Annotated in this window: 46 protein-coding genes (1 of these 46 running past the window's edge); 28 read left to right on the top strand and 18 right to left on the bottom strand. The window is 60.2% G+C overall.

What is annotated here, in order from left to right:
* Both ACOVRJ_RS23425 and ACOVRJ_RS23420 read left to right on the top strand, forming a co-directional pair.
* On the top strand, positions 1 to 4,800 hold the 3' portion of the coding sequence (locus ACOVRJ_RS23425) for a hypothetical protein (protein WP_422046234.1). The gene continues 510 nt to the left of window position 1, outside the view; only the last 4,800 of its 5,310 coding nucleotides appear in the window; the start codon falls outside the window, past its left edge; the stop codon is at positions 4,798 to 4,800.
* Between the two features lie 134 nt (positions 4,801 to 4,934).
* Positions 4,935 to 5,438 carry an acyltransferase gene (locus ACOVRJ_RS23420; RefSeq protein ID WP_422046233.1) on the top strand — a complete coding sequence of 168 codons (504 nt, stop codon included), beginning with the start codon at positions 4,935 to 4,937 and terminating at the stop codon, positions 5,436 to 5,438.
* Here ACOVRJ_RS23420 and ACOVRJ_RS23415 read toward each other — a convergent pair.
* Together ACOVRJ_RS23415 and ACOVRJ_RS23410 are read right to left on the bottom strand one after the other, a co-directional pair.
* Entirely contained in the window at positions 5,435 to 6,577 is a 1,143-nt protein-coding gene (locus tag ACOVRJ_RS23415) for a DegT/DnrJ/EryC1/StrS family aminotransferase (protein WP_422046232.1), read from the bottom strand. The genes ACOVRJ_RS23420 and ACOVRJ_RS23415 overlap by 4 nt on opposite strands.
* Complete coding sequence (locus ACOVRJ_RS23410; protein ID WP_422046231.1) at positions 6,543 to 7,472, bottom strand: WxcM-like domain-containing protein; 930 nt, start codon at positions 7,470 to 7,472, stop codon at positions 6,543 to 6,545. Before ACOVRJ_RS23410 ends, ACOVRJ_RS23415 begins: the two co-directional genes overlap by 35 nt.
* Before the next feature lie 295 nt (positions 7,473 to 7,767).
* Here ACOVRJ_RS23410 and pseB point away from each other — a divergent pair, with 295 nt between their 5' ends.
* The 12 genes from pseB to ACOVRJ_RS23350 all read left to right on the top strand — a co-directional run bounded on the left by pseB (position 7,768) and on the right by ACOVRJ_RS23350 (position 20,398).
* Positions 7,768 to 8,766 (top strand): UDP-N-acetylglucosamine 4,6-dehydratase (inverting), encoded by a 999-nt coding sequence (gene pseB, locus ACOVRJ_RS23405; RefSeq protein ID WP_422046230.1) that lies wholly within the window; start codon positions 7,768 to 7,770, stop codon positions 8,764 to 8,766.
* A gap of 5 nt (positions 8,767 to 8,771) precedes the next feature.
* Positions 8,772 to 9,947 (top strand): UDP-4-amino-4,6-dideoxy-N-acetyl-beta-L-altrosamine transaminase, encoded by a 1,176-nt coding sequence (gene pseC, locus ACOVRJ_RS23400; RefSeq protein ID WP_422046229.1) that lies wholly within the window; start codon positions 8,772 to 8,774, stop codon positions 9,945 to 9,947.
* 26 nt (positions 9,948 to 9,973) lie between these two features.
* The gene (locus ACOVRJ_RS23395) at positions 9,974 to 10,822 is read left to right on the top strand and encodes an aldo/keto reductase (protein ID WP_422046228.1); all 849 of its coding nucleotides are present in this window, start codon (positions 9,974 to 9,976) and stop codon (positions 10,820 to 10,822) included.
* Between the two features lie 183 nt (positions 10,823 to 11,005).
* The gene (locus ACOVRJ_RS23390; RefSeq protein ID WP_422046227.1) at positions 11,006 to 11,785 is read left to right on the top strand and encodes a cytidylyltransferase domain-containing protein; all 780 of its coding nucleotides are present in this window, start codon (positions 11,006 to 11,008) and stop codon (positions 11,783 to 11,785) included.
* Positions 11,772 to 13,100, top strand: coding sequence for an aminotransferase class III-fold pyridoxal phosphate-dependent enzyme (locus ACOVRJ_RS23385; RefSeq protein ID WP_422046226.1), 1,329 nt, complete (start codon positions 11,772 to 11,774; stop codon positions 13,098 to 13,100). Before ACOVRJ_RS23390 ends, ACOVRJ_RS23385 begins: the two co-directional genes overlap by 14 nt.
* 5 nt (positions 13,101 to 13,105) lie before the next feature.
* On the top strand, positions 13,106 to 14,053 hold the full coding sequence (locus ACOVRJ_RS23380; protein WP_422046225.1) for a class I SAM-dependent methyltransferase: 948 nt from the start codon (positions 13,106 to 13,108) through the stop codon (positions 14,051 to 14,053).
* On the top strand, positions 14,050 to 15,246 hold the full coding sequence (locus ACOVRJ_RS23375) for an ATP-grasp domain-containing protein (RefSeq protein ID WP_422046224.1): 1,197 nt from the start codon (positions 14,050 to 14,052) through the stop codon (positions 15,244 to 15,246). Before ACOVRJ_RS23380 ends, ACOVRJ_RS23375 begins: the two co-directional genes overlap by 4 nt.
* Positions 15,230 to 15,808: a 5-deoxy-glucuronate isomerase gene (locus ACOVRJ_RS23370; RefSeq protein WP_422046223.1), complete on the top strand. Its 579-nt coding sequence runs from the start codon at positions 15,230 to 15,232 to the stop codon at positions 15,806 to 15,808. Before ACOVRJ_RS23375 ends, ACOVRJ_RS23370 begins: the two co-directional genes overlap by 17 nt.
* Positions 15,805 to 16,494, top strand: coding sequence for an SDR family NAD(P)-dependent oxidoreductase (locus ACOVRJ_RS23365; protein WP_422046222.1), 690 nt, complete (start codon positions 15,805 to 15,807; stop codon positions 16,492 to 16,494). The genes ACOVRJ_RS23370 and ACOVRJ_RS23365 overlap by 4 nt, the downstream gene beginning before the upstream one ends.
* A gap of 21 nt (positions 16,495 to 16,515) precedes the next feature.
* Positions 16,516 to 17,373: an N-acetylneuraminate synthase family protein gene (locus tag ACOVRJ_RS23360; RefSeq protein ID WP_422046221.1), complete on the top strand. Its 858-nt coding sequence runs from the start codon at positions 16,516 to 16,518 to the stop codon at positions 17,371 to 17,373.
* A 17-nt stretch (positions 17,374 to 17,390) separates the two neighbouring features.
* Positions 17,391 to 18,386, top strand: a complete 996-nt coding sequence (locus tag ACOVRJ_RS23355) for a hypothetical protein (protein ID WP_422046220.1) — start codon at positions 17,391 to 17,393, stop codon at positions 18,384 to 18,386.
* 2 nt (positions 18,387 to 18,388) lie between these two features.
* On the top strand, positions 18,389 to 20,398 hold the full coding sequence (locus ACOVRJ_RS23350; RefSeq protein WP_422046219.1) for a hypothetical protein: 2,010 nt from the start codon (positions 18,389 to 18,391) through the stop codon (positions 20,396 to 20,398).
* A 25-nt stretch (positions 20,399 to 20,423) separates the two neighbouring features.
* On the opposite strand, the gene ACOVRJ_RS23345 is transcribed toward ACOVRJ_RS23350, so the two are convergent.
* The 5 genes from ACOVRJ_RS23345 to ACOVRJ_RS23325 all read right to left on the bottom strand — a co-directional run bounded on the left by ACOVRJ_RS23345 (position 20,424) and on the right by ACOVRJ_RS23325 (position 29,190).
* Entirely contained in the window at positions 20,424 to 22,139 is a 1,716-nt protein-coding gene (locus tag ACOVRJ_RS23345; RefSeq protein WP_422046218.1) for a hypothetical protein, read from the bottom strand.
* Between the two features lie 45 nt (positions 22,140 to 22,184).
* A complete protein-coding gene (locus ACOVRJ_RS23340; RefSeq protein ID WP_422046217.1) occupies positions 22,185 to 23,546 on the bottom strand; it encodes a TolC family protein in 1,362 nt (453 codons plus the stop codon).
* Between the two features lie 104 nt (positions 23,547 to 23,650).
* A complete protein-coding gene (locus tag ACOVRJ_RS23335; protein ID WP_422046216.1) occupies positions 23,651 to 24,856 on the bottom strand; it encodes an HlyD family efflux transporter periplasmic adaptor subunit in 1,206 nt (401 codons plus the stop codon).
* Positions 24,857 to 24,915: 59 nt separating this feature from the next.
* Complete coding sequence (locus ACOVRJ_RS23330; protein ID WP_422046215.1) at positions 24,916 to 27,267, bottom strand: type I secretion system permease/ATPase; 2,352 nt, start codon at positions 27,265 to 27,267, stop codon at positions 24,916 to 24,918.
* A gap of 48 nt (positions 27,268 to 27,315) precedes the next feature.
* On the bottom strand, positions 27,316 to 29,190 hold the full coding sequence (locus tag ACOVRJ_RS23325; protein ID WP_422046214.1) for an acetylglucosamine transferase: 1,875 nt from the start codon (positions 29,188 to 29,190) through the stop codon (positions 27,316 to 27,318).
* Between the two features lie 535 nt (positions 29,191 to 29,725).
* Here ACOVRJ_RS23325 and ACOVRJ_RS23320 point away from each other — a divergent pair.
* From ACOVRJ_RS23320 to ACOVRJ_RS23265, 12 genes are all read left to right on the top strand, one after another.
* A complete protein-coding gene (locus tag ACOVRJ_RS23320; protein ID WP_422046213.1) occupies positions 29,726 to 30,037 on the top strand; it encodes a hypothetical protein in 312 nt (103 codons plus the stop codon).
* 1 nt (position 30,038) lies between these two features.
* Positions 30,039 to 30,398 carry a hypothetical protein gene (locus tag ACOVRJ_RS23315; protein WP_422046212.1) on the top strand — a complete coding sequence of 120 codons (360 nt, stop codon included), beginning with the start codon at positions 30,039 to 30,041 and terminating at the stop codon, positions 30,396 to 30,398.
* A gap of 65 nt (positions 30,399 to 30,463) precedes the next feature.
* A complete protein-coding gene (locus ACOVRJ_RS23310) occupies positions 30,464 to 31,471 on the top strand; it encodes a D-2-hydroxyacid dehydrogenase family protein (RefSeq protein WP_422046211.1) in 1,008 nt (335 codons plus the stop codon).
* Positions 31,472 to 31,473: 2 nt separating this feature from the next.
* The gene (locus tag ACOVRJ_RS23305) at positions 31,474 to 32,064 is read left to right on the top strand and encodes a chromate transporter (RefSeq protein WP_422046210.1); all 591 of its coding nucleotides are present in this window, start codon (positions 31,474 to 31,476) and stop codon (positions 32,062 to 32,064) included.
* The gene (locus ACOVRJ_RS23300) at positions 32,061 to 32,606 is read left to right on the top strand and encodes a chromate transporter (protein WP_422046209.1); all 546 of its coding nucleotides are present in this window, start codon (positions 32,061 to 32,063) and stop codon (positions 32,604 to 32,606) included. The genes ACOVRJ_RS23305 and ACOVRJ_RS23300 overlap by 4 nt, the downstream gene beginning before the upstream one ends.
* A 296-nt stretch (positions 32,607 to 32,902) precedes the next feature.
* Positions 32,903 to 33,142, top strand: coding sequence for an acyl carrier protein (locus tag ACOVRJ_RS23295; protein ID WP_422046208.1), 240 nt, complete (start codon positions 32,903 to 32,905; stop codon positions 33,140 to 33,142).
* On the top strand, positions 33,142 to 33,909 hold the full coding sequence (locus ACOVRJ_RS23290; protein ID WP_422046207.1) for an SDR family NAD(P)-dependent oxidoreductase: 768 nt from the start codon (positions 33,142 to 33,144) through the stop codon (positions 33,907 to 33,909). The genes ACOVRJ_RS23295 and ACOVRJ_RS23290 overlap by 1 nt, the downstream gene beginning before the upstream one ends.
* Positions 33,906 to 35,309 carry an AMP-binding protein gene (locus ACOVRJ_RS23285; RefSeq protein ID WP_422046206.1) on the top strand — a complete coding sequence of 468 codons (1,404 nt, stop codon included), beginning with the start codon at positions 33,906 to 33,908 and terminating at the stop codon, positions 35,307 to 35,309. The genes ACOVRJ_RS23290 and ACOVRJ_RS23285 overlap by 4 nt, the downstream gene beginning before the upstream one ends.
* The gene (locus ACOVRJ_RS23280) at positions 35,306 to 36,394 is read left to right on the top strand and encodes an acyl-protein synthetase (protein ID WP_422046205.1); all 1,089 of its coding nucleotides are present in this window, start codon (positions 35,306 to 35,308) and stop codon (positions 36,392 to 36,394) included. The genes ACOVRJ_RS23285 and ACOVRJ_RS23280 overlap by 4 nt, the downstream gene beginning before the upstream one ends.
* Positions 36,391 to 37,605 (top strand): acyl-CoA reductase, encoded by a 1,215-nt coding sequence (locus ACOVRJ_RS23275; RefSeq protein ID WP_422046204.1) that lies wholly within the window; start codon positions 36,391 to 36,393, stop codon positions 37,603 to 37,605. The genes ACOVRJ_RS23280 and ACOVRJ_RS23275 overlap by 4 nt, the downstream gene beginning before the upstream one ends.
* Before the next feature lie 100 nt (positions 37,606 to 37,705).
* Positions 37,706 to 38,476 (top strand): AAC(3) family N-acetyltransferase, encoded by a 771-nt coding sequence (locus ACOVRJ_RS23270; RefSeq protein WP_422046203.1) that lies wholly within the window; start codon positions 37,706 to 37,708, stop codon positions 38,474 to 38,476.
* A gap of 1 nt (position 38,477) precedes the next feature.
* Entirely contained in the window at positions 38,478 to 39,773 is a 1,296-nt protein-coding gene (locus ACOVRJ_RS23265) for a DUF4910 domain-containing protein (RefSeq protein ID WP_422046202.1), read from the top strand.
* Between the two features lie 490 nt (positions 39,774 to 40,263).
* Here ACOVRJ_RS23265 and upp read toward each other — a convergent pair whose 3' ends face one another.
* From upp to ACOVRJ_RS23250, 3 genes are read right to left on the bottom strand one after another with little or no spacing between them, the layout of a single operon-like run.
* Positions 40,264 to 40,896, bottom strand: coding sequence for a uracil phosphoribosyltransferase (gene upp / locus ACOVRJ_RS23260; protein ID WP_339594059.1), 633 nt, complete (start codon positions 40,894 to 40,896; stop codon positions 40,264 to 40,266).
* Positions 40,897 to 40,943: 47 nt separating this feature from the next.
* A complete protein-coding gene (gene rlmB / locus ACOVRJ_RS23255) occupies positions 40,944 to 41,693 on the bottom strand; it encodes a 23S rRNA (guanosine(2251)-2'-O)-methyltransferase RlmB (protein WP_422046201.1) in 750 nt (249 codons plus the stop codon).
* Positions 41,690 to 42,451, bottom strand: a complete 762-nt coding sequence (locus ACOVRJ_RS23250) for a DUF1624 domain-containing protein (RefSeq protein ID WP_422046200.1) — start codon at positions 42,449 to 42,451, stop codon at positions 41,690 to 41,692. The genes rlmB and ACOVRJ_RS23250 overlap by 4 nt, the downstream gene beginning before the upstream one ends.
* Before the next feature lie 166 nt (positions 42,452 to 42,617).
* On the opposite strand from ACOVRJ_RS23250, the gene ACOVRJ_RS23245 reads away from it, so the two are divergent.
* Both ACOVRJ_RS23245 and ACOVRJ_RS23240 read left to right on the top strand, forming a co-directional pair.
* The gene (locus ACOVRJ_RS23245) at positions 42,618 to 43,718 is read left to right on the top strand and encodes a S1C family serine protease (protein WP_422046199.1); all 1,101 of its coding nucleotides are present in this window, start codon (positions 42,618 to 42,620) and stop codon (positions 43,716 to 43,718) included.
* A gap of 64 nt (positions 43,719 to 43,782) precedes the next feature.
* Positions 43,783 to 46,506, top strand: coding sequence for a PAS domain S-box protein (locus ACOVRJ_RS23240; protein WP_422046198.1), 2,724 nt, complete (start codon positions 43,783 to 43,785; stop codon positions 46,504 to 46,506).
* A gap of 55 nt (positions 46,507 to 46,561) precedes the next feature.
* Here ACOVRJ_RS23240 and purL read toward each other — a convergent pair whose 3' ends face one another.
* From purL to ACOVRJ_RS23200, 8 genes are all read right to left on the bottom strand, one after another.
* Positions 46,562 to 50,569: a phosphoribosylformylglycinamidine synthase gene (purL, locus tag ACOVRJ_RS23235; RefSeq protein ID WP_422046197.1), complete on the bottom strand. Its 4,008-nt coding sequence runs from the start codon at positions 50,567 to 50,569 to the stop codon at positions 46,562 to 46,564.
* Positions 50,570 to 50,755: 186 nt separating this feature from the next.
* Complete coding sequence (locus ACOVRJ_RS23230; RefSeq protein WP_422046196.1) at positions 50,756 to 52,072, bottom strand: TRZ/ATZ family hydrolase; 1,317 nt, start codon at positions 52,070 to 52,072, stop codon at positions 50,756 to 50,758.
* Between the two features lie 44 nt (positions 52,073 to 52,116).
* Positions 52,117 to 53,181, bottom strand: coding sequence for a nucleoside hydrolase (locus tag ACOVRJ_RS23225; RefSeq protein WP_422046195.1), 1,065 nt, complete (start codon positions 53,179 to 53,181; stop codon positions 52,117 to 52,119).
* Positions 53,182 to 53,229: 48 nt separating this feature from the next.
* On the bottom strand, positions 53,230 to 54,198 hold the full coding sequence (locus tag ACOVRJ_RS23220; RefSeq protein WP_422046194.1) for a ribokinase: 969 nt from the start codon (positions 54,196 to 54,198) through the stop codon (positions 53,230 to 53,232).
* Positions 54,199 to 54,248: 50 nt separating this feature from the next.
* Positions 54,249 to 55,286, bottom strand: a complete 1,038-nt coding sequence (locus tag ACOVRJ_RS23215) for a LacI family DNA-binding transcriptional regulator (protein ID WP_422046193.1) — start codon at positions 55,284 to 55,286, stop codon at positions 54,249 to 54,251.
* 274 nt (positions 55,287 to 55,560) lie between these two features.
* Positions 55,561 to 56,871 carry a citrate synthase gene (gene gltA / locus ACOVRJ_RS23210; protein WP_422046192.1) on the bottom strand — a complete coding sequence of 437 codons (1,311 nt, stop codon included), beginning with the start codon at positions 56,869 to 56,871 and terminating at the stop codon, positions 55,561 to 55,563.
* A 70-nt stretch (positions 56,872 to 56,941) separates the two neighbouring features.
* Positions 56,942 to 57,229 carry a succinate dehydrogenase assembly factor 2 gene (locus ACOVRJ_RS23205; RefSeq protein WP_422046191.1) on the bottom strand — a complete coding sequence of 96 codons (288 nt, stop codon included), beginning with the start codon at positions 57,227 to 57,229 and terminating at the stop codon, positions 56,942 to 56,944.
* A 15-nt stretch (positions 57,230 to 57,244) separates the two neighbouring features.
* Positions 57,245 to 57,671: succinate dehydrogenase iron-sulfur subunit (locus tag ACOVRJ_RS23200; protein WP_422046190.1), on the bottom strand; the 427-nt coding region annotated here is incomplete at its 5' end.

Below are 57,671 nucleotides of genomic sequence, written 5' to 3'. Positions count from 1 at the left end.
CCCGAGCAGTTCACCGCCTTGACGGTGGAGCAAATCGGCAGTCTGAATGGCAGCCATGGGATCGCCCTGACGCCAACGCTGCTGGCCTCACTGGCCCCTGAAGCGCTGCAGAATCTGTCCTCCTCCGCCATCCGCGCACTCAACAGCAGCACCTTGCGCAGCATGCCACCCGAGCTGCTGCAGTCTTTTGGCAGCGGGCAGATTCGAGCCTTGAGCACCGGGCAAATCCGAAGCTTGGGCAGCGAGGGCATCGATGCACTTGGCAATGATCAGATCGCAGCACTGAGCAGCGCACAGCTCAGGAGTTTCAGCAGCGGACAACTTGGCGTTTTGAGCGTCAGTGACCTCGAACTATTGAGCCCCAGGGCCTTGTTGGGACTCAACGCCAAACAGTTTGGTTCTTTGCAAACCCATCAAGTGGTGGGCTTGAGTGCTTCGCAACTCAGCGTTCTAAGTTCTGCGCAGTCCAGCGGACTGAAGTCCGAGCAGTTGCAGGTGCTGACCAGCGATGCGCTGCCCGCGCTGTCAACCGGCGCGATTCGTGGCCTCACGGTCAGTGCCTTGCAAGGCCTGTCCAGCGAACAAGTCGCGGTGCTGGGGACCCGCCAGATTGCAGCCCTGAGCCCGCGCCAGTTCTCGGCGCTGGACACCGAGGATCTGCAGGCGATGAGCACCCAGCAGTTCCGCATCCTCAGCACGGCGCAACTCAGCGGCCTCGGCACACGCCAAATCGTCGCCCTGGAGACCCAGGATCTGGCCGCGATCAGCAGCGCAGGCATCCGGGCTTTCAGCGGCAATGCCCTCAATGCCCTCAGTGCTGAGCAATTGCGCGCACTGGAGACATCTCAGGTTTCTGCACTGACTTCGATCCAGATTGCGGCGCTGAACACCACACAACTCAGTTTGCTCGAGACCGCGGATTTCCGCAGCATCAGCACCGGCGCCTTGCTCTCGCTTGGGAGTTCACAACTGGGGGCGCTGACTGGAGCCCAGTTGCAAAGCATGTCAAGTGCCCAGGTCCGAGCGCTGAGCAGCGAGCAGATCCAGTGGCTGGGCAGCGAACAGATCAATCTGATGGGCACCCAGCAGTTTGCTGCGATGGGTTCCAGGCAATTGCAGGCCCTCTCCAGCAGTCAACTGGCAAATATTGAAAGCGAGGACTTTGCTGCGATTTCGACCGCAGCTTTCCGAACGCTCACCGGCGCCCAACTGGCCGCTTTGGCCCCCGAAACACTGAAGGTGCTGACCAGCAGCCAGGCCGCGACCCTGAGTTCTTCACAGATCGCGAGTTTGAGTTCGGAGCAGTTTGTACAGATCGGAAGCGAGGCCTTGCAGGCTTTCAGCACCAGTGCCATCCGTGGATTGCAGGATCAGCAGCTGCTGCAACTGACCGAAACTCAGTTGCAAATGCTGAGCTCGCGCCAATTGCAGGCCCTGGGCTCCAAGCAGTTCTCAGCCCTGCTGATCGAGCAACTCAACATCCTTGGCACCGAGCAGTGGGCTGCTCTGGGATCCCAGCAAATTGCTGGTCTGAGCGCGGATCGCATCGACGAGTTGAGCATGCAAGCGCTCAACGCCCTGGGAAGCGCCGGCTTACGCGCACTCTCGACCGCTCAGGTCGATGCCCTGACGGTGGATCAGTGGGCCTTGATGTCCTCCCGGCAAATGGCCTTGCTGAGCTCACAACAACTGGCCAATCTCGGTACCGACGAGATCTGGGCGTTGCAGCCGGACGCGCTGCTGGCAATCAGCACCTCCGCCATTCGCGGCCTGACTTCGAGCCAATTGGCCAATCTAGATTTGGGTCAGGTTGTATCCCTGAGCACCGCGCAGATCAGTGCCCTCAGCAGCCAGCAACTGAGCCATCTCAGCACGGACGCCATCCAACTGATGCTGACGGAACAGTTCGTCGCGCTGAGTGAAAGGCAGTTGCAAGGATTGAGCACCCTGCAGATTTCAGTCATGGAGCAGGCCGACGTTCAAGCGCTTGGCTCGCGCGGCGTCGGCGCCTGGAGTGCCAGGCAGTTGGCTGCACTCAGCGCCGAGAATCTCACGGGGCTGACCAGCACCCAGGTGAGAGCCTTGAACACGGCTCAGTTGGCGCTGCTGAGCTCCGAGCAGATCATGGCGATCGCGGCGGATGATTTGGCCGCCTTGTCCACCAACGTCTTGCGGGCCCTGTCAACGCAGCAATTCGCCGCATTCAGCGTGTCAGAGTTGGTGCAGTTGAGCAGCGCCCAGTTCAGCACGCTCAGTTCCACCCAGTTGGCGGCCATCAGCACCGACGAGATCGCCCAACTCTTGCCCCAGCAATTTGAGTTCATGCGCGGGGAACAACTGCGCACCTTGGACAGCGCACAACTCATCGCCATCACCGGCGAAGGCCTGGCCGCCATCAAGACCCAGGCTTTGCGTGAGTTGAGCAGTTCGCAGTGGCAACAACTCCAAAGTGAACAGTTCGCCGCGCTCAGCAGCCAGCAGTTGCAGTCCCTCAGCAGCGAACAGGTGCGGGGGCTGCAAAGCGAGGACTTGGTCGCACTCACGGAAGCGCAATGGGCGGCGATGGGCTCGGTTCAACTCAATGCACTGAGCGCCCAGCAGATTGGCAAGATTGAACTCAGCGATATCGCCTCGATCAGCAGCGAGGCCTTGCGGGGCTGGTCAACGGCAGCCCTGGACGCCTTGGCCTCTGAACAGATCATGACCCTGACGGCGTCGCAGATCGGCGCACTGCAAGCGACACAGATGGCTGGGCTAGGCAGCGAGGATTTTGCCCTGTTGACGCCAGATGGACTGGCACACCTGAGCACCAAGTCGATCCAGGCTTTGAGCAGCGGGCAAATTCGTGCCCTTGACGGGCTGCAGATTCAAGGCCTCTCCAGCGAGCAGGTTCGTGCCATCGGGACCCAAGCAGTTGGCAACCTGAGCAGTGAGGCCGTGCAGGCGCTGGGTACGCACCAAATCACAGCCCTGAGCACAGCCCAATTGCGCGCGCTTGAAAGCGAAGAGCTGCAACTATTGTCTGGCGAGCAACTGAACAGCCTGGTTTCGGAACAGATTCGAGGCCTGGGCTCGCGCCAGTTCAGCATGTTGGCGAGCGAACAGTTCGCCTTGCTGGAAACCGGGCAACTCAGCCTGCTCAACAGCGCGCAGATTCGCGGACTGGCGAGCGAAGACATCAGTGCACTCAGCGCGGGCCAGTTGAACAGCCTGAGCACCAGCGCCTTGGCCGGCATGACGACCATGCAGGTTCGTAGTCTTTCGGGCCTGCAAGTTGAGGGCCTGAGCACGCAGCAAATCCGCTCGCTCTCGTCTCTCGCCTTGAACGTGCTGAGCACTGAAGCCTTCGATGCGCTGGGGTCCCAGCAAGTCGCCGCACTCAGCAGTGCTCAACTAGCCCGTCTCAGCACTCAAAACATATCGTTGTTGTCCAGCAGCGATATGGAGGCTTTCGCCAGCGAGACGATGCGTGCCTTCAGCAGCATCCAGATTGGCGCGCTGGTGACGGAAGCCATCGTCGCTTTATCGGGCGTGCAGGTGGCCGCCTTGGGCAGTCAGCAGCTTCGGGGTCTGAGCACCGATCAAATGGCGGTGATTGAAACCGAAGACATCAGCAGACTGAGCACGGCAGTGCTGCGCTCGCTGACCACCGCGCAGTTCGAGGCTTTGACTTCAGAGCAATTCAGCTCCCTGCTGACGCAACAACTCAACTCGCTCAGCAGTGCGCAGATTCGCTTGATGGAGTCTCAAGACATCGCTGCTCTCGAGACCTGGCAGGTGGCAGGCCTGAGTACCCGCCAGATCAGGGCGCTGGAAACAGAGCAAATCCAAGCCCTGGAAACTCAAGACATCGCGGCCATGAGTTCGGCCCAGCTCCGTAGCTGGAGTACGGCGCAAGTCCAAGCGCTGCTGACGGAGCAGATTGCAGGATTGGAGTCGCAGGACATCGCGGCCTTGTCAATGGACCAGATACGGGCTTTCAGTTCTGAGCAGATCGCTGCCATGAGTCCGCAGCAGGTCGACGCGATGTTCGCGGCCACGCCCATCATGCTGGATCTGGACGGCAATGGCGTTCGCACCACAGCCGCCGCCCAGGGTGTGCAGTTCGACCTCAACGCGACCGGCAAACAGCAGCAATGGGGCTGGAGCGATGGGGTCGACGGTCTGTTGGCCATGGACCGCAATCACAACGGCAAGATCGACAATGGCGCCGAGCTGTTTGGCAGCGGGGTGCAGCTCGCGACCGGCATGCGCGCGGCCGATGGCTATGCGGCTTTGCGCGGCCTGGACGGTAATGCCGACGGCAAGATTGACACCCAGGACGCCGCATTCGCTGAGCTGCGCGTCTGGGTGGACCAGAATCGAGATGGCTTGAGTGCTGCGGCGGAACTGCTCAATCTGAGCGAACTCGGCATTGTTTCTTTGGACCTGCAGGCTCAAAAGAGCGATCAAATGGATGCCGGCAATCTGATCGGCCTCGTCTCTGGCTATACCAAAGCAGACGGCAGCGAGCACGCCATGGCGGACGTTTGGTTCACCAAGGCAAGAACTGAGGGGGGCGAATCGCTTGATGCATCTGAATCGAACCCCACCGTCGAGCCTGCCAAGGCGAGTAGCAAGCCACCGCTGCCAGAGCTCGGAGACCTGCTGCTTGCCCCCGATCAAGTGCTGCCGGAGTTGGCTGACTTGGCGCCAAAAGCGACGCGAGCCGTCGAGGCAGAGCCCGGCGTCATGCGGCACCCGCCCTTCCACAGGCGCGGCCCCAATGACGAAGAAGATCCCTGGTTGCCTTTGCTTTAGCGTTGCCGGGCCTAGCAAGCTACAGACTCGCTGGGCCTGAGCGGCCACTCACCGCCAAGTTCCGCACCAAATCCTGCCCTGACCCGGCGCTTGAACCGGCAAATTGGCTGGGCTTGTTTCGTTATGCTTACACCATGAGCAAAAGCGACGCCCCCCAGATTCACGCCCTGGCCGATGTGGCCAGCACCACCATTGGCCCGCGCACACGCGTTTGGCAGTTCTGCGTGATCTTGGCCGGAGCCCGTATTGGCGCCGACTGCAATATCAACGCTCAAGTGTTGATCGAAAACGAGGTCGAACTCGGCGACCGGGTCACCGTCAAAAGCGGCGTCCAACTCTGGGACGGCATCCGGGTCGAAGACGATGTCTTCATCGGCCCCAACGCCACCTTTACCAACGATCGCACGCCTCGCTCGCGGCAGTATCCGGCCCAATTTCAAACCATCACGCTGGAGCGCGGCGCCTCGATCGGCGCGAACGCGACCATTTTGGGCGGCGTTCGCATTGGCGCCGGCGCCATGATAGGAGCCGGCAGCGTGGTCACACGCGATGTCCCGGCCGGTGAGCTGTGGGTGGGCAATCCCGCACGTAGCCGAGGTCCCGCACCATCACCCTGGGGGCCAACAGACGCGGGCTAAACGCTGGCCCGCACCGCCTGAATCACCCGATCAATCTCCGCCTCACTCATGCCCGGCCAAAGCGGCAAGCTCAGCACCTCGCGGTGCATGGCCTCACTGACGGGAAAGTCGCCCTCGCCATAACCCAGTTCCACATAAGCAGGCTGCAAATGCGGTGGTACGGGGTAGTGAATCAAGCTGCCCACCCCCTGCCGGCTCAGTTCGGCCTGCAGGCGATCTCTTGCCTCATGCCGCACCACAAACAAATGCCAAGCCGACTCCAGATGGGCGGCCGGTGGCGTCGGCAATTGCAGCGGCAAGCCCGCCAAACCGTCCAGCAAGCGGCTGGCAATATGGCGCCGCTCTTCGGTTTGGATTTGCAAGTGAGGCAATTTGGCCGCCAACACGGCGGCCTGGATCTCATCCAGACGCGAATTGCGCCCCTTCACTTCATTGTGATACTTGATTCTGGAGCCGTAATTGCGCAGCACACGCAACTGGTCCAACAAAGCGGCATCGGCCCCGGTCACCCCACCCCCATCACCCATCGCGCCAAGGTTCTTGCCGGGATAAAAACTCCAGGCCGACAAATCCGCGAGATTGCCCACGGCCCGGCCCCGATAGCGGGCGCCATGGGCTTGGGCGCAGTCGTCCAAGACCTTGAGACCATGGCGTCGCGCGATGGCCAGGATTGCATCCATCTCTGCTGGCAAGCCATACAAATGCACCGGCAGAATCACCTTGCTGCGCGGCGTGATGGCCGCTTCTATGCGAGCAGGGTCGAGGTTGTAGCTGAGGGGATCGGGCTCCACCGGGACGGGCTGCGCGCCACATTGGCTGACCGCCAACCAGGTGGCGATATAGGTGTTGGAGGGCACGATGACCTCGTCCCCCGGGCCCACGCCTAAGGCCTGCAAAGACAAAGCCAGCGCATCAAGCCCATTGGCCACGCCCACACAGCCGGGCGCCGCAACGCTTTGCGCATAGGCCGCTTCAAAAGCCTGTAACTCCTGGCCTAGCAAAAACCAGCCGCTGCGTGCCACCCGCAGCAAGGCAGCATCAATCTCAGCCTGGGCCGCCAAATACGCGGGCTGCAGGTTCAAAAAAGGCAGCGGCGCAAGCCCCTCAGGCGCGACCGCGGGCGGCAAGGTAGTCGTCATAACTGCGGATGTAATCGTGGGGGTCATAAAGATCCGAGGCCAGCACCAACAAAACCGCATCGGCGCTGAAGCGGTACTGTATGCCCCAGACCATGGGCGGAATGTGCAAGCCCAGGTGCTGCTTGTCCAAGAGCAACTCATCGCGATGCTCACCATCATCCAGCACGACGCTGACGCTGCCCTTCACACAAACCAGGAATTGGTGGCAAAGCTTGTGGGCATGCTCTCCCCTCACCTCACGGCTGGGGACCTCATAAACCATGAAAAATCGCTGCGGGGTGAAAGGCAGTTGCTTGCCGATTTCTCCCACACACAGCGAGCCCCGCATATCCATGGCTTGAGGCAGCTGGATGAGAGAAGCGCCAGGCACCTGCAGCGGCTCGGGCAAACCCGAAGATGCAGCCCCACCCGGCTGAGCCGCCTCACTGGCTGGATGGATGGCATCGACATAACCCACCACATGCGCGGGATTGCCTGCGACGATGGCATAGGGCGGCACGTCACGAGTCACCACCGCACCGTCCTGGACCATGGCATGGGCGCCGATGGTGATGCCGGGACGCAAAGTGGCGTTGGCTCCCAAACTGGCGCCCTTGCGCACCCGAGTCTGCACAAACTGCTCGGGACGCTGCTTGCTGCGCGGAAAGGCGTCGTTGCAGAAAGTCACGTTCGGGCCAATGAAGACATCATCTTCGACCCGAACGCCATCCCATAACTGCACGCCACACTTGATCGTGACCCGATCCCCCACTTCCACATCGTTCTCGATGAAGACGTGGTCGCAGATATTGGCATCACACCCGATGCGTGCTCCCGGCAGGATGTGTACAAAAGCCCAGACACGGGAGCCCGCGCCGATAGACGGGCTCTCCACCAATGCCTTGGCATGAATCATGGGCGGCGTTGTAGAACTCATGAGCGTTTCAAGAGAGTGCATATCGACGCTAGCCTAACAGCAGCCCGCTCGCGCCAATATGCTGAAATCTGGGGTTATCGCCAGCCTCCAATTTGCGGCAAAGACAGAAGATCGCAACAAGACTGGCGATGACGACTCGGGGCAGCCGTTGCGGCGAAATAGTGTGACAGACTTAGCTTTTTTCCAGGATCACACACCCTCAAGTCGGGCGAAAGTCTCATCCAAGCCCAGGTTATCGGCCTGAGTTCCCTCGTCAAACCACTATCGACACACCATGCTCAACGGAAAATCCATCCTTATAACCGGAGCGACCGGCTCGTTCGGCAAGGCCTTTGTCGACACCGTGTTCAAGCGTTACCCGGATGTCAAAAGGCTGGTGGTTTTTTCGCGCGACGAACTCAAGCAATATGAAATGTCGCAGCGTTGGAGTGAGCGGGATTACCAGGCCATCCGCTACTTTTTGGGCGATGTACGGGATGCCTCGCGCATCAAGCGCGCGCTGGAAGGCATTGACACCGTGATCCACGCGGCGGCGCTCAAGCAAGTCCCGGCCGCGGAGTACAACCCCTTCGAATGCATCAAGACCAATATCTTGGGGGCGCAGAATGTGATCGAAGCCTGCATGGATCATCAGGTCGAACGCGTCGTTGCCCTCTCGACCGACAAGGCCGCCGCGCCGATCAATCTGTACGGTGCTACCAAACTATGCTCCGACAAGCTCTTCATTGCAGCCAACAATATTCGCGGCACCCGCGCCACAAAGTACTCGGTGGTTCGCTACGGCAATGTGATGTGCAGCCGGGGCTCGGTGATTCCCTTCTTTCAACAGCGCCGCGCCAGCGGTGTGCTGCCCATCACAGACCCGAACATGACCCGTTTCAACATCTCCTTGCAGGACGGTGTGGAAATGGTCTTGTGGGCTTTGGAAAACGCTCTGGGCGGCGAGATCTTTGTGCCCAAGATTCCCAGCTATCGAATCGCTGATGTGGCTGAAGCAGTGGCCCCCAATTGCCGCCAGGAGATCGTGGGCATTCGCCCCGGCGAGAAGATCCACGAGGAAATGATCACAGAAAGTGACAGCTACCAGACCGTTGACCTGGGCCGTTACTTCGCCATCCTACCTAGCGGTGGCCACTACACCATGGATCAGTACTGCGAAAGCACGGGCGCCAAGCGGGTGGAGCCCGGCTTCGCCTACAACAGTGGAACCAATAGCGACTTCCTCAGCGTCGAGCAACTCCGCCGACTGATCGAGGAACAGGTGCCGAACTGACGCCCATGAGTGAACTCGACAAAGTCTTGCCCTACAGCCGGCAGCACATCAACGACGACGATATTGCAGCGGTACTGAAAGTACTGCGCTCTGACTTCCTGACCCAGGGCGAAGAAGTCCCTGGTTTTGAGGCCGAGTTTGCCGCTGTTCACCACGTGCCCCATGCGATCGCGGTGAGCAATGCCACCGCCGGACTGCATCTGGCTTGTTTGGCGCTGGGCGTTGGCGCCGGCGATCTCGTCTGGACCACGCCCAATAGCTTTTTGGCCAGCGCCAACTGTGCGCTGTATTGCGGTGCACAGATTGATTTCGTTGATATTGATCCGCACACACGCCAAATGAGCTTGAGCGAACTGGCGAGCAAGCTGGAACACGCTCAAGCCGAGAAGCGCCTGCCCAAGCTGGTGATCGCCGTCGATTTCGCTGGTTTGCCCTGCGATTGGCCGGGCCTACGCCGCTTGGCGGACGACTATGGTTTTGCGCTGTTGCAAGATGCCTCACATGCCACCGGCGCAAGCTTGGATGGCAAGATGATGGCTTCCGACTGGGCCGATGCCAGCGTCTTCAGCTTTCACGCCGTCAAGGTCATCACCACGGCGGAAGGCGGTATGGTGTGCTGCCGAGACCCCAAGTTAGCGACCCGCATTCAAACACTGCGTTCGCACGGCATGGTGCGGGACCCGGCCCAGATGCTTGAGGCGCCCGCAGGGCCGTGGGTCTATGAGCAGCAAAGCCTGGGCTACAACTACCGGATGACCGAGATGCAAGCCGCGCTGGGTCGCTCGCAGCTGCGACGCCTGCCGCAGATGCAAGAGCGCCGCGAGGCCCTGGCCGAACGCTATGACCACTTGCTACAAGATCTGCCCTTGCGCCTCCCTCCTCGCATGCCAGGACGCCGCTCCGCCTGGCATCTGTACTCGGTCGAGTTGCTGCCGGGGCCGCAGTGGGCCGATCGCGCCACGGTGTTTGCCCGCCTGAAAGCGCAAAACCTTGGTGTACAAGTCCACTACATCCCCATCCATCTTCAACCCTACTACCGGGCTCTGGGCTTTGCAGCCGGAGACTTCCCGGCCGCCGAGGCTTACTACGCCCAGACCATTTCCCTCCCGCTCTTCCCTGGTATGAGCGATGCGGAGCAAGACCGGGTCCTGGCTTGCTTGCAAGCCGCTTTGCCCCGATGACAGCCGCCGCTTCTTCAGCCCAAGCCATGCAGCTAAGTTTGGGAACGGTTCAGTTTGGTCTGGCCTATGGCGCCGTCGGCTCAGGTCATCAGGTGACGCCAGAAGTGGCGGCCAGCATCTTGGCGCAAGCCTGGGACGATGGCGTGCGCCTGCTCGACACAGCAGCCAGCTACGGCGATATCGAAAGCCGCTTGCGCGGCCTTTGCGACAAGCGACCCTTTCGCATCGTCAGCAAGATCCGGCCTTTAGGCCCACTGAGTGGACCTGAGAAAACGCAGGCCCTGCTCCGCAGCATTGAAGGCTCGGTGTCAGCCTTGGGTGAGCAACTCGATGCCCTGCTCTTTCACAGCGCTGCCGATCTGCTCTCCAGCGATGGCGACGCACTTTGGAAGGCCGCACGCCTAGCCTTGGCCGGCAGCACCGTGCGGCTTGGCGTCTCTTGCTATGCGCCGCAAGAGCTGATCGAGCTTCGCAGTCGCTTCGATATCCAGATTGCACAGTTGCCCGGCAATGCTTTGGACCAGCGCCTGCGCCAGATGCCTGCGCTGGACGGTGTGGAGTTGCACCTGCGCTCTGCATTTCTGCAAGGCCTGCTGCTGCAATCGCAAGCGGGCGCCCGCAGAGTCCCAGCGGCTACAAAAGCCCTTCAGGCCTGGGAAGCCAAATGCACACAAGCTCGGCTGACGCCGGCGGTGGCCGCCCTCGGCGTGGTCAAAGATCTGCCCCGGGTCGCCCATTGCGTGGTGGGGGTTGAGAGCCTCGATCAATGGCGCGAGATCCACCAAGCCTGGCGGGAAGCCCAGGTTTTGCACTGGCCCGATTTGGCAAGCGACGATCCCCAAGTCTTCGATCCGCGGGTCTGGCCCAAGTCCTAACAGCGCACCGCAACGGTCACGCCGGAGCCGGCTTCTGCAGACCTGCTGACCTGCACCGCAAAGCAGTCGCAGCGGCACCAGCGCAGTGCGATCAGGACGGGAAATTGCCCATCATTCACCCTTCAACTCCCGCCCATGGACGGGCTTGGATTGCCGATACTGACAGCGTCAAATTCAGCCCCCATGCCCATGACCTCTCCGCGTACCGTTGCCATCGTCCAAGCTCGCATGAGTTCGACCCGTCTGCCCGGCAAAGTCTTGATGCCATTGGCCGGACGGCCGGTACTGGCCCATGTCGTAGAGCGCCTCCAGCAATGCAAAACGCTCGATGAGATCGTGATCGCCACATCCGACGACATCAGTGACGATGCGATTCAGCGCTGGTGCGAAGACCATCGCATTCATTGCTTCCGCGGCAATCTACACGATGTGCTGGACCGTTACTTCCAGGCCGCCAAGCAGTTCTCTGCCTCGGCCGTGGTGAGAATCACCGCCGACTGCCCGGCGCTTGACCCGGCTATCGTTGACGAAGTCGTCCAAGGTTTCCACGCAGGCGACTACGATTTCTATGGCCTGGCCGGTGAGTTCCCCGATGGGCTGGACTGCACCGTGTTTGCTTTCCGCGCCTTGGAGCGGGCCTGGCGTGAAGCCACCCTGCCCTCACAGCGTGAGCATGTTGGCCCCTACATCGAGAAGCAGCCGGACCTCTTCAAGAACGGCGGGCTGCACAAGTTCCTGGGTCTGTCCCACCTGCGCTGGACCCTTGACGAAGAGCGGGACTACCGTTTCTTGCAAGCCGTGTTTGAACGCCTCGATCAGCCGGGCCGACCTTTCTCCGCTCAGGATGTGCTGGCCTTGCTCGAGCGGGAACCCCAGTTGCAAGAACTCAACCAACACATCATTCGCAATGAGGGCTACCTCAAGTCCCTCGCAGCCGACAGGACCGATCATGTTCAGCCTTAACGATCTTCAATCCGGCACAGGTCCGGCCCTCTACGAGAATGCCAAGTCCTTGTTCCCTGGGGGCACGCAGTTGCTGTCCAAGCGTCCAGAGATGTTCGCACCAGAAGTTTGGCCCAGTTATTACGAGCGCGCCAAGGGCTGCCGGGTCTGGGATATGGACGGTCGTGAGTTCACCGACATGTCCATCATGGCGGTTGGCGCTTGCATCCTGGGCTACGCCGACGACGAGGTCGATGATGCCGTGGTTGCCGCCATTCGCAAGGGCGTCAACAGCTCGCTGAATTGCCCCGAAGAAGTGGAACTGGCGCGCGCTTTGATGGAGCTCCACCCCTGGTTTGGCATGGTTCGCTACGCCCGCAGCGGCGGCGAAGCCATGGCCATGGCGGTACGCATTGCACGCGCCCACAATCGCCGTGACACCGTGCTGTTCAGTGGTTATCACGGCTGGAACGACTGGTATCTGGCGGCCAATTTGGGCGAAACCGACGGTCTGGATGGGCAACTGATGCCGGGGCTGCAGCCCAATGGTGTGCCACGCGGTTTGACGGGCACGGCCCTTCCTTTCCACTTCAACGACATCGATTCCCTGCGCGACTCCATTCGTGGCAAAGAGAAGCAGATCGCCGCCATCGTGATCGAACCGGCACGCGGCGAAGAAGCGCCGCAAGACTATCTGCGCAAGCTGCGGGAAATCGCTGACGAAATTGGCGCGGTGCTGATTTTTGACGAAATCACCAGTGGCTTTCGCATGTGCGCGGGCGGTATTCACCGGCGCTATGGCATCAACCCTGACATCGCTGTCTTTGCCAAATCCATGGCCAATGGCTACGCAATGTCAGCGGTATTGGGCACCGAAAAGGTCATGCAGTCGGCCCAATCCACCTTTATTTCTAGCACCAACTGGACCGACCGAGTGGGCCCGACCGCAGCCTTGGCCACGCTGCGCAAATACCAGCGCGAGCAAGCCGAACTGCAGCTGATCAGCACCGGCAATCAGACCAAAGAAATTTGGGCTGCGGCCGCCGCCCAGGCCGGCGTCAAGATCAGCATTTCTGGCTTGCCCACCTTGGCTGCATTTGCTTTCGATCACCCACGGGCGCAGGCCATGAACACGCGCTTTGTGATTGAGATGCTGCAACGGGGCTTTCTGGGCTTCAGGCAATTCAAGGTTTCGCTCGCCCATACGGCGGCGGATATGCAGGCCTACAGTAAAGCTTGCGAACAGGTCTTTGCGACGCTGTCGAAACTGTCTGAGGACGAGCTTCTCAGCACCCCGCAAGCCCATAGCGGCTTTCAACGCCTGACCAAGGAATGAATGCAGTGGCTACTCCCCTCAAACATGAAAGCTGGCAGGCCGGAGATGGGGTGACCCACGCCGGAGAAGTGCATGAACATGCCAATGGTTTTTCGGTCGTCAACTGCGAACACTGCGGGTTCAAGCATGTGTTGCCCTTGCCCACCACTGAAGAACTCAAGCATGTGTATGCGCATGAGTACTACACCCAAGAAAAGCCGCTCTATATTGAGCGCTATCTTGAAGACAAGTCTTGGTGGGAAGACGTTTACAACGAACGCTATGACAAGCTGGAAGCGTTTTTGGGCGACAAGCGTCGAAGGATCCTGGATGTGGGTTCGGGACCGGGCCTGTTTCTCCTCAAGGGGCAAGAGCGCGGCTGGACGGTCAAAGGGATAGAACCCTCGCAGCGAGCCGCAGCTCACAGCCGGGAATCCTTAGGGCTGGACGTGATTGAAGCCTTTTTGGATGAGCAATTGGCCCCCAGCTTAGGCCTTTTTGATGCCATCAACCTAGGCGAAGTGCTCGAGCATCTTCCAGACCCGGCGGCCATGCTCAAGCTGGTGCACGGTCTTTTGGATAAAGACGGCATGCTTTGCGTCATCGTGCCCAATGACTTCAACCCCATTCAGCGCGCATTGCGCGACCACCTGGGGCAAGCACCTTGGTGGGTGGCCCCCCCGCACCACCTGAACTACTTTGACGCCCAGTCACTCGCGTCTCTACTGGAACGCTGTGGCTTTCGCTTGGCGCATCGCGAAGTCACCTTCCCCATCGATCTGTTCTTGATGATGGGCAAGAACTACATCGGCAACGACACACTGGGGCGAGAATGCCACGCCATGCGCAAGGCCTTCGAGAGTGGAATGAGAGAATCTGGCGAACAGGAATTGATGAACAAGATGTACCAAGGCTTTCTGGAGTTAGGTCTGGGGCGTGAATTGGTCTTCATCGCACAAAAGGTGTCGGCATGAGCAAGCCCGAAGCTCTCTGGCTGATTTCCGGCGGTCCCATGCAGTTGATCGCTGCGACCCGAGCCAAGCAGCGAGGCTTGGCCCTGGTTCTGTCGGATGGCAATCCAGAAGCGCCTTGCCGTTCACTGGCCGATCAGTTCATTCACCTTGACACCTTTGATGTGCAAGGCCATATCGACGCCAGTGCGAGCGTCACAGAACGTTTTGATGTGAAGGCCGTGATCACCACCGCCGCCGACTGCCACACCACAGTGAACAACTTGGCCAAGCATCTGGGTCTTCACCATTTGGCCCCAGAGATTTCGGAGATTTGCCGGAACAAGGCACTGACGCGGGCTCGTTTGACACAAGCCGGACTGCCGCAGCCAGGCTTCACCATGGCCTCGACTTTTGAGCAGGCTCGCAGCTACTTGGCTGAAGCGAGCTGTGATCACGTGATCAAGGCCACCGACAACTCGGGCAGCCGAGGTTTCTCCGTCGTCCCACTGGGCCAAGCCCTGAGCGAGGCACAGTTCCAAGAAGCCCTGACCATGGGCTCTACAGGCCAAGTGGTGATCGAAGAGCGCCTGCGGCCGCACCCTGAGCAGGTCTCCGAGGCCTCCGTCGAGACCTTGTGGCAGGACGGGCGCCTCTACTGGATCAACTGGGTTGACCGCATCTTCCCGCGTGACCTGCATTTCTTCCCTCAGATCCATCTGGCCCAAATCCCCAAAGAGTCCATTGAGATTGGTCACATCAACCCTGCGCGCCGCCATTCCGACCTGAAAGACCAAGTGCGCCGGGATATCGAGGCCGCCGGTCGTGCGATCGGCATGGCCGAGCAAAAAGGCGCACACATTCTCAAGGCCGACATTTACTTCTCAGACCGCGGACCGGTGATTCTGGAGTTAACGCCGCGCACTTCGGGTGGCTGGGACAGCAGCGGTTCATCGATGGCCCGTGGCGCCGAAATCGCGGACGGCGTCATTCATATGGGCCTGGGCCGACGGGTTGATCTCAATGATTGGTTCAAGTACTTCGAATTCACTCACGCCGAAAACACCGTGGTCGTCGTGACCAAGATTCCCGAGAACGCTGCGGACTGCATCGGGCGCCAATTTGCTATGGCGCAAGGCTGCGAGTCCACAGATGCCTTGTTCAACAAGGCCTATGACAAACTCAACAACGGAGCTTTCCATGTACCAGTTTTGTAATTCCGCCCCTTTGATGGATCTGAGCGCCGAGGGATCGGGCAACCAACTCGTCTTCAGCACACCCAATGAACGCGCCGTGGTCGTGTTGAGCGAAGCGGGCACCATCGCATCTGTAGAACACACCGACCTGAGTACTGGTGAGACCCGCACCATTCTTGAGTCTGACTGCAAGCACATTGTGGTGGGCGAGAAGAATTGGGAGCGCGACGTCTATCACTACCTCAAGCCCAACCCCGCACCTCATCTGCAGATGCGCCTGGGCTTGACCGTGCATCGCGGTGATGGCACTTGGTCCAGCCTTCCACATGACTTCGAAAACACCTTGGAGCCAGGCTTTGAAGAGGTATTTTTCTATCTGCTCAAAGGCGACCCCAAGAAGGCCTTCCAAGTTGGCCGAGGCGTGTGGGCCGACAACGCCCAAGTCGACACGGTCTGGCCGATTCAGGACCGCGTGTTTGGCGTTGTGCCCATGGGCTACCACCCCATCGTCGGCGAGCCCGGTGTGAATGTCAGTTATGTCTGGGCCTATCTGGTCAAAGTCAAGCACTGGGAAAAAATATGAGCGCCCGCCAAAAGACCGCCGTCGTCATTGGCGCGACCGGCAACATCGGTCGCGCTGTGTGCGATGCACTGACTCAAGCGGGCTTCGCGCTGGACCCGACTTGGCTCGGTCCAGATCGGCCCGACGCAACGCTTGCGGCCTCCTACGCCAAGCTGCCTTCAACAATTGATTTCGCCATTTACTTGGCCGGCATCAACAAGGTCGGCCCGGCAGAGGATTTGAGCGAAGTCGACTGGGATCGTGTCATCGATGTCAATCTGAAGGGTGCCTACTTGTTCTACAAGGCGGCCTTCCCTGCCCTCAAAGCTGCGGGCCGCTCTTCATTGGTGGCCATTTCGTCCATCATGGCAACTCACCCCTACCCGGGTCGACTACCCTATGCCACGGCAAAAGCGGGCTTGGAAGGCATGATTCGAACGCTGGCGGTGGAATGGGGTCAGCACGGCATCGCCACGCATGCATTGCGACTGGGCCATATGGAAGGGCTGATGAAAAGCACTGTGGCCAACCCTGCCTTGCTGGACTCGGTACGGGAACATTCGCCACTCGGAGAATTGATTGCGCCCGAGACGGTCGCCAGCTACATCGCCTGGCTGGCCCAAGGCGGCTGTCATGCGGTGAGCGGATCGGTGATCGATTTTGATCCGGCATACACCATCAATCGCTGGCCCGTGGCCAATCGCTAAGCAAGGACAAAGGTCTCCCAAATGACGGTCTTTATCGCCGAGGTTTCAAGCAACCACGCCCAAGATTTGGGCCGCGCCTTCGACTTCATCGACAGCGCCGCCGAGATTGGCTGTGACGTCGTCAAGTTTCAGCTCTTCCATGTGGAGTCGCTGTTCTCTTCAGAAGCGCTGCGAGCCAAACCTGAGTTGATGGCGCGCAAGGCTTGGGAGCTGCCGCTGGACTTCTTGCCGAAACTCGCTGAGCGTTGCCAGCAACGCAAGATCCAGTTCAGCTGCACGCCGTTCTACCTTGAAGCGGTGCGCGAGCTGGAGCCTTTTGTGGACTTCTACAAAGTCGCGTCCTACGAATTGCTTTGGGATGACTTGCTTGCGGCCTGCGCGGCCACAGGCAAGCCGGTCGTCTTGTCCACCGGCATGGCCACCATGGACGAAATTTTGCATGCGACCCAAGTGCTCAAGCGAAATGGCTGCAGCCAGCCGACGCTCTTGCACTGCACCTCGGCCTACCCCACGCCTTCTCATGAAGCCAATCTGCGGGCGATCGAGACTCTGCGTCAAGCCACGTCCTGCGCAATCGGTTGGTCGGACCACACGGTCCAACCGGGTGTCATTCACCGAGCTGTGCACAAGCATGGGGCCACCATGATCGAGTTCCACCTCGACCTTGACGGCAAAGGCGACGAATACGCCGCCGGCCACTGCTGGCTGCCCGAGCAAATCGCCCCCGTGATTCGCGACCTCAGCATCGGCATCGGTGCCGACGGCGATGGCATCAAAGCACCCGTTGCCTCTGAGTTGCCCGACCGGCTCTGGCGGGCTGACCCCTCCGACGGGCTGCGCCCGTTGAAGGAAAAACGGATCACCTTGCAGCCCCGTTGAAGGCTGTTGCCAGGGTCATGCCGGCCAGCCCATCGCTCTTGCTGATTTGCCAGGCCGGGCAAGGTGTTGGCTTGGGGCACTTGAGTCGCTGCTTGGTGGCAGCGAGAGCGATTCAAGGCAAAGGTGTGGCGGTCACGCTGCTGATTCAAAGCGAGAAGCTCGAGCGCTCAGATCTTGGCGCTTTCGAGCACCACTTCATCGATCACTCCGATGACCTTTTGGCCCGAGTCGATCAGCTGCTTGGCCTGCAGCCATTCTCCACTTTGGTTTTGGATTTGCAGCCGGCCAAGACTCCAGCCTTGCTGGTCCCGGCCCTGCGGCGCTGGCGACAAAAAGGGCTGCGCGTGATCGGCATCGACAGCCTGCGCTTGATGCCGAATGAAGTCGATCTGCTCTTCATTCCATCCTTCCACTATCAAGCGACCTCAGCCGATGCGAGCCATGTGCCAACCCTCTTTGGTTGGGATTGTTTGCTGATTGATGGACCGCGACCTGAGCACGCCTGGGAACCTGGCCCAAGAGTGCTGGCCCTGACCGGCGGCAGCGATGCAACCGGGCTTGGGCGCCATTGGCCCCGCCTTTTGGATGCCCAGTTGCCGAGCGGCAGCGAAGTGGACTGGGTCACCGGCCCTTTCGCCCAAGCGCCGGTTTTGGATCAAGCGGCACAACAGGTATGGCGGGAGCATGTCGCACCCAACGGCCTCGGCCCGCTGATGTCGCAATGCCACTATGCAGTGACGATCTACGGGGTGAGCTTTTTCGAACTGCTTTATCAAGGCATTCCTACCGTGGTGTTTTCGCCTTATGGTGACAAGGACCACGCGGAGTTGGACTTGATTGCACAAGCCGGCGTCGCCTGGGTCGCGCGAGATGAGTATCACGCCACCGAGCTGCTGGCCACGCTGATGAAACAGCCTGAGCACGCGGCACAATTGAGCCGGCGGGCCAGCGCCCTGCTGTGTACCTCCGGCGGCGAGCGCCTCGCTGACGCTATCACCTCGACCAAGAGCTAAACATGCCCCAAGGCTATTTGCTGTTTCATTTGAATCTTGCGTTCTCTTCGATCAAGACCGAAGCGCATCCCGAGGTTATTCAGAAATGCTACTGGCCATTGCTGAATCTGATCGAACGCCGCGATTTGCCGATCGGCATTGAGCTCACTGGTTGGACGCTGTCGCAAATTGCTGAGCTGGATCCGGCATGGGTGGCCAAGTTCAAGAGCTTGCTGCAGCAAGGGCGTTGCGAGTTGATTGGCAGCGGATGGACGCAAATGATTGGCCCACTGGTACCGGCGGAGGTCAACCAATGGAACCAGCGCCTGGGTCGCGAAGCCTATCAAGCGCATTTGGGCTTGCTGCCGAAAATCGTCTTGGTCAATGAGATGGTGTTCTCCAGCGGCATGGTGGACATCTACCGCGAGGCGGGCTATGAAGGTTTGGTCATGGACCGGGACAACGTCCGCCTGGCCCTGGGGCAAACCTCAACACCGATTACTTCGACACCCACTCATGCCCTCGGTTGCCAGGGCCAGTCCTTGCCTGTGCTTTGGGGTGACTCGATTCTTTTCCAAAGTCTGCAGCGCGTGGTTCACGGCGACAAATCGATGGCTGAGTACCTCGCCTACGTTCGCAAGCGCGCCGACAAGGACGGCACCATCCTGCCGATCTACTGCAACGATGCGGAGATCTTTGACTACCGCCCGGGCCGATTCAAAACCGAAGCCCAGCTGCAAGAGCCGGTGGAATGGGCGCGCCTCGAGCAGGTCTGCGATCGTCTGCAATCAGAGCTCGGCTTGCGCTGGCTGAGCCCATCCCAGGCCTTGATCGCAGCTCAGCAGAACCGCCCAAAAGATGCCCGCCAACTGTCGTCGATCGCGCATCCCGTCCCCGTCAAGAAGCAAGCCAAGTACAACCTCAATCGCTGGGCGGTGACCGGGCGCAATGACCTCTTTTTGAATTCGACCTGTCATCAGCTCTGCAAGGCCTTGCTGTCTCGACCTACACCTGCGCAGCAGCAGGACGACACGGACTGGCGCGAGCTTTGCGAACTCTGGGCCAGCGACTTGCGCACCCATATCACCGAGCCTCGGTGGCAAAAGGCCATGGCTCGGCTTCAAGCCCTGTGCGCCAAATTGGATTTGGCAGACCCCAGTCTCGCGACCTCAAGCTCAAAAGAAGCGGACGCGAACGATTCTCAGTGGCAGTCCCTGGACACCGTCGTACCGCCTGAGGGCTTGCGCATCGAGGCCGAAGAATGCGGCATCTATTTGCGAGTCGAAAGCAAGGCCATTCGTCTGCGCCTGAATATGCGCCGTGGCCTGGCCATCGACGCGCTCGCCTTTCAATCAGACCAGTTTGTGCCCATGCTGGGCTCTTTGCCACAGGGCTACTTCGACAGCATCGAATACGGCGCGGACTTCTACACAGGCGTGGTCCTGCTGGAAGCGCCCGTCAAACGTGAACGCGTCGCCGATCTTGAATGGGTAGAACCGCAGTTTTCCTGCGACGCGGGCCGCATGCTGATCCGCGTTCGATTGCCCTTCGCCGGAGGTGTGCTGGAGAAGCAACTGAGTTTGGATGCCCATAGTGAGACCTTGCGCACCAGCTACGAGTTCATGGATTTGCAGCGCCCCATGGGCACCTTGAGGGTCAGCATTCTGACTTTCCTCAATGACAACTTGGTCCCTCCCCTGACCATCGCCTGTCGCCAAGGCAGCTTCGGGGTCGAAGAGTTTGTGCTCGACCGGGAGGCCCGCCATGACGCGCCTGCCTCGGTTTTGGTGTCTAGCCTTTCAGGGTTTGGCGCGACCGATGGTGAACTCAGGATTGGTGACAGCCGTGGCCCTCGCCTGCTCTTGAGCTGGGACCCGGCGGTATGTGCAGCCATGCCGATGCTGAGCCACCTGCATGCAAGTCCGCGAGACTTCACACATCTCAAGTTCTCACTCTGCGAGTTGGATGACACCGTGCGGGAAGGGGGCACTCTGCGCCGCTTTGAGTTAGATATCAGCCGAGCGCAGCCATGAACCTAGGCCTAGTGTGCCCGCTCCACTAGCTCAGAGCCCCTAGTCTGAGCCAGTGGCTCAGTGGGGCTGCGCCTGATTGGCTGTTCAAGAAGGCCAGATGTTGACGTTGCGGCATCGCTTGGAATTCCCCCGGATTGAGATGCAGCAGGGTCAACTCATCGAGCAGTTGCGGCATGTTGTAACGAGGCGCCACTTGGGCATTGACGATACTCCATTCAGCGCGAGACAAGGGGCGACACTCGGCCTGAAGCACGGGGATTCCCGCCCGCAAGAGTTCATGCAAGCCTGAAGTCGGGTTGTCATAGCCGACACATAGATCACAGCCGCCGGCGAAATCTAGAATGGTGCCCTGTGCACCTTCGAGCAATAGGGCCTCGTCGAGATCGAGTCGTGCAGCGAGCAAAGTCAAAGGTGTCTCGGCAACACGTACCCTCCATCGAAGTCTGACGCCGCACCCCAGAGCCCAGTCACGCAACTGCGCAAGCCCATTGACATACTGGTCAAAGTCCACCAAGCAAATGCCATTGGCGCTGAAGCCATTGAGGATCACGCCCAGCGTACGCAAACCCTGACTCTGTTTGGACGCGTGTACCGGAATAGGAGCCCACTCTCCTGGATAGCTAAGGCGCTGCGAAGGCACAGTCTGGCCAGCCAGATCCAAGCAAGGGCCATCCTGCAAACCCTCATGCAGTACACGGGAGATAGCTCCATCCAGGGGCAGGGGGACATTGCAAACCTTGGAATGAGGTAGCAGAGTCAATGAGACACGATGCCTACTTGCAAAGCTCTGAAAAGCGCCGTGTACCGTGGCATCATGTGTGGACAGTAAGAATTGTTTCGGCGGGCGGGAGCCCAAGGTCTGCTCCAGCCAGAAGAACAACAAAGCTTGATTACGCAAGGCTTGCCATAGGGCCTGTACCTGCAACTCAAGATACTGAGGCTGCGCGATGTGCGGACTCAGATGCTCACGAAGTACGGCGAGCAAGGCGGGCTGCAAATTCTCTAAAGCCTGGATTGCCCCCGTAGGCAAGAGCGAGAGCACTTGGTCCGCATCAACCAGCCCCGTCGCTGGAAGACCAGCCAGTTCGACCTCATAGACCTGAGAACTCAAGACTGCCGCTCGCAAACCGCTTGCATGTATTTCGGACGCGAAGTAGGCGGCATCGTGCATACAGGTTGGCAAGTGGCACAGCAGTTCCAAACCGTCGGGGAGTTGGGTGAGATCAGGCAGTTGGAATGGCCCAGCGCCAGGACACTCAAAGGTATAGGCCGCAAAGGGCTGTGCTGCTTCTTGCAAAGCGTCCATCAAGGCCAGGCCGGGCAAGAACGAGTGGATGCCATAAGCATGCGCCTGCGCGGGTAGCAGCACATGCCATCGCTTGACCTGATACTGCGGCAAGACTTCCTTCCAGACCTGTCTGTATGCCAAGCTAGTCCATAACATATGCCGAATCCGCAAACTGCACCATGCTGCCCCTTGCGCCTCGGGTATCAAGTCACGCAGAACTCGGCCCATTGCACGATTCAGCATCACCGTGGCAGCAGCAGCCTGCTGAGATGCCCGGTGCGCGGTATTCGCTCGGACACGGTCGTACAACAAGGGCTCTGCAATGCCGTGGGCCAGAGCCCGACCATGCATATTGGGATCCACCAAGAGCACGCGCGCCGTTTCCTCTTGGGCCAGCACACTGTTTGCAGCAGGCAAGTCAAAGCGGTGTGTCGCCGCAACGAGTTCGATCACTATTCCGTCCCCAAAACTAAACCGAGCGAAACTCAGCAGCGCGCTTCAGCGCAGAGCGGCAATCACACCTGGCCCTAAGGACCACATATTCAAAATTGCCTGCTGCGCCTCGAACAAGGTGGAAATATGAGCGACACGCAACGAGTAGTAGTCAGACTCGGCGCCCATCACATCAAACAGTGAGCGGCGGCCCATCTGCTGCCATTGCACCATGGTGGCGCTACGCAGTCGTTCGCTGTTGCGAAGAATCTCAACGATGCGGCGCGAGCGGTCCAAGGCTGCGCCTGCGTTCAAGTGCAATTCCTGCAACTGATAATTGCGTACATCCAGCGTTTCTTGCAACTGCAGCTTGCTTGCATCGGCGCGCCGCTGGGCCGCCAGCTTGGAAGCATCGAGCCCTGGTGCGTAGATCGGTACGGTCACCGTAACTCCCGCACTCCACTCACCGGCGCGTGAGCCGGTGGACGCACCATTGGCATTGGCGCCCATACCCAGACTCACCTGGGGTTTGCCTTGAGTGGCGACCACGGCCGCATAGCGTTCCTGGGCGCGCGAAGATGCCTCCAACTGCATCATCTCCGGCGACTGCAGTGCCGCCTGCTGCAACATCTGCAACTCGGGCAGTTGATTCATGATGGCTGCATAGCTCGCGCTGGGTGGCAAAGGATCCCCAACAAGGCGCTTGAGGCGCAACTCCACCGAGCGCAAGCCGGAGATCGTTTGCTCCATCGATAGCTCGGCCGTCATTTGACTCTTCTGGGCTTGGGTCAGTTCGCTGGACCGCCCTTTGTCGGCCTTCACCACCGCCTCCAGGGCATCGACAAGGCAGGCCATGCGCTTGGTGTACTGACGGTACACCTGAGCTTGCAAGAGCAATCGGCCCCGGTCGAGGGCAAAACTCACCACCTGAGCGCCCAATTGTTGTTCACCGCTGATCAGCCCCTGGCGAGCCGCTTCGGCAAGCTGAGCACGCCAGGCAGCGGTTTGCGTCACCCGCCCGGCATCCCAGAGCGGCATGCTCAAGTTCACACTGGCTTGGGCCTGTCCCTGGTTCTGTGTGAGGCCACGGGCTTGTTGCCCGGCAGCACTGGTCGAGAGTTGAGCTTGCACCAGCGGCAACCTTGCGGCCCGTGCCTCGTCCCAATCATCCCGAGCCGCCTGGGCCAACAGCGTCGCCACACCAATCGTGCGGCTGCGTTCCATGGCCTGACTGACCAAATCCACCAACTGCGATCGTGGATCGGTACTGGCAAATCCTAGCGCCGCATCACGACTCTGAGCAGCCGGACTATCGTCTTCATTGCACTTCAGCTGAGCCAGGACCGCAGGTGCCAACAACACCAACACACTGCCCAGCAGCCCCTTTCGAAAGCGGCGCGAAAACACTGAGTAAAGCGGGGATTTCATGACAGTGACCAGGCTCGGATAGACACCCGTTCACTAGACCACAAGCCCTCTGGCGCTGATGCAGGGAGTAAGCTGCCAGAGACCCTGCATTTTCAAGAGCGCGCTCAACGCTCCTTCAAGGCTTCGTTGGCCTTGAGCAAGGGGCGGAACAAGAAACTCAAGACGGTTCGCTCGCCTGTTTTGATTTCAACGCTGGCTGCCATACCTGGCAGCACCGGCAAAGGTTCGCCACTGCGTTGCAAGGAGTTCTTGTCGGTACGGATCAGCACCCGGTAATAGCGCGCATCGCCAGTTACTGCGGTTTTGTCGTTATCACCCAAGGTGTCCGCACTGACGAGTTCAACATGGCCTTCCAACCCGCCGTGAATGTTGAAGTCATAACCTGCCAGCTTGACGACCGCGCGTTGGCCTACACCGACAAATCCGACCTCGGAGGGCGGCAGTCGCGCCTCGACCAGCACATTCGGGCCGATAGGGACGATTTCCATGACGGGGGCCCCACCCCCAACCACGCCGCCAATCGTCGTGGTGCGAATATTCTTGACCAAGCCATTCACCGGAGACCGCAGCACGGTGCGAGCCAAGGCGTCTTTTCTCACCACTTGCTGTTCATCCAAAGCCGCCAGTTCATTCTGCTGCCGGGTCAGCTCTTGGCTCGCCTCTTGTCGGAATCGACTGATCCGTTCTTGACGCTGCTGGCGCAAATCATTGACCTGTCGATTCAATCGCATCACCTCGACCTCGGACATCAAGCCGCGGGCAGAAAGGTCCTGCGCCACCTTCAACTCTCGACCAAGCAGGCCCATGCTTCGATCCAAGGAACTGACCGCCTCCTCTTGCAAGCGGATTCGCGATTCGTAGGACTGTTGTTCTGCCTCGAGCACCTCAGGCGCCGCCTTGACTTCCGTGGGCCAAACCGGCCGCCCGCCGCTCGCCTCGGCCTTGAGGCGGGCCACAGCGGCCTTCAAGGCCAGTCGACGCAACATCCCCTCGTTCTGCTGGGCTTCGACCCGCGTCGGATCCAAGCGCACCAACTCCTGGCCGACTTCAACCTCTTCGCCTTCGCTGACAAAAAGCTCGGCCAGCAAACCACTCTCCAGGCTGGCGATGACCTGTTCCCGCCCCTCGGGAATGATGCGCCCCTGCATGCGACTGACTTGGTCGACCTTGGCAAACGCTGCCCAAATAAAGGCGGTCACGACACAAACGAGCAACAAGTACAAAGCCCACATCGACCGGGGCAAGGGTTCGTCGATCTGGGCGAGCGCCAAGCTGCTGAGAAAAGGGGTGTCTTTGGAGGCTTGCGCCATGCTGTGTCTCAAATTGCGCCGAAGCGCCTCATCATTAAATCAGGAGGTAGCGCTGCGACTCAAACCGAAGCCTTGCGCTGAACCGGTTGAGCGCTCGGATGCATGTGCACGCGCGCATCATCCGTGCCTGTATTGCCGGCTTGCACGCTGGCAGCAGGGCGGACCCCCGACAAGGCCGCCAGCACGTTGTCACGCGGGCCGTCGAGTACCAATTTGCCGGCATCCATCACCATCACACGCCCGACCAACTCCAGCACCGCCGGACGATGGGTGACGGCGATCAAGGTGCAATCAGCGGCGGCTTCCTTCAATTGGCGCAGAAAGCTCATTTCGGACTGTGCATCCATGGAACTGGTGGGTTCATCCATCAGCAGCAACTTGGGTTTGTTCACCAAGGCACGCGCCAAAGCCACCAATTGCCTTTGTCCGCCCGACAGCAACCCCCCCATCTCACCCACGGGCAGATCCCAGCCCATAGGGTGACCCGCAACCACCCGGTCCAATCCAGTCAGACGGGCCACCTCGACCAGTCGGGCGGCAGAGACTTCGCCCCGGCCCATCAACACGTTGTCGCGCAGCGTGCCGTGAAACAAGCGCGGCTCCTGGGACACAAAGCCCACATGCGAGCGGTACTCTGCGGGATCGATTTGCCGCAGATCCAGCCCTTCGACCTCGACCATCCCTTCGGTCGGCTGATACAGACCGGCAATCAAACGAAGAACGGTGGACTTCCCGCTGCCGATACGACCGAGCACAGCGATACGCTCGCCCGCTTGCACCTGCATCGTCAAGCCACTGAGCACCTTGGGCGCAGTCTGCCCCGGATCCGAAGGGTACTGAAAGCCCACATCGCGCAAGACGAGCCGGCCACTGACACTGGTCAAGGGCACGTAGTTCTGGGAGCTGTCTCTCTCCGTGGGCTTGTTCATCAAGTCGTCGATGCTCTGCAAGGCCGCACGCGCGCCCTGGTAGCGTGTCACCAAGCCAACCATGCTGCCCAGGGGTGCCAAGGCCCGCGAGGCAAACATGATGGAGCCGATCAGTGCGCCCTGAGAGATCGTTCCGTCGCGGATCAAATAGACACCCCAGAGCAGCATCAGCAAGGTCGTCACCTGATACATGGATTGACTGAGGTGATTGATCAGACCGTGCATGCTGCGCGTGCGCAGACTGGATTCCGCAGCCACGGCGTTGCTGATTTCATAGCGGTGCTGGAATTGTGGAGCGGCGCCGGAAGTCTTGACGTCCTCCAGGCCCTCCAAGGCCTCCACCAAATTGCCTTGAACCTCGGCTTGTTCCGCCATACCAGTTCGAACGGAACGCCGCACCAAGGCCTGCAGCACAAAGATGCCAAGGATCATGATTGGCACCATCAGTGTGACCACCCAACCCAAGGGGCCGCCGACAACGAAGATCATGCCCACAAAGATCACGATAAAGGGCAGGTCCGTCAACACCGACAAGCTGGCTGACGCAAAAAAGTCCCGAACCGTCTCCACCTGACCCATGTAGTGGGCGCAAGAGCCTGCCGAGGCCGGGCGATGCTCCATCCGGATGGAAAGAATGTGGCGAAACAGCTTGGCTCCAATGATCAGGTCGGCCTTGCGGCCAGCGAGGTCAATCAAATGCGCCCGCAGATGCTTGGCAAACAAATCAAAGCCAAGCGCCAACGCCCCGCCGATCACCAAGGTCCACAACGTGACCAGGGCATCTTGGTGCGGTATGACTTTGTCGTAAATGACCGATGTCACCATGCCGGTGGCCATCATCAACACATTGCTCAGCAAGGCTGCCAGCATGGCACCACGGTAGTACGGGGTGAACTGCTTCAAGGTCCCCCAAAGCCAGTGGTCAGTCGCATCCATGACCACATGGTGCTGAGCCTGAGCGCGGGCTTGCTCCTTCGGGCTGACCAGCAGGCAAAAGCCGCTGTACTCGCCTTCAAGCTCGCTCAACTGCGCTTCACACAGCTGTGATTCAGCGCCAGGAAACAGCACCTGATAGCGCCCATTGGCCTCGTCAAGGACGCGGACCAAAACACAAGCATCGCCTTCGTTCAACAGCAGGACTGCGGGCAGCATCAAGGTATTGATCTGCGTCAGCGTGCGACGCTGAACGGCGGCCTCATACCCAGCCTCCTTCATCAAGCGCACCGCTTGAGGCGGCGACAAGGCGCCATCGGCTGCACCATTGGCGCGCAGCGAAGCCGCTGAACGTGGGCGTTTGTGATGCTGGGTCAGCCAGACCAGGGCTTGCAGCAGAGGGTCGCCAATATCAGAGCCTGCTTCGCCTACACCCTCAGGCGAGGACTGCTGCGACACATCTTCCTGCGGCGCAGCAGCAGGCGCGAGCCGCAAAGCCGGCCCGCGATTCGCATCTGCGGCATCAAAAAAATCATCACGTCGGGACACCTGAGTCACTCCTCAGCACCCAAAGAAGCCATGTATCGCAGCATGAGATCAGGTCTTTCTCTCAGCCAACGCCATACGCTCGAACTCTGCTTCCATATTCGACACCAGAGCAGGCATATCGAACAAGGGAGAACTGCGCCCATATTCGTTCAGATAGCGCTTATAGGATAGCGCGCGCGCCGGCTCTTTGCCGATTTGAATCGCACGCTGCTCATACTCGCTGACCGAAAAGGTAATCAGATCCGACAGTCCCACCGCCGTCAACAAGCTGCCGGCCATGCGCGAGATGTAGCTTCGCCCGCTCAATGTCAAGATGGGCGTGCCCATCCACAGGCAGTCATTCGCCGTCGTACCGGCGTTGTAAGGGAAGGTGTCAAGGACAAGATCGGCCAACTGAAAGCGAGCCAGGTAGTCTGGAGGCGCCGCGCGAGGCGCAAAGAAAAGTCGATCGGGCGACACGCCATGCTGGCTCGCAAACGCGAGCATGTTTTCACGGGCTCGATCATTGTCCGCAAGCAACCACAGCACAGACTTCGGCACCGCTTGCAGCACCCGCATCCAAGCCGCGAACATCTGCTCCGTGTACTTATGGTTGTTGTTGAATGAGCAATACACGAACGCGTCCTCGGGCAAGCCCACCTGGCTGCGGGTCGGCGTTGCCCCCACCGGACGTTGGCGGTCGCTGGATTGGTAGCATTTGTCGAGGTAGATCGGGCGTTCGGTGCAATACGGCAGGTATTCGGGCGGCATCACAAAGCGATCGGCCAGAATCCAGTCCACCCCTGGCAAGGCGGACGTGCCCGGCAAGCCGAGATAGCTGACTTGAATCGGCGCCGGCCGGTACGCCAAGATATTGGGGCGGGCGCCGCTGGTCAGGCCTTGCAGATCGACCAGCACATCAATGCCCATGCTGGCGATCAATTTGGCTGCGGCCTCATCGCCAAGGCCCTGCAGCGGAATCACCCGATCCATGGCGCCGGTGATGCGCGCGCGCTGGGCCGAGCCATCCTCACGGCTCCAACAAAAAGCAAACACCTCAAAGCGCGAACGATCGTGCAACTCAAAAATCTCAGGGGTCAAAAAACCCACCGCATGCATTCGAAGATCACCGGAGAGGTAGCCAATGCGAATCTTGCCGGTCCGGTTCAGGCCGCTCAAGCGATGAAAGGCCTGGCCGCTGTACTTCACAACTTTTTCGTTCACGAAACGCTGTGCGACCAAAAGCTGCAGCGCGGGGTCATCGCTATAGCTGAGCATGGCCAACAAGGACGTATTGAGCAAAAGCTGATTCGTAGTCACGGCGCCAACCGGTTCATAGACTGGCCATGCACATTGCTTTTGCCGGATGTGCACGTAGTGCTGCAGCACATCCCCCTGGTCGGCTTTCAACTCCAGCGCTTCGCGCATCACCGACTCAGCCTCGGGATAACGCTTTTCTTGCTCCAGCAGCCGCGCTCGGTTTTTGAGCGCGTGGAGCCGAAGCTCGCGTGGGTCTGTGCCCATGATTTCGCCCGTAGTGCGGTCATTGGCAGCCTCTTGCCAAGTCGCAAGAGCCTCTTCCAAACGCCCCAAATGCTCCAGCTGATGACCCAGATTCACCCGCGCCTGCAGAAAGTCTGGCTTGATCTGGAGCGCTTCACGATAGGCTTGTTCGGCGTCCTCATGCGCTTGATTACTGGCCAGCGTTGCGCCCAAGTTGTAGAGCGCCACTACACGCAACGGCCCGTGCTGAACAGCCAACCAAGCCCGGTACAACTCACAGGACAAGACACCCAAGCCTTGAGACTGGAATTGGTTGGCCTGCCCCATCACATCGGCCAAGGGCAGGCTGGCGTCGCGACAGCGCTGCAGCAGCAGATCCCACTCGGGAACCAACTCTGCAGGGACGCTCAAGGTCTTCATATTGGGCGATGCAATGTCCATGACGATTCGGGCCTAGGTAAAGCAAGTGCAGACATCTGCGGAGGCTGCCCCAAGGCACCCACCGTAACCAGAACGGGAGTTGCACAACTCCCACCCCGATTCTCCTGCCCGACCCACGCAGAGATCGCTTCAATTGCATGCGTCCAAGGGTGCTATTCAGCGCTTCCCGAGCACGAGTAAACCCTCAACCCACACAAGCCCTGTCACGCCTGAGCGGCAATTTGCCATGGCTTCCCTGGGCATTTCCGCCCTTTATTTAGGCCAGGCCCTGCCGAGAATGCATATAGCCCTGTAGGAGGGGGATAGGACCGTACGCGGTCGCTAAAACTAAAGCGAAAACATGCTGAATGCAATTCTGACCAGATGGGCCAGGACTCGCGGAGCCTTGCCCCCGAAGCACTCGACCCTGAGCCGAAGCAGCAATAGCGGTACCCCAAGCAGTTTCGGCAGTTCCCGCCAGGGTACCGACTCCCTTTGGCAAACCTTGCTGCGCTGGATGCCGGGAGACGCTGACCCGTGGGGGAGCACCTCAAGCATGCCGCCTTGCGATAGCCTGATGCTCAGCCACGTGCCCAGCATTCGCGCTGCCTTTGACAACTGCCTGCGCGACTTGCACGGAGAAGGCGTCGAGGCATTGCAAAAGAGCATTCGTTGCAGCCGCAGCTTGCGCGATCTCTGGCATTTACGAGCCCAGGCCTATACCGAGGTCGCGCGGGCCTTCTCACAGGCCGAAGCCGAAATTCGCTTGCAGCAACTCAATGCCCACTTCCAGTTTGGCGCCAGCATGAGTTTGGGAGAACGGGCCGGACCGGTTGCCGCCCTGGGACGCGCAGGACGGGAGCATTGAAATGCAGCTGACCTTGCGAGAGATTCCACACTTCCCGCCCCCTTGGGCCTATGCCTGTGCCGGCCGCCCGGACGAGCGGCGCGGTCGCATCGCGGTACGCAAGGCTTTTGTAGCGCTGAAACTAACCTTCACCCGCGCCGCTGCGGAAGTCTCCGGAGAGATTGGCCAGAGCCTGCAGAGCATCGTGCGCCAAGCCAGCGAACCCATCGAGTTGTGGCTGATTCGATCGACCCTGCTGGCCGCACTGCCCTTGGACAGCGAACGCGCCAACGACCACCGACTGGCGGTACTGGATGCCCTGAGCCAGGTCTACCCAGGCAGCGATGGCTCATCGCGAGCCTCAGGCTATCGGCTTCCCTAAGCTCAAGAAAATGCGGCGGGTCGTCCTTTGAGGCACGTTCGGCAAGGCAGAATGTGCCTCAAGCCATGAACATCATCATCCTCGACGACTATCAGGACGCCGTTCGCAAACTGCGCTGTGCGTCCAAGCTTGAGCACCTGAACGCCAAGGTTTTCACCAATACCGTCAAGGGCATCGGGCAGTTGTCGGTCCGCCTTCGAGACGCCGAAGTGCTGGTGTTGATCCGCGAACGCACCCATTTCCCGCGCCAGTTGCTGGAAAAACTGCCACGCCTCAAGCTCATCTCACAAACTGGACGCGTCGGCGCCCACATCGACATCCAGGCCTGCACCAAGCTGGGCATCGCGGTGGCGGAAGGCGTGGGCTCGCCGGTGGCGCCGGCCGAGTTGACCTGGGCACTGATCATGGCCTCGATGCGGCGCCTGCCGCAATACATCGGCAACCTCAAACACGGCGCCTGGCAACAGTCGGGGCTGAAGTCGGCCTCCATGCCCGCCAATTTTGGGCTGGGCATGGTGCTCAAGGGCAAGACCTTGGGCATTTGGGGTTACGGCCGTATCGGCCAATTGGTCGCCGGCTATGGCCGCGCCTTCGGCATGCAAGTGCAGGTCTGGGGCAGCGAAGCGTCTCGCCTGCGAGCCGAGGCCGATGGCTATACCGCCGTGCACAGCCGCGAAGCCTTGTTCGAGAGCAGCGATGTGCTGTCCGTGCATCTGCGCCTATGTGATGCCACCCGCAGCATGATCACGCTGGAGGATCTGACGCGCATGAAACCCACCGCCTTGTTCGTCAACACCTCGCGCGCCGAGTTGCTGACCGAAGGCGCACTGGTGTCGGCACTGAACCGGGGCCGCCCCGGCATGGCCGCCATTGACGTGTTCGAGAGTGAACCGATTTTGCAAGGTCACCCCTTGCTCCGCCTGGAGAACGCGGTCTGCACACCGCATATCGGCTACGTCGAGCAAGACAGTTATGAAGTGTATTTGAGCGCGGCCTTCGACAATGTGCTGAACTACATCAATCACGAGCCCAGCAACATCGTCAATCCTGAGGCGCTGCGAGTCTTGCGCTGATGATGAGCGAGCCGCCGAACAAGCCTGCCTCTCTGAGCGAGTTGTTTTGGGCCTTCAACCGCCTGGCCTTGCAAGGCTTCGGTGGCGTGCTGGCGGTGGCGCAGCGGGAGTTGGTGGAGCGTTTGCGCTGGCTCAGCCGCGAAGAATTCTTGGACGTCTTTGCCGTGGCCCAGGTGCTGCCAGGGCCGAACATTCTCAATTTGTCTTTGATGCTGGGCGACCGTTTCTTCGGCATCCGGGGCGCATTCACCGCCATGGCCGGCATGCTGCTGTTTCCCTTGTTGATCGTGATCGGCATGGCGGCGCTGTATGGCGAAATGGCCGCCCACCCCGTCGTCGCCAACACGGTGCGCGGCATGGGTGCCGTGTCGGCCGGCCTGATTTTGGCAACGGCCTTGAAGCTCGCGCCCTCGCTGAAGCGCAGCCCCATGGGGGCTTGGCCCGCCCTGCTCTTGGCGCTGTTGACGATTGCCGCCGTGCTTTGGCTGCGCTTGCCCTTGCCACAACTGCTGCTCAGCCTGGGTGGCCTGGGTATGTTTCTGGCTTGGCGGCAGCTTCGCCGCGCCCGTGCTGAAGAGTCTGAGAATCCATGACGCCGGCCTCCCTCGATCTGTGGGCCCTGTTCCTGCACTTCCTGACCTTGTCGCTGCTGGCCATTGGAGGCGCCATCACCACCGCCCCGGAAATGCACCGTTACTTGGTCGGGCAGCAGCACTGGCTCACCGACACCCAGTTCACCTCCTCCATCGCCCTGGCCCAGGCCGCGCCGGGCCCCAATCTGCTTTTTGTGGCGGTGCTGGGTTGGAATGTGGCCGGCTTGGCCGGAGCCTTTGCCGCCATGGCAGGCATCATGCTGCCCTCCACCACCTTGGTGCTGGCAGCCACCCGCTGGGCCCGCAAGAACCGCGACAGTCTGGGTGTGCGCGCCTTCACCGCCGGCATGGCGCCGCTGACCCTGGGGCTTTTGATCTCTACCGGCTGGCTCCTGGCAGAGCCTTACTTAAGTACACCTGACCACCTGCCCACTACCTTGCTCTTGATTGCAACGACCTTGGTGTTGACGCTGCGCACCAAGATCAGCTTGGTGTGGATGGTGCTGGCTGGCGGCCTGCTGGGGGCTTTGGGCTGGGTCTAGTTGCAAAAACAAAGCAAACTGGACTTCATCCGTTTCAGTAGACACCAAGTCAAATACGTGTGACTACGCCCAAGGCCTTGACAACATAAATCGTCAATTCATCCAACTTGTGCAGGTGAACCACAAGTCGACTAAACAGCTTCAAAGCGGAAGCTGAGATTCGCCTTCAACAGTCAATGAAGTCTGGGATGAAGTCCAAGATTCGTCGGCAATTAGGAAGTTAATTCACTAAAGAGACCGCGACAGCACCAGATATATTCGTCTCTCGTGCCCTAAAGTTTTTTGGAAAACTGAAGATGAACAATCAAGAGAAACTCCTCCAGGCCTTCGCTACTGCCTTGACCATCCCTACCGCGGAAGTAGTGGAATCGCTGACCTTTGGGAGTGCACCTCAGTGGGACTCCGTCGCCCACATGGCACTGGTAACTGAGCTCGAATCCGTTTTCGACGTGATGCTGGACACCGACGAGATCCTGGCTATGAGCTCGGTCGCCATCTCGCGCGAGATCCTAGCCAAACACGGCGTCGAGTTCTGATGACCTCGGTCGTGAACCCCACCAGCCTCACAGGCAAGACATGCCTGATCACCGGCGCGACGCGCGGTATCGGTCTGGCGGCGGCGCGGCTGTTCGCCCAGAACGGCGCACAGGTCGTTCTGGTCGGCCGCAATGCGGATGAGTTGGCGCAACGCGCGGCCGAGATCAACGACACCTGCGGCGCCGAAGTCGCCGCGAGCTTCACCTGCGACGTCTCGGACGACGCGGCGGTAAAGGACCTTTTCCAGGCCGTCTTCAAGCGCTACAAGCGCTTGGACGTCTTGCTGGCCAACGCTGGGGTGCTGGACGACGCGCTGCTAGGCATGGTCAACCGAGCGCAGATTGAGCGCGTGTTCGGCGCCAACACCTTCGGCCTGATTTATTGCGCCCAGTACGCCAGCCGCTTGATGGCGCGGAGCGGCGGAGGCAGCATCATCAACATTGCCTCCATCATCGGCACGAACGGCAACGCCGGGCAGGCCGTCTATGGCGGGAGCAAGGCCGCGGTGCTGGGCATCACCAAGTCGCTGGCCAAGGAATTGGCCCCCGGCCAGATTCGCGTCAACGCGATCGCGCCCGGATTCATAGACACGGCGATGACGCAGGGACTGCCCGAGGCGAAGTTCGCCGAGCGTATGGACAGCATCGCGATGGGTCGCATCGGCACGCCCGAGGACGTCGCCCGCACCGCGCTGTTCCTCGCCAGCGATCTGTCCACCTACGTGACCGGCCAATGCATCGGCGTGGACGGTGGCATGCTGATATGAGCCGCTTCTGGGAAGACTCTTCGACCATGTCCGGCGCGCGCGTGCACGCTGGCGACGAGGGGTGGCTGCGCGGTGAGGACCTGGTCCGCCGGGCGGACGCCGCCGTGGCGGACCTTCCGCCGCGCAGCGTCTTTGCGCTAAGGTTCGCAACCAATGCAGCCAGCGTCGCGGTGTATCTCGGCGCCCTACGCCGCGGTCATGTGCCGCTCCTGATCGGCACCGACCTGTCCGCCGAAATGCTGGACCCGCTGTGCCGGCGCTTCGGCATCGGCCGACTTTTCGACGGCACCACGTGGACGAGCGTTGGCGCGGGAGCCCTCGCCTCTCCGGCCGTGCATCCGTCGCTCGGCCTACTGATGTCGACCTCCGGCAGCACCGGCTCGCCCAAGCTCGTGCGCCTGTCGCTTGAGAACCTGGCAGCCAATGCTGGCAGCATCCGCGAGTACCTCGCGCTGGCCACCGACGACGTTGCGATCACCTCGTTACCGCTGAGCTACTCGTACGGCCTGTCGGTGCTGAACAGCCACCTCGCCGTTGGCGCGGGTATCGTGCTCAGCGACTCCGCAGTTACCACGCCCGCCTTCTGGAACCTGGTGCGAGCCGAAGGCGTCACCGGCCTGACCGGCGTGCCCACAACCTGGCGCATGTTGCGCCGCATGCGCTTCGAGCGCATGGACCTACCGAACTTGCGCCACATGACGCAGGCCGGTGGGCGGCTGGATCCCGAAGAAATCGTCTGGCTCGGCGAGCTCGCGCAGCGCACCGGCCGGCGCGCTTTCATCATGTACGGCCAGACGGAGGCCACGGCTCGGATCGCGTACCTTCCGCCGACACGCGTGCTCGACAAGCCCGGCAGCATCGGCCAGGCAATCCCGGGCGGGGAGCTATGGCTGATCGACACCGACGGAGCGCCGGTAACCACGGCAGACGTCGAGGGCCAGTTGGTCTATCGCGGTCCCAACGTGATGCTCGGCTACGCCGAGTCCGCCCAGGATCTAGCCCTGGGCGCAACGTTGACGTCGCTGCCCACCGGCGACTTAGCGCGCCAAGATGCCGAAGGCCACTTCTGGATCACCGGCCGGCTCAAGCGCTTTGTGAAACTCTTCGGCAATCGATTCGGCTTGGACGAGGTCGAGCAGCACCTGCGCACCCTGGGGCTAGATGCCGGCGCCGTCGGGCGTGATGACGCGCTGATGATCGGCGTCGTCACCGACACAGATTCGGCCGCGGCCTTGCGTCTGACGCTCGCCACCCGCTATCACGTGCACCCATCTGCTATCCAAGTTCATGCGCTGGCCACCCTGCCGCGCAACAGTGCAGGCAAGCTATTGCACGGGGAGCTGCAGCAAGCACTCGACCGACTGACTGCCACGGGCGCAACCTCCGGAGTCTCACCATGACCACCGAATTCTTGGACTGGCCGGTCTACGGCCTGTCCAGAGCCGACAAGCGCACCCAGTTGGGTGCGCAGCTCGCCGCGCTGACCGCGCACCACGACGCCCAATGCGTCCCCTACCGGCGGATTCTGCACGCGCGTGGCTGGCAACCAGCTGCGCCCCAAGCACTCGAATCGCTGCCCTGGCTGCCCGTACGGCTGTTCAAAATGTATGAGCTACGCAGCGTGCCACAGGATCATGTCTTCAAGACGCTGACGTCCTCCGGGACGACCGGCCAGGCTCCGTCACGCATCGTGCTGGACAAACCCACGGCTTCGTTCCAAACCACTGCGCTGGTACGAATCATGCAGGAGTTCCTAGGCAAGGCACGCCTGCCAATGCTGATCATCGACCACCCCGGTGTCGTCAAGGACCGTGCCAGTTTCTCCGCGCGAGGCGCTGGCATCTTGGGCCTATCCAACTTCGGCAGAGGGCACGTCTACGCACTCAACGACGACATGACCCTGAACCTAGAGGCCGTGCGCGCCTTCGCTCAGCAGCATGCCGGCCTGCCCAAGCTGATGTTTGGCTTTACGTTCATGGTCTGGCAACACTTCCTGCTAGAGCTTGAGAAGCTTGGCGAACCCCTAGCACTCGACGACGCCGTCCTGTTCCACAGCGGAGGCTGGAAGAAGCTCGAGGCGCTGGCCGTGGACAATGCCGAGTTCAAACGCCGCATACAAGCCTCCTGCGGGGCGCTGCGCATCCACAACTTCTACGGCATGGTCGAGCAAGTCGGCTCCGTGTTCGTCGAGTGCGAACATGGTCATTTGCATGCACCAGCCTTCGCAGACGTTATTGTTCGCGACCCTCTTACCTGGTCGGCACTTCCCGCAGGTGAGCAAGGCGTGATCCAAGTACTGTCCGCGCTACCGCGTAGCTACCCGGGCCACAGCCTGCTGACTGAAGACCTAGGTACGTTGCTAGGCGAGGACGACTGTGGCTGTGGCCGACTAGGCCGCTACTTCCATGTCCACGGTCGAATGGCCCGCGCCGAAGTCCGCGGCTGCAGCGACACCCACGCCAACCCAAGTTCCGCCCCGGCATGAATTTACCGTCAATCGACGTCGTCCTTCCACACGGACAGCGCATAGAAGATCTCGCGGCCCACGGCAACCTACCACCATTCGGCTCGGTCCAGCTTGGCTTCGCCTCACAGCTTGCCAAGGCGTTAACGGTGTCGGCTGCAGTGCGCGCATTCCCCGAGTTGGTTGCGCTGGGTTTCTGGCTGCGGCCGGCCAACCTCAAGCGCACCATCGACGCCTTTATCACGCGAAAGGGCGACGCCGTGCACCTGCCGCGCGGCCTCGTCTTCCACGTAGCGCCGTCCAATGTGGACACGATCTTTGTCTATTCTTGGTTCATCTCTCTGCTGTGCGGCAACCGCAACATCATCCGCCTCTCGAGCAAGGAAACGCCACAGACCACCGCGCTGCTGGCAATCCTAGAGGAACTACTGACCCAGGACGAATGGAGAGACATTGCCCAGCGCACCCTGATCGTGCGCTATGGCCACGACGCCGCGGTCTCCGCTGCGCTAAGCGCCGCGTGCGACGTACGTGTGATCTGGGGCGGCGATGACACCATCCGCACCTTCCGTGATTTTCCGTTGAATCCTCGGGCGACCGAACTGGCTTTCGCTAACAAGTTCTCGATGAGCGTACTGGATGCACGCACCGTCGCCGAGGCTGATAGCGACGTTTTGCAGAAGTTGACCGGGGCATTCCACAACGACGTGTACTGGTTCGGGCAGATGGCGTGCTCTTCGCCGCGAATGCTACTGTGGTTGGGCAGTGCGTCGCAGGCTGAGGCCGCAGCCGGGCGGTTCTGGCCGGCCCTTCGGACGGAACTGGACCGCCGAGGCGTAACGATCTCGGCTCCTGACCACATGAACAAGGAAGTCACGGCCGACGCGCTGGCCATAGAGCAGGCCTCGGTGCAAATCGAGACGCCAGACCCACGCATCACCCGCGTGCGACTACCCGAGCCAGCACTGCTCGACGAGCTGCATTGCGGAGCAGGCCTATTCCACGAGGCTCGCATTGACACACTTGACGCGCTGAAACCACTGCTGTCGCGCAAGATCCAAACGATCAGCCACTTCGGCGTTACGACATTTCAATGGAAAGAGTTTCTAGGTACCGCCGTGCCCGCGGGCATCGACCGAATCGTGCCAATGGGCAGCGCCCTGGATTTCGAGCCGATCTGGGACGGGCAGGACCTTCTGCAGTCCTTTCTCCGTCAGGTAACTGTTCAATAAACGCAGCCAAAGAGTTCAAGATGCCGAAAGACTCGGCCGACTCCACGGCGATCTGCGAATCAATAAAAAAATACAACCAAGCAATCAAGAAAGAACACTAATGGAATCACTAGTGGAAAAATGGCTTAGATCTGGAGTAGAACAAGGAGACACCTTATTGCTACACAGCAATATCATGAGGACACTAGTTGAAAGCAGTCGCTCTGGCTTTCAAATTGGCCCTCTGGACGTACTTGAAAGTTTTCTGAGGGCGATTGGCCCCGAAGGCACGCTGCTACTTCCGTTGTTCAACTTTGATTTCACCTGCGGCATTGACTTCAATATAAAAACCAGCCCATCGCGCATGGGGGCACTTACAGAGGCTGGAAGGCTTCACAAGGATGCCGTTCGTACTGGACACCCAATCTATTCGTTCGCCGCGATCGGCCACAAGTCCAGTGAATTCAAGGATATCGACAATAAAAGTGGATACGGCGAAGATTCTCCATTTGGAATACTTAGAAAGTTAAACGGGAAAATTGCCTCACTTGATTTAGACGATCAACAATGCATGACCTACTATCACCACATAGAAGAAATGAAAGGCATTGATTATCGATATTTCAAGACCTTCAAAGGAAACTACTTCGACTGGAATGGAAATGTTGAAGAAAAATCTTACAGCCTCTTTGTCAGAAATCTTGATCTAGGCGTAAAGACAAGCGTCAATCCAGCCGGAGAGTTGCTATGGAAATCCGGCCTTTACAAAGGATTCAGGCCCAACACCGACACAGGACTACGAGTAATCAAAGCGACTGAAATGTTTGATTTTGTTGGTGAATTAATTGATGCCAACAAAGCATTGGGAAATCTCTACACTCTGGAGAAGTAATATGTTGGGCAATGAAATCCACAAACTAGCCCAAAGACTCTGGGGAATAAACAGAAGCATTACAGGGGACGGAGTAAGAGATACCCTCAAAATCCTTAAAGGACTTATGCCAAGCTTGGCAATGCATGAAGTACCCACCGGAACAAAAGCATTTGACTGGACAATACCAAAAGAGTGGAAAGTCAATGACGCCTACTTGATTTCACCTAGCGGCAAAAAAATATGCTCCTTCAAAGAGAATAATTTACATCTTGTCGGCTACAGTATTCCAATTAGAAAAACAATCGATCTTTCGGAGTTACAAGCCAACCTCTACTCCTTGCCAAGTCAACCGACAGCTATTCCATATATTACCTCCTACTATAAAGAGCATTGGGGCTTTTGCTTATCTCAACAGCAGCGCGATAGCTTGGAAGATGGGCTTTACGAAGTTTTCATTGATAGCGAGTTGTTCGATGGCTCTTTAACGTATGGCGAAATTTTTATCAAGGGTCAATCGGATACGGAGATTTTTATCTCTACTTATATCTGTCACCCGTCAATGGCAAACAATGAACTTTCCGGGCCAGTTGTAACTACCTTTTTGGCAAATTGGCTGGCGTCAAGGACGAGCAACCGCTACAGTTACAGGTTCGTTTTCTTGCCCGAAACAATTGGCTCAATTACATACCTAAGCAAACACAAAGATCAACTCAAGTCCAAAGTTTTTGCTGGATTCAACGTAACTTGCGTGGGTGACAATCGTGACTATTCATATCTTCCATCGCGCAGCGGGGATACGATTAGTGACGCGGTATCGAAGCATGTGTTGAAGCATATTCATCCCTCCTATAAGTCGTACAAGTGGACGGACAGGGGGAGTGATGAAAGACAATACTGCTCACCAGGCATCGATCTTCCAATTGCATCGATCATGAGGACAAAGTATGGCGCTTATGACGAGTACCACACCTCACTAGACGACCTAATCAATGTAGTGACGCCGGAAGGGCTTGACGGGGGTTTCACAGCTCTTAAGGCCGCAATAGAGGTGCTTGAAGAAAACAGGTACCCGAAAGTCGAAGTGTTTTGCGAACCTCAATTAGGAAAACGCGGCCTTTACCCATCACTTTCAACCAAGTCAAGCGCAGATGAAGTCAAGTTAATGATGGACCTGATAAGCTTATCCGACGGAAATAAATCCATGCTTGATATTGCAGATATTTGCGATGTCCCAGTCTGGGATCTTTACCCAATCATTAAGAAGCTTACTGAGCACCAGTTATTAAGCTTGCACGATGAGCCATCTCAGCTTTAACTACCTTTTGGTTTTCAGGAGATCATGCGCCCACCCACAGCAGGATCCTGCTGCGAGCTCGAACAACATGCATGGCGAGACGAGACCGTTGTATATCCCTTACTGCAACTCGTGCAACTTCATCGTCGGGAAGTCTTGAACCAAAGACTTGGCCCCCATCAGGAAGAAACTATCCATGACAGCTATTGCACCGCGTCTTCAAGTTGCGCGCTTTAAGGAAGTTTTGTAGGGGTCTCGCGGATGGCTCGGGCGGCACTGGGTTTCAACCTGCTCCAGGCGATGAGGAAGCTGCAATGCGGGCGGCTGCAGCCGTGTGCGGGGAGCAGTCAATCTCTAGGGGCCAAAGAGCCCCAAGGAAGGCGCGAAAGCCGTTCAAAACGATCCCAAACCGACCAATTCATTCACTTGCCGCATTAGGGGCCAAAAAAGCAATCGAGAGGGGACTTGATTGGGATTTTTTTACAGCTTCAACGATCAAAACCAGGCTTTCTCAGCCTTCTTTCGTTCCGAAAATCTTGTCGCCCGCATCGCCTAAACCCGGGATGATGTAGCCCTGCTCATCCAGATGGCTGTCGATAGCAGCGGTCCAGCAGCGTACATCGGGGTGGGCGGCGTTCAATGCGGCCACACCTTCGGGGGCAGCGACCAGCACCAAGGCGCGGATGTCTTTGCAGCCGCGTTTCTTGAGCAGATCGATGGTGGCGATCATCGAGCCGCCGGTGGCCAGCATCGGGTCAACAATCAAGGCGGTGCGCTCGTCGAGTTGGCCGACAAAGCGCTCGAAGTAGTGCACCGGCTGCAGGGTTTCATGGTCGCGAGCCAGGCCCACCACGCTGATCTTGGCGTTCGGAATCATGTCCAAGACGCCGTCCATCATGCCCAAACCCGCACGCAGAATCGGCACCACGGTGACCTTGCGGCCGGCGATTTGGTCCACGGCGGTGGGGCCGCTCCAGCATTCGATGGTGGTCTTTTCCAGCGGAAAGTCCGCCGTGGCCTCATAAGCCAAGAGGCGGCCGACCTCGCCGGTCAGTTCACGGAACTTCTTGGTCGAGATGTCGGCCTCGCGCATCAAGCCGATTTTGTGTTTGACGAGGGGGTGAAAAACTTCAATGACGGCCATGGCGGGAGCTCTTGCTATTGTTGTTGAGGGTCGAAAGCGGGACGAGATTATCCCTGCTTGCCGGCCTGACGCTGGCGCATTGCCTCGTACAGGCAGACACCAGCGGCCACCGACACGTTCAGGCTTTCCACCGAGCCCATCATCGGAATGCGCACCAATTCGTCGCAGGTTTTGGCGGTCAGCTGGCGCATGCCATCACCCTCAGCGCCCAAGACCAGGGCCAGCGGACGGTTCAGGTCGATGTCGTAAATCGACTTTTCGGCCTGGTCCGAGGTGCCGACCACCCAGACGTCCATTTCCTTCAATTCCTTCAAGGACCGGGCCAGATTGGTGACCATCAGATAAGGCACGGTCTCAGCGGCACCACTGGCCACCTTGGCCACGGTGGCGTTCAGGCCCACGGCATGGTCTTTAGGGGCGACCACGGCGTGCGCGCCGGCACCGTCGGCCACACGCAAGCAAGCACCCAGATTGTGCGGATCGGTCACGCCGTCCAGCACCAAGACCAGAGGCATGCCCTCGATGGTCTCCATCACATCGTCCAAGAACTGCGGCATGGCCAGGGCCTGCACCTTGGCGACCACGCCTTGGTGGCGAGTAGTACCGGCGATCTTGGCCAGGCGCTCGTCATCGCTTTCAATCAGCTTGGCGCCGCCATCGCGGGCGCGATCGACAAAGCTGCGCATGCGCTGGTCGCGGCGCGTCGTGTCGTAATGGACTTCGACGATGGATTCGGGATGCGTCTTCAGACGCACGGTGACGGCATGAAAGCCGAAGAGAATTTTGTTGGAGCTCATGTGCGCATCGTAGCGGCTAGCGTCAGCAATGCGATCAAGACCGGCTGATGAAGCATGTAAAAACTCAGTGACCATCGGCCCAAAGTGGCCAAGGGCTCCAGGAACCGGGGGACCGATCCGGTGATCAATCCTGCCGCGAATGAGCCTCGCTGTTGCTGCAACAGCCAGCGCCCCAGCGCATAGCCCCAGAGCATCACGCCCAGCCAAGGCAGCACCGGCACATAGTCCTCGGCGATCGGCTTGCGGGTGACCAGGCCGATCCAGTTGCTCCAGCGACTGTCAAAGAACGAGTCTTGAACCCAACTCGGTAAGCCTAGGCACAGCAGACCCAGCAACAGGCAGGCGCCAATCGGCAAACGGGGACCTGCCCCGCGCAAGAGCAGCAGCATCACCGCCATGCTGTGCAGCACCCCAAAGCTGATGAAACTGCGCGGAAACATCCACCAAGAGCCCAGGCTGACCAATACTGCGCAGCCGGCCACCTGCGCCCAGCGCCGCCAAAAGCGCGGCCACGTTTGCTGCTGATGCAAGGCCAGCGCTTGACCCATGCCGGCACAGAGCAAGAACAGGCTGACGATGAGGCTGCGCTGCAGCGTCCAAAAGGGGTCGCGATAAAAGTCCTGCTGAATCCAGCGAAAGTGGTTCAGATCAAAAGCGAAGTGAAACAGCGCCATCCAGACGATGGCGAAGCCGCGCAAGGCATCGAGCCGGGGATAGCGGGTCGCAAGCGGCGTGCCGGGGGTTGCGTCGTCGTTCAAACGAAATCTCGTGGCGTCAAAATGCGCGAAGTCTATGCCGGACTTGAGTTTTACCCCGGCAGACCCAAGTTCTGACTTGAATCCTTGCACTCACTTTTTGCGCTCTGTGCCTGCGCCCGAAGCCATGCTTTCTGAATCTTCTCCCTCGATCGCCACCAAGCCTTCCATGACCAAACGGCTCTTGCTGCCTGTGACTGCAGGCTTGGCGCTGGCGCTCAGCCTGGCTTGGCTGTGGCCGGCCGATGTGCAAAGCAAATCACAAGCGCAGCCACGCGCGGTGCAAGCCCGTGGACCGCTAGATGCTGCCGAGCAAAACAATATCGCAGTCTTCAAAAAGACCTCGCCTTCAGTGGTGCACATCACCACCTTGACCACCTCGCGCGACATGTTCAGCCTCAATGTCACCCAGCAGGCCAGCGGCACCGGCACCGGCTTTATTTGGGACGGCGACGGCCATGTGGTGACCAATTTCCACGTCATCCAAGGCGGCAGCGGCGCCACCGTCACTTTGTCCGACCAAAGCAGCTACCCGGCCAAGCTGGTCGGCGTCTTCCCCGACCGCGATTTGGCGGTGCTGCGCATTGAAGCGCCCAAAGACAAGCTGGCGCCGATTGCCGTGGGCAGCAGCCGCGATCTGCAAGTGGGCCAGGCGGTCTATGCGATTGGCAACCCCTTTGGTCTGGACCAGACCCTGACCCAAGGCATCGTCAGCGCCTTGAACCGCGAAATCGAATCGGTGACCCGGCGCACTATCCGGGGCGCCATCCAAACCGATGCGGCTATCAACCCCGGTAACTCGGGTGGCCCACTGCTGGACTCAGCCGGGCGGCTGATCGGCGTCAACACCTCGATCTACAGCCCCAGCGGCGCCAGCGCCGGCATTGGCTTTGCGATCCCGGTCGATGAGGTCAACCGCATCGTGCCGCGCCTGATCACCGATGGCCGCATGCTGCGCCCAACCCTGGGCGTGACCGCCGGGCCAGCCAATCTCACACAGGCATTGAAGCTGCCCAAGGGCGTGGCCCTGGTGCGGGTCAGCCCCGGCAGCCCGGCCGCTCAAGCGGGGCTGCAGCCATTTTCCCGGGCGCGCGATGGCAGCATCGTGCAGGGCGATGTAATCACCGCCATCAATGACGAGGCCGTCGAGGACCTGGACGACATGCTCAGCTCGCTGGAACGCCGCCAAGTGGGAGACAGGGTCACGCTCAGCGTCTGGCGGGCAGGCAAGGCGCGCAAGCAGCAAGTGCAGTTGGGCAGCTCGGACTGAGGCTGACGCTTGGCCCTGTGTTACCGTTCCCCGGGGCGCATCCTTCAGTTAACGGCGGAGGTCCATGAACGAGCAGCCAAACCCGGGCAGCGTGCGATCGAGGAGCGATCAGCCGAGCGCGAAAAATCATGCCCTCTTGGCTTATTGGCCCGCGCTCTTGGTGGGCCTGGCAGGGCTTGCACTGAGCAGCCTCCTGCTTTGGACCCGGCAGGCGCAAGAATCAGCCAGCGAACAAGCCCGGGTTCACCATGAACTGAGCGCCATCCGCACCCGTCTGGAAGCCGTCGCCCAAGCCACCTTCAGCCCAACCCTTGGGCTGGAAGCCATGATCCAGTTGGACGCGGGAATCTCCAATGCGCGGTTTGAGGCTCTGGCCGGACGCGTCGTCAAGCTCTTGCCTCAGGTGCGCAGCAGTGTGGCGGCCCCCGATGACGTGGCCCGTTACGTCTACCCATTGGCGGGCAATCAGGCGGTGCTGAACCTGGACTATCGAAGCATCCCGGTGCAGTACCAGCAGATCCTGGACGCACGACGACTGGGCCGTCCGCTACTGGTCGGCCCGGTCCAACTGGTTCAAGGCGGCCAAGGCATCATTCAACGCACGCCGATTTTCTTGCCCACAGCGGCCTCGCCTGAACTCGACAAACAAGCTGCGTACTGGGGCGTGATCTCGGTGGTGGCCGACCTGTCACGCTTTGTCGATGCTTCAGGCCTTGGAGAACACAAGAACTTGCGCCTAGCCCTCTACCAAACGCAGGCCGACCAGAGAAGCATCGCAGCCCCGGTCTGGAGCGAAGCGAGCTTGGCCCAGCAAACTGGCAGCGTGATCCAGTTTGTACAAATGCCCGGCGCAGTCTGGGCCTTGGCGGCGGCCCCGATTGCGCCGCTAAGCGGCGGCGCATCGCCCTCCTCACTCAAATTTGCAGCCGAAATCACAGCCTCCGTGCTGGCCAGCACGGCGCTGGCGATGCTGGCCGCGCTGCTGGTCTACCGACGGCGCTTGCTGCAGGCGCAAAACCTGGCCATGTCCAATGAAGTCCAGCAGCGCGCTCAAAGCCAGAGCGAATTGCAAGCCGCTCAAACCCGTTTCCGCAGCCTGGCAGAAATCTCGGCCGATTGGGTGTGGGAACAAGACGAACAGCTGCGTTTCAGTTTCATCTCACGTCTGGCCGATGAACATGGTCAACATAACCCGCAACGCTTGCTGGGCCGCTTTCGCTGGGACTCGCCAAACTTGTCTGCCGGAATTGATTGGGACGGCCATCGCGCCGTGCTGGCTCGGCACGAAGCTTTCCGAGACTTCGAGTACTCACATCTCGACGATGCCGGACAGCTGCGCTATGTGAGCATTTCTGGCACGCCAGTGTTTGATACTGAGGGCAAGTTCAAAGGCTATCGAGGCACCGGTCGTGACATCAGCGCCGCCCGCCGCGCCGAGGCGGCCTTGCGCCAGTCTGAGCAAGACCTGACCCTGGCACATGACCATCTTCAAGCGGTGCTCGACGCAGCCCTGGAGTTCTCCATCATCGCCACCGATTTGGAGGGACGGATCGGCTTGTTCAACCGTGGCGCCGAGCAGATGCTCGGTTATGCCGAAGCCGAAATGCTAGGCCACACACCGGCTCTGATTCATCTGCAAGGCGAGATCGAGGCCCGCGCGGCCGAGCTGAGCGAAAGCCATGGTCGTAGGGTTGAAGGTTTTGAGGCCTTTGTCCTGCAAGCGCGCGAGCACGGCATCGAAACCCGCATCTGGACCTATATACGCAAAGATGGCAGCCATCTCGAAGTGTCCTTGACGGTGAGCTGCCTGCAGGACTCTGACGGACATGCCAGCGGCTACCTCGGCATCGCGCGCGACATCACCGCGCAGCGCCGTGCTGAACGCGAATTGGTGACCTTGAATGCGGGCCTGGAAAGCCGGGTAGAACAGCGCACCGCTGAATTGAGCCGAACCTTGGAGACGCTCAAGCAAGCGCAGATGGAACTGCTGCGCGCCGAAAAAATGGCCGCCTTGGGTTCTCTGGTAGCGGGTATTGCGCATGAATTGAACACACCGCTGGGCAACTGTCTGACCACGGCCTCGACCTTGCATGACTTGACACAGCAAACGCGGCGCAACTTCGAGGGCGGGCAAATGCGCCGCTCGGTTCTGGACGCCTACCTCAACGATGCCGACATCGCCTGCAGCATCTTGCTGCGCAGCATGTCCACCGCGAACGAGTTGGTGGCCCATTTCAAGCAGGTGTCGGTGGACCAAACCACCGCACAAAGACGACAGTTCGGCCTGCTGTCGGTGGTGGACGATGTGCTGAGTCTGCTGCGGCCAAGGTTACGAAAGGCTGGCATTGCGCTTGAGGTCAAGGCTGATCAGTCGCGCGATCTGGACAGCTTCCCTGGTCCCTTAGGTCAGGTACTGACCAATTTGGTGATGAATGCCGTCTTGCATGCTTTCGACGGCGAAAGCGCCAGCACTCCGCTGCTGTCCATTCGCACCGAGGCCCTGCCCGTAGCGAAAGAGGACAGCGAGGCGACCGAGTTCCTGCTGGTTGTGGAGGACAACGGGGTCGGCATGAGCAGCGAAGTCAAACGCCGCGCTTTCGATCCGTTCTTCACCACCAAGATGGGTCACGGTGGCACCGGCTTGGGCCTGAACATCGTCTACAACATCGTGACCGGCATCTTGGGCGGTCAGATCGAGTTGCACAGCGAACCCAAAATGGGCAGCCGTTTCACCCTCCGCATCCCTTACACGGCCCCGCAACTGAAGGGCGCGGACAAGTTGGATTGAAGTCCCGCCCCGCCCTGCCCCACAGCTTCATTTGCAAGCTCGCAAGGCAGCCGGATCAGGCCACCCAACGGCGCGCATTGCGGAACATGCGCATCCAGGGGCTCAACTCGCTCACATCGCCCGAGGTCCAGCTCAGCTGCACATTGCGGAAGACGCGCTCGGGGTGCGGCATCAGCACGGTGAAGCGGCCGTCGGCTGTGGTCACCGAGGTCAGACCCTCCGGGCTGCCGTTCGGATTCAGCGGATAGGTCTCAGTGGGCTGGCCGAAGTTGTCGACATAGCGCATGGCGCGGGCCACCTTGGCCGCATCACCGCGCTGCGAGAAGTCAGCAAAACCTTCGCCATGCGCCACGGCGATGGGCATGCGCGAGCCTTCCATGCCCTTAAAGAACAGGCTGGGGCTGTCCAAGACTTCCACCATGGCCAAGCGAGCCTCGAACTGCTCGCTCTTGTTGCGGGTGAACTTGGGCCAGTCTTGCGCACCGGGGATGATGGGTGACAAGGCCGCCATCATCTGGCAGCCATTGCAAACACCCAGGGCGAAGCTGTCGCTGCGGCCAAAGAAGGCCTTGAACTGCTCGGCCAGCACCGGGTTGAACATCACCGAGCGGGCCCAGCCTTCGCCGGCACCCAAGGTGTCGCCGTAGCTGAAGCCGCCGCAGGCCACAAAGCCCTTGAACTGATCCAGCGTCACTGCGCCGGCTTGCAGATCGCTCATGTGCACGTCATAGGTGTCGAAGCCGGCCTTGGCCATGGCATAGCTCATCTCGACATGCGAGTTGACGCCCTGCTCGCGCAGGATGGCCATCTTGGGGCGTGCGCCGACATTGATGAAAGGCGCGGCCACGTCCTCATTCGGATCGAAGCTCAGATGCACATGGCGGCCCGGGTCGGCGGCCAAACCTGCTTGGGCATGCTCGCTCTCGGCGCAGCTCGGGTTGTCGCGCAAGGCGGTGATCCGTGCCGAGACCTGGTCCCAGCTCTTGTGCAGCGTTTCCAGCGGTGCGCTGAAGACCTTTTTGGCGTCGCGCCAGACTTCCACGGTCGCAGTGGTATTGGGCTTGCCCACCACATGGCTGAGCTTGGACAGGCCATGCGCACGCAGCGTCTGCAGCACCGCATCACGGTCGCTGCTGCGCACCTGCAACAGCACGCCGAGTTCCTCGTTGAACAAGGCCTTCAGCGTCAGCTCTTCACGGCGGGCGCTGACCTGGCCGGCCCAGTTCTTGGCGTCGCCGGTGTCGGCGCGGCTGTCGCTGACGCCGTCACCTTCGGTCACCAACATATCGACATTCAGGCTGACGCCCACATGGCCGGCAAAAGCCATTTCGCAGGCGGCGGCCCACAAACCGCCATCGCCGCGGTCGTGATAGGCCAGCAGCTTGCCTTCAGTGCGCAGGGCGTTAACGGCGTTAACCAAGCGCTTCAGCTGATCAGCGTCATCCAGATCGGGCACCGCGCCCCCGAACTGATTCAGGGCCTGCGCCAAGATGGAGCCACCCATGCGGCTCTTGCCATTGCCCAGATCCACCAGAATCAGGCTGGTGTCGCCTTGATCGGTCTTCAACTGCGGGGTCAAGGTGGCACGCACATCGGCCACGGTCGCAAAGGCCGAGATGATGAGCGATACCGGTGCGGTGACCTGCTGTTCGGCGCCCTTCTCATCGGTCCAACGGGTGCGCATGGACAGCGAATCCTTGCCGACCGGGATCGAGATGCCCAGCTCCGGGCAGAGTTCCATACCGACGGCCTTGACGGTGTCGAACAAGGCTGCGTCTTCACCCGGCTCGCCGCAAGCGGCCATCCAGTTGGCGCTGAGCTTGACGCGCGGCAGCTCGATCGGCGCGGCCAGCAAATTGGTGATGGCTTCGCCCACGGCCATGCGGCCCGAGGCGGCACCGTCCACAGCGGCCAGCGGCGTGCGCTCGCCCATGCTCATCGCTTCGCCGGCAAAGCCCTTGAAGTCGGCCAGGGTGACCGCGCAATCGGCCACCGGCACCTGCCAGGGGCCGACCATCTGGTCGCGGCTGTTCAGGCCACCAACCGTACGGTCACCGATGGTGATCAGGAAGCGCTTGGAAGCCACGGTCGGGTGGCGCAACACATCCAGCGCCACGGTGGCGAGGTCCACTCCGGTCAGAGCCAAGGTGCCGCCACTGCGCTGCACGCGGCTCACTTCCCGGTGCATCTTGGGCGGCTTGCCGAGCAAGACATCCATCGGCATGTCGATGGCTCGTTCGCCACCCTCGCCGTCTTCCAGCACCAATTCGCGATGCTCGGTGGTCACACCGACCACGGCGAAGGGGCAGCGCTCACGTTCGCACATGCTGCGGAACAGCTCCAGGCTGTCCGCCGCGATGGCCAAGACATAGCGTTCCTGGCTCTCGTTGCACCAGATTTCCTTGGGCGCCAGGCCGGACTCTTCCAGCGGCACCTTGCGCAAATCAAAACGCGCGCCGCGGCCGGCGTCATTGACCAGCTCCGGGAAGGCATTCGAGATGCCGCCGGCGCCAACGTCATGGATCGCCAAGATCGGGTTCTTCTGACCCAAGCCCCAGCAATGGTTGATGACCTCTTGCACACGCCGCTCGATTTCGGGGTTACCGCGCTGCACCGAGTCGAAGTCCAGGTCGGCGGTATTGGTGCCGGCCGCCATCGAGCTGGCAGCGCTGCCGCCCATGCCGATGCGCATGCCGGGGCCGCCGAGTTGGATCAACAGGGAACCGGCCGGGAACTCGATCTTGTGCGTCAGATCGCTGCGGATGGCGCCCAGGCCACCGGCGATCATGATGGGCTTGTGATAGCCGCGCTGCACACCGTCAACTTCTTGCTCATAGACCCGGAAATAGCCACCCAATGCAGGTCGACCAAACTCGTTGTTGAAGGCGGCGCCACCGAGCGGGCCTTCGATCATGATTTGCAAAGCGCTGGCGATGTGGGTGGGCTTGCCCACGTCTTTTTGCTCCCAGGGCTCGTTCAAGCCTGGCAGGCGCAAGTTCGACACCGAGAAACCAGTCAGGCCGGCCTTGGGCTTGGCGCCACGGCCGGTGGCACCTTCGTCTCGAATCTCACCGCCGGCGCCGGTGGAGGCGCCAGGGAAAGGCGAGATTGCCGTCGGGTGGTTGTGGGTTTCCACCTTCATCAGCACATGGGCGGTTTCTTCGCGCGCCTGGTACTGCGGAGCGCGGCTGTCGCCGGCCGGCATCCAGCGCTCGATGGCGTGGCCTTCCATGATGGCGGAGTTGTCCGAATAGGCCACCACCGTGTGCTGCGAGTGCAGTTTTTCGGTGTTGCGGATCATGCCGAACAGGCTCAGCGGCTGTTCTTCACCATCGACGGTGAATTTGGCGTTGAAGATCTTGTGGCGGCAGTGCTCGGAATTGGCCTGCGCAAACATCATCAGTTCGACATCGCTGGGGTTGCGGCCCAGTTGCTTGAAGGCCGCTTCCAGATAGTCGATTTCATCGACCGACAGCGCCAAGCCGAAGGTCTTGTTGGCGGACTCCAGCGCGGCGCGGCCTTGGCCCAACACATCCACATGCTCCAGCGGCTGCGCTTCGCGCTCATCGAACAAATGCGCGGCTTCTTCACGAGCCAGCAGCACGCTTTCGGTCATGCGGTCGTGCAGCACTTCAGCGCAGGCCAGCAACTCGTCTTGACTCAAGGCCCTTTCGCCACCGAGCAAGCCGCCAAGCAGGCCGGACTTCAGGACGATGCGGTATTCAGTGACGCGCTCGACGCGGTGAATGTTCAGGCCGCAGTTGTGGGCGATGTCGGTCGCCTTGGAAGCCCAGGGACTCACGGTACCCAAGCGCGGCGCCACCACCACCAGGCTGCCTTCATCGCCGCCGGTGTAGGCATCGCCGTAGTTCAGCAGCGCAGCCAGCTTGGACTTGTCTTCCTCGGCCAGGGCTGCGTCGCTCCAGACCCAATGCACATGGCGTGCCTTGACGGCACTGATGCGCTCATTGACCGCCTGCAGTTGCGGCAGCAAGGCCTGAGCACGGAATGCAGATAGGGCGTTGCCACCTTCGAAAGAAAGCAGTTGCTTGAGCTTGGCCATGGAGTCCCGGAGCGTCGGCGCGCTAAAGCCCTCGAGACCGAGGGAATCAGCACTGGATTTGCGAATTGCTGGCACGGACCGACAAGGTCCGGCCAAGAAAGTCGGGGATTTTACCGATCTGGGAGACGCTGCCGTCTCAAAGCGCGAAACAAGTTCACTTGTCTCGCGTCTTGCTCCTATTGCGGCTTACATGCCCGCCTTCATCTGGCCGACGATGTGCTCGATGCGGTCCAGCACGGCGGCTTGGTCGAGCGTGGTCAAGACCCGGCCCTTCATGACTTGACGGCCACCGACCCAAACGTCCGACACATGCTCGCGGCCGGCCACATAGACCAGCTGCGCTTCGGGGTTGTAGACCGGGCGGCACTCGAGCGAGTCCAGCGACACGGCCACCACATCGGCCAGCTTGCCCACTTCCAGCGAACCCAGATCATCGGCACGGCCCATGGCCTTGGCAGCGCGGATGGTGGCCATCTCCAGCGCGATGCGAGCCGACACGGTGGTTGGGTTGCAGGTCGAGCCCTTGGCCAGCAAGGCGGCGGCACGAATCTCGCCGAACATGTCTTGGCGGTTGTTGGAAGCCGCGCCGTCCGTGCCCAAGATGGTGTTGACGCCGGCCGCTTCCAAAGCCGTGACCGGGCATACGCCCGAGGCCAGCTTCATGTTCGAATTCGGGTTGTGCACCAGATGCACGCCCTGACGACCCAGCATGGCGATTTCGTCATCGGTCAGATGCACCATGTGCACGGCCATCATGCGTTCGTTCAAAAGGCCCAGCTTGTTGAGGCGCTCCAGCGGACGTACGCCGTATTGCTTCAGGCTGCCGTCCACTTCGTCCTGGGTCTCATGGATATGGCAGTGCATCTGCATATCGTATCTTTCGGCCAACTCGCGCAACTGCACAAAGGTCTCGTCGGAGACGGTGTAAGGCGCGTGCGGGGCCGAGGTCCAGTCCAGCGAGGCCTGGCCCTTGAACTGCTCATAGGCCGCCAGGCCATTGGCGATGTACTCGGCCGCATTGGCTGCGTAGCCGGTGGGGAAGTCGATCACATTGATCGACACGCCGGCACGGATGCCCGAATCGATGGCCGCGCGGGCCATCGCCGTCGGGAAGAAGTACATATCGTTCAGATAGGTCACGCCGCCGCGCAAGGCCTCGCAGGCCGACAGCAAGGAGCCTTGATAGGTCCAGTCCTCGCTGACCCACTTCTTCTCCAAGGGCCAGATGTGGTTTTGCAACCAGTCCATCAAGGGCACATCGTCGGCCACGCCGCGCAGCAAAGACATGGCGGAGTGGGTGTGGCCATTGATCAAGCCGGGGATCAGCACATGCTGGCCCAGTTCGACACGTTCGGCATCGGGATACTGCGCATCAGCATCGGCCCAGGGCAGGATGGCGGCGATGCGCTCACCCGTGATCACCAGGGCATGGTCATTCAGCACTTGGCTGCCAGGCGCCATGCTGAGCAACCAGCGGGCCTTCAAGATTTTTGTGTTGGACATGTTTGGGGTCTCCATGAAGTCAGCGCGTGGCGCCAACTGTAGCCTCAGGCGCCTTGGCCTGCGGGACGATCGGTGTTGAGGTCGAAGGCAGGATCGAAGGCCTGATCGAACAAGGCCAAGACTCGCTCGGCCTGAACACCGATGCAGACCTGTTGCGAGGGGCAGCCACTCCAGGGCGTTTGCGCACCGCTGGGTTTGCGGAAGTCTTGAATGGTCTGGCCCCGAGCGATGCCCTCCATGGCCACACGCACTGGCCCAGACCGCAAAGTGAAGGCTTCGGGCTCAATGGCATAGGCAATCGCGCTGGCGTCGTGAGCGTAGATGCCCTTGATGCCGTCGCAGCCGAAGTAGAAGTCTTGGTAATGGCGGGTCGCCTGCCACAGGAAGTCGCCCACCGCGCCGCCGCGCCCCTGCATGCTGGCCAGATAAGACTCTTCCATCACCACCTCCTGGGTGACGTCGAGCCCCACAATCACCACGGGCCAATCAGCGGTGAAAACCAAATCGGCGGCTTCCGGGTCATTGATGACATTGGCCTCCGCCACCGGCGTGACGTTGCCGCAGCGGCCTGCCGTACCGAAGGCTCCGCCCATCACGATGACCTGATGGACCTTGCTCGCAATGCTGGGGTCGTGGCGCAGGGCCAAGGCCAGATTGGTCAAGGGGCCGACGGCAATCAGGGTGATCGCGCCCGGCTCGGCGTTGACCAGATCGCAAATCAATTGATGGGCCGGACGCGCATCCAAAGGAGGAATCTGCGCATTGGGACTCAAGGCCAAGGCTGTGCGTTCGGCCAGGTCGGCCACGCCGCCCAAGCCGTCATCGCCGTGCACATGGCTGGAGAACTCGCGCAATGCGTTGTCGTGCAAGGGCCCCGCCGCTCCAGCGGCGACTGGGACTGCCTGCTGGTACAGGGCCGCCAAGATGCGGGCGTTCCGATTGGTCACCGCGATGGAGCCATTGCCAAACACGGTGGTGATGGCGCGCAAATCCAAGGCCGGGTGTCGGGCCAGAAGGTACAGGGCCATGGCATCGTCAATGCCCGGGTCGGTATCAAAAATCACCGGCATGGGGTGAGCGAATCTCTTGGCGGCTTTCTTGTCGTTCATGCTGTTCAATCCGTTTCTTGCGCTTGCTTCCCTAGCCCCAAACCGGCATCAGGCCGAGGCAACTTGAGCCGCAAACTCTTGCGGCAACTCGGCCCGCAAAGGCATGGCCGACTGCACACCACAGCGCGCCACCGCGATCGAAGCCGCCGCTTGACCCAGTCTCACGGCATTTGCAGCCGAACGGCCTTCTGCGAGCCCGGTCACCAAACCGCCTACAAAGGTGTCGCCAGCGCCGACCGTGTCTACCGCATCGACGACAAAAGCTGGCAGTTGTTGAGCGGCCTGACCGGCGCTGCAAAGCAAGACACCTTCGGCGCCCAGGGTCACCAAGACCTGCTTGACCCCGCGCAACTGCAGCACTTGGGCCGCGGCACGAAGCCCCTCCACGCTTGTGTCTTGCAAGCCGGAGAGCTGCAAAGCTTCGGTTTCATTGACCACCAACCAGTCGACCAGGGCCAGCAAGCCATCGCTCAAAGGCAAGGCCGGCGCGGCATTCAACACCGTCACAGCGCCACCGGCGCGGGCAAGCTCAAAACCCTGTTGGATCGCGGCCAGCGGCACTTCAGTCTGCGCCACCACCACGGCAGCGTTTTGCAAGGCCGCCGCGCTGCCCGACACATCGGCCGCGCTCAGCTGCGCATTGCTGCCCGGTACATAAACAATCGCGTTTTCACCGCCGCCTTCGCGGCCCACCATGATGACGGCAATACCCGGCAAGGCCGTCGCGTCGGTCTGCACACCGGCGCAAGCAATGCCCTCTGCCTGCAAGCTGGCCAACAACTCAGCCCCGTACTGACGCGTGCCAATCCGAGCGATGAAATCCACGTTCGCGCCCAACCGAGCCGCAGCGACCGCCTGATTCGCGCCCTTGCCACCCGGTGCCATGACAAAGTCATCACCCGCCAAGGTTTCACCAGCACCCGGCAAACGATGGGCGTGGGCCACCATGTCCATATTGATGCTGCCAATCACCACTACCCGTGCCGCCGCCCCTGCCGAAAATTGACTTCGGTTCAAATCACTCGCTGTCATTGCTATCGTCTTTTCGCTCAATTGTTTTTCTCTTTTTACTTACCCAGGAGTGCAGGCGGCGCCGCCGTGCTTTCGCGCACCACCAAATGAGGCGTTAGCAAAACCTCTTTCAGCTCACCGCCAGGGTGCTCGATGCGATCGATCAAGACCCGCCCGGCCTCTGTGCCCAACTGACGCACGCCACATCCCACCGTGGTGAGAGCCGGAAACACATAACGGCTCAGCTCAATATCATCAAAGCCGACGATGGAGACTTGCTGCGGCACCTTGAAACCCAGCTCGGCGGCGGCACGCAGCGCACCGATGGCCATCATGTCGTTGCTGGCAAAGATACCGGTGACCGCCGGCCCTGCCCCATCACCCTGCCCCTGGCTGCGCAACATCTGCCGCGCGGACTCATAGCCGCCCGGGCTGCTGAAATCGCTTTCGATCACCAAGCTCTCGTCCGGCACGATGCCCGCTTCACGCAGGGCCTGGCGCCAGCCTTCGCAACGTTCGCGCGCGACTTCAAACTCTGAAGGGCCGCTGATGCAGGCGATGCGGCGATGCCCCAGCTCAATCAAGTGCCGAACCGCATTGCAAGCGCCTCGCTGGTTGTTAACCGAGACCCGGTCTGCGCGCGCACCGGGCACCAGTCGGTCCACCGTCACCGAGGGCACGCTCGCCATCTTGAAGATATGCGCCAAGGCCTCGTCATCACCTGCGGATGAGAGCAAAAGCCCGTCGACCCGCTTCTCCAAGAGGGTGCGCATGTATTGCTGCTGGCGCTTTGGGTCGTTGTCTGAGTTGCACAGGAAAACAGAGTAGCCCGATGATCGGCAATAGGCCTCCACACCGCAGACCAATTCAGCAAAGAACGGGTTTTGCACATTGGGCACCAAGACGCCAACGATCTTGGTTTCGCTCTTGCGCAGCGAGCGTGCCACCGCGCTGGGCAAGTAACCGATCTCATCCACCGCAGCCAGCACGCGCTGACGCGCCTCGGCACTGACCGGCCGGGTGTCGTTCAGGACATGGGAAACAGTGGTGAAGGACACCCCGGCCAAGGCGGCAACGTCTTTGATGGTGCTCACAATAAATGGATTCGTGAATAAGCCATGAAACAGTGGTGGCAAACGTTTGCCATTGTGCGAAGCATAGCCGATACAGACCCTTGACTTGTGACAAGTCGGTCACAAAGCCAGCATTCACCTGCGCTGGTCCCTGGCTCACCCCCAGCCCGCACACCTGCTTCCGCATTCACGCATGGCTCGGCCATAAAAAAACCCTCGTCAGCGCAAGGCTGCGAGGGCTTTCTTGAATGGCTTCACTGCTCAGCACTGGGCCAAGCAGATCAGCCGGTTCAGATCAACGCTGGCCGATCGGCTTCACATCGCGAGCGGTGGCGCCCACGAAGAGCTGACGCGGACGGCCGATCTTGTACTCGGGGTCGCCGATCATTTCGTTCAGCTGAGCGATCCAACCCACGGTACGAGCCAAGGCAAAGATCGCTGTGAACAGGCTGACCGGGATGCCGATAGCGCGCTGCACGATGCCGGAGTAGAAGTCGACGTTCGGATACAGCTTGCGCGACACGAAGTAGTCGTCTTCCAGGGCAATCTTTTCCAGGGCCATGGCCAGCTTGAACATCGGGTCGTCATGCAGACCCAGGGCATTCAGCACTTCATGGCAGGTTTCGCGCATCAGCTTGGCGCGCGGGTCGTAGTTTTTGTAGACCCGGTGACCGAAGCCCATCAGCTTGACGTTGGAGTTCTTGTCCTTGACCTGCTTGATGAACTCGCCGATCTTCTCGACGCCGCCGTTGCGCTGAATGTCTTCCAGCATGTTCAGCGCAGCTTCGTTGGCGCCGCCGTGAGCAGGACCCCACAGGCAGGCCACACCTGCGGCGATGGCCGCGAAGGGATTGGTACCGGAAGATCCGCACAGACGCACGGTCGAGGTCGAAGCGTTCTGCTCGTGGTCGGCGTGCAAGATGAAGATGCGGTCCATGGCGCGCACCAGCACTTCATTTGGCTCGTACTTCTCGCAAGGTGTCGCAAACATCATGTGCATGAAGTTGGCGGTGTAGCCCAGATCGTTACGCGGGTAAATGAAAGGCTGGCCGATCGAGTACTTATAGGCCATGGCCACCAGCGTCGGCATCTTGGCGATCAAACGGATCGCGGCGATTTCGCGGTGCTGGGGGTTATTGATGTCGGTGCTGTCGTGATAGAAGGCCGACATGGCGCCCACGAGGCCAGTCATCACCGCCATCGGGTGCGCGTCGCGACGGAAGCCACGCAGGAAGAACTGCATCTGCTCGTTGACCATCGTGTGATGGGTCACGCAATTGACGAAATCGTCCTTCTTGGCTTGGTCCGGCAGTTCCCCGTACAGCAGCAGGTGGCAGGTTTCCAGGAAGTCACAGTTGGTGGCCAGCTGCTCGATCGGGTAGCCGCGATACAGCAGCTCGCCCTTGTCGCCATCGATATAAGTGATGGTGGAGTTGCACGAAGCCGTCGACAAGAAGCCCGGGTCGTAGGTGAACTTGCCCGTCTGCGCGTACAGCTTGCGGATGTCGATCACATCGGGCCCGACCGAGCCTTTGTAGATCGGCAGATCCATATTGGGGCTGCCGTCGGAAAACGACAGGGTGGCTTTGACGTCTGACGGTGTCATGGGCTTGTCCTTTTGACTTCTGGGATATTCAACAACGTAAAAACTTTGACGCGATGTCTCGCGATCGCGCTTAGGCGGGCACCCTGAGCAAACTCAGAACCTCGGAGACATCGGGGCGCATCAGTTCGCCCTCGGGCTCTTTGCGGCGCAGGAAGAGATCCAACAAATCGTTATCGGACAGATCCATCAGCAGCCTGAGCCCTTCAGCTTGCGCCTCGGTCAAACTGCTGGCGTAGCGGTCGAAAAAACGCTCGATGAAGAGATCGTTCTCCAACAAACCGCGGCGGCAGCGCCAACGCAGCTTGGAGAGCGCCCGCTCATCAATCAGCGCATTGTTTTCAACAGCAAATGCAGTCATCACGAGACTCTGAGCTTAGACGGCGCGACGCACCATCATTTCCTTGATCTTGCCAATCGCCTTGGTCGGGTTCAGGCCCTTGGGGCAAACGTCGACGCAGTTCATGATGGTGTGGCAGCGGAACAAGCGGTAGGGATCTTCCAAGTTGTCCAGACGCTCGGCTGTGGCTTGGTCGCGGCTGTCAGCAATGAAACGATAGGCTTGCAGCAGACCAGCGGGGCCCACGAACTTGTCGGGGTTCCACCAGAAGCTGGGGCAGCTGGTCGAGCAGCTGGCGCACAAGATGCACTCGTACAGGCCGTTCAGCTCATCGCGCTCTTCAGGGAACTGCAGGCGCTCCTTGTCAGGCAGCGGCTGGTCGTTGATCAGGAATGGCTTGATCGAGTTGTACTGCTTGAAGAACTGCGTCATGTCGACGATCAGGTCGCGCACCACCGGCAGG

Source organism: Roseateles sp. (assembly GCF_049240545.1).
Lineage (GTDB): Bacteria > Pseudomonadota > Gammaproteobacteria > Burkholderiales > Burkholderiaceae_C > Paucibacter_A.
This window is presented reverse-complemented; position numbering and strand designations above follow the sequence as displayed.

What these genes read in the sequence shown, in the direction of transcription:
- pseB (WP_422046230.1), top strand. Translation starts at nt 7,768, where the DNA reads ATGCTCAACGGAAAATCCATCCTTATAACCGGAGCGACCGGCTCGTTC.
- ACOVRJ_RS23370 (WP_422046223.1), top strand. Translation starts at nt 15,230, where the DNA reads ATGTACCAGTTTTGTAATTCCGCCCCTTTGATGGATCTGAGCGCCGAG.
- purL (WP_422046197.1), bottom strand. Translation starts at nt 50,569, where the DNA reads ATGGCCAAGCTCAAGCAACTGCTTTCTTTCGAAGGTGGCAACGCCCTA.
- ACOVRJ_RS23360 (WP_422046221.1), top strand. Translation starts at nt 16,516, where the DNA reads ATGACGGTCTTTATCGCCGAGGTTTCAAGCAACCACGCCCAAGATTTG.
- ACOVRJ_RS23265 (WP_422046202.1), top strand. Translation starts at nt 38,478, where the DNA reads ATGTTGGGCAATGAAATCCACAAACTAGCCCAAAGACTCTGGGGAATA.
- ACOVRJ_RS23225 (WP_422046195.1), bottom strand. Translation starts at nt 53,181, where the DNA reads ATGAACGACAAGAAAGCCGCCAAGAGATTCGCTCACCCCATGCCGGTG.
- ACOVRJ_RS23375 (WP_422046224.1), top strand. Translation starts at nt 14,050, where the DNA reads ATGAGCAAGCCCGAAGCTCTCTGGCTGATTTCCGGCGGTCCCATGCAG.
- rlmB (WP_422046201.1), bottom strand. Translation starts at nt 41,693, where the DNA reads ATGAGCTCCAACAAAATTCTCTTCGGCTTTCATGCCGTCACCGTGCGT.
- ACOVRJ_RS23390 (WP_422046227.1), top strand. Translation starts at nt 11,006, where the DNA reads ATGCCCATGACCTCTCCGCGTACCGTTGCCATCGTCCAAGCTCGCATG.
- ACOVRJ_RS23295 (WP_422046208.1), top strand. Translation starts at nt 32,903, where the DNA reads ATGAACAATCAAGAGAAACTCCTCCAGGCCTTCGCTACTGCCTTGACC.
- ACOVRJ_RS23285 (WP_422046206.1), top strand. Translation starts at nt 33,906, where the DNA reads ATGAGCCGCTTCTGGGAAGACTCTTCGACCATGTCCGGCGCGCGCGTG.
- ACOVRJ_RS23395 (WP_422046228.1), top strand. Translation starts at nt 9,974, where the DNA reads ATGCAGCTAAGTTTGGGAACGGTTCAGTTTGGTCTGGCCTATGGCGCC.
- ACOVRJ_RS23275 (WP_422046204.1), top strand. Translation starts at nt 36,391, where the DNA reads ATGAATTTACCGTCAATCGACGTCGTCCTTCCACACGGACAGCGCATA.
- ACOVRJ_RS23270 (WP_422046203.1), top strand. Translation starts at nt 37,706, where the DNA reads ATGGAATCACTAGTGGAAAAATGGCTTAGATCTGGAGTAGAACAAGGA.
- ACOVRJ_RS23320 (WP_422046213.1), top strand. Translation starts at nt 29,726, where the DNA reads ATGCCGCCTTGCGATAGCCTGATGCTCAGCCACGTGCCCAGCATTCGC.
- ACOVRJ_RS23280 (WP_422046205.1), top strand. Translation starts at nt 35,306, where the DNA reads ATGACCACCGAATTCTTGGACTGGCCGGTCTACGGCCTGTCCAGAGCC.
- ACOVRJ_RS23315 (WP_422046212.1), top strand. Translation starts at nt 30,039, where the DNA reads ATGCAGCTGACCTTGCGAGAGATTCCACACTTCCCGCCCCCTTGGGCC.
- ACOVRJ_RS23300 (WP_422046209.1), top strand. Translation starts at nt 32,061, where the DNA reads ATGACGCCGGCCTCCCTCGATCTGTGGGCCCTGTTCCTGCACTTCCTG.
- ACOVRJ_RS23310 (WP_422046211.1), top strand. Translation starts at nt 30,464, where the DNA reads ATGAACATCATCATCCTCGACGACTATCAGGACGCCGTTCGCAAACTG.
- pseC (WP_422046229.1), top strand. Translation starts at nt 8,772, where the DNA reads ATGAGTGAACTCGACAAAGTCTTGCCCTACAGCCGGCAGCACATCAAC.
- ACOVRJ_RS23335 (WP_422046216.1), bottom strand. Translation starts at nt 24,856, where the DNA reads ATGGCGCAAGCCTCCAAAGACACCCCTTTTCTCAGCAGCTTGGCGCTC.
- ACOVRJ_RS23340 (WP_422046217.1), bottom strand. Translation starts at nt 23,546, where the DNA reads ATGAAATCCCCGCTTTACTCAGTGTTTTCGCGCCGCTTTCGAAAGGGG.
- ACOVRJ_RS23350 (WP_422046219.1), top strand. Translation starts at nt 18,389, where the DNA reads ATGCCCCAAGGCTATTTGCTGTTTCATTTGAATCTTGCGTTCTCTTCG.
- ACOVRJ_RS23325 (WP_422046214.1), bottom strand. Translation starts at nt 29,190, where the DNA reads ATGGACATTGCATCGCCCAATATGAAGACCTTGAGCGTCCCTGCAGAG.
- ACOVRJ_RS23415 (WP_422046232.1), bottom strand. Translation starts at nt 6,577, where the DNA reads ATGACGACTACCTTGCCGCCCGCGGTCGCGCCTGAGGGGCTTGCGCCG.
- ACOVRJ_RS23240 (WP_422046198.1), top strand. Translation starts at nt 43,783, where the DNA reads ATGAACGAGCAGCCAAACCCGGGCAGCGTGCGATCGAGGAGCGATCAG.
- ACOVRJ_RS23245 (WP_422046199.1), top strand. Translation starts at nt 42,618, where the DNA reads ATGACCAAACGGCTCTTGCTGCCTGTGACTGCAGGCTTGGCGCTGGCG.
- ACOVRJ_RS23365 (WP_422046222.1), top strand. Translation starts at nt 15,805, where the DNA reads ATGAGCGCCCGCCAAAAGACCGCCGTCGTCATTGGCGCGACCGGCAAC.
- upp (WP_339594059.1), bottom strand. Translation starts at nt 40,896, where the DNA reads ATGGCCGTCATTGAAGTTTTTCACCCCCTCGTCAAACACAAAATCGGC.
- ACOVRJ_RS23230 (WP_422046196.1), bottom strand. Translation starts at nt 52,072, where the DNA reads ATGTCCAACACAAAAATCTTGAAGGCCCGCTGGTTGCTCAGCATGGCG.
- ACOVRJ_RS23290 (WP_422046207.1), top strand. Translation starts at nt 33,142, where the DNA reads ATGACCTCGGTCGTGAACCCCACCAGCCTCACAGGCAAGACATGCCTG.
- ACOVRJ_RS23385 (WP_422046226.1), top strand. Translation starts at nt 11,772, where the DNA reads ATGTTCAGCCTTAACGATCTTCAATCCGGCACAGGTCCGGCCCTCTAC.
- ACOVRJ_RS23410 (WP_422046231.1), bottom strand. Translation starts at nt 7,472, where the DNA reads ATGATTCATGCCAAGGCATTGGTGGAGAGCCCGTCTATCGGCGCGGGC.
- ACOVRJ_RS23305 (WP_422046210.1), top strand. Translation starts at nt 31,474, where the DNA reads ATGAGCGAGCCGCCGAACAAGCCTGCCTCTCTGAGCGAGTTGTTTTGG.
- ACOVRJ_RS23205 (WP_422046191.1), bottom strand. Translation starts at nt 57,229, where the DNA reads ATGACTGCATTTGCTGTTGAAAACAATGCGCTGATTGATGAGCGGGCG.
- ACOVRJ_RS23355 (WP_422046220.1), top strand. Translation starts at nt 17,391, where the DNA reads ATGCCGGCCAGCCCATCGCTCTTGCTGATTTGCCAGGCCGGGCAAGGT.
- ACOVRJ_RS23420 (WP_422046233.1), top strand. Translation starts at nt 4,935, where the DNA reads ATGAGCAAAAGCGACGCCCCCCAGATTCACGCCCTGGCCGATGTGGCC.
- gltA (WP_422046192.1), bottom strand. Translation starts at nt 56,871, where the DNA reads ATGACACCGTCAGACGTCAAAGCCACCCTGTCGTTTTCCGACGGCAGC.